Source organism: Paenirhodobacter sp. CAU 1674 (assembly GCF_029222945.1).
Taxonomy (GTDB): domain Bacteria; phylum Pseudomonadota; class Alphaproteobacteria; order Rhodobacterales; family Rhodobacteraceae; genus Rhodobacter.
The window spans coordinates 112507-170177 of the sequence record NZ_JARHUH010000001.1 but is presented as its reverse complement, the minus strand read 5'-3'; the positions used below and the strand labels follow the sequence as shown (position 1 = coordinate 170177).

Annotated in this window: 53 protein-coding genes and 1 pseudogene (2 of these 54 only partly in view); 46 read left to right on the top strand and 8 right to left on the bottom strand. The window is 65.4% G+C overall.

Translation table 11 applies throughout. From position 1 onward, the window contains the following. From P2G62_RS00800 to P2G62_RS00680, 25 genes are all read left to right on the top strand, one after another. Positions 1–1765 carry the 3' portion of a biotin carboxylase N-terminal domain-containing protein gene (locus P2G62_RS00800; RefSeq protein WP_275732945.1) on the top strand. It extends 170 nt beyond the left edge of the window, so 1765 of the gene's 1935 nt are visible here — the last part of the coding sequence; its start codon lies off the left edge, out of view; its stop codon occupies positions 1763–1765. Next, positions 1762–2412 carry a glutathione S-transferase family protein gene (locus P2G62_RS00795; protein WP_275732944.1) on the top strand — a complete coding sequence of 217 codons (651 nt, stop codon included), beginning with the start codon at positions 1762–1764 and terminating at the stop codon, positions 2410–2412. The genes P2G62_RS00800 and P2G62_RS00795 overlap by 4 nt, the downstream gene beginning before the upstream one ends. Next, on the top strand, positions 2405–3268 hold the full coding sequence (locus tag P2G62_RS00790; RefSeq protein WP_275732943.1) for a hydroxymethylglutaryl-CoA lyase: 864 nt from the start codon (positions 2405–2407) through the stop codon (positions 3266–3268). Before P2G62_RS00795 ends, P2G62_RS00790 begins: the two co-directional genes overlap by 8 nt. Then, positions 3261–4043 carry a crotonase/enoyl-CoA hydratase family protein gene (locus P2G62_RS00785; protein ID WP_275732942.1) on the top strand — a complete coding sequence of 261 codons (783 nt, stop codon included), beginning with the start codon at positions 3261–3263 and terminating at the stop codon, positions 4041–4043. Before P2G62_RS00790 ends, P2G62_RS00785 begins: the two co-directional genes overlap by 8 nt. Positions 4044–4310: 267 nt before the next feature. Further along, complete coding sequence (locus tag P2G62_RS00780; protein WP_275732940.1) at positions 4311–4676, top strand: NADH-quinone oxidoreductase subunit A; 366 nt, start codon at positions 4311–4313, stop codon at positions 4674–4676. Further along, positions 4667–5200 (top strand): NADH-quinone oxidoreductase subunit B, encoded by a 534-nt coding sequence (locus P2G62_RS00775; protein ID WP_250044162.1) that lies wholly within the window; start codon positions 4667–4669, stop codon positions 5198–5200. The genes P2G62_RS00780 and P2G62_RS00775 overlap by 10 nt, the downstream gene beginning before the upstream one ends. A 13-nt stretch (positions 5201–5213) precedes the next feature. After that, the gene (locus tag P2G62_RS00770; RefSeq protein WP_275732939.1) at positions 5214–5813 is read left to right on the top strand and encodes an NADH-quinone oxidoreductase subunit C; all 600 of its coding nucleotides are present in this window, start codon (positions 5214–5216) and stop codon (positions 5811–5813) included. A gap of 52 nt (positions 5814–5865) precedes the next feature. Next, positions 5866–7107, top strand: a complete 1242-nt coding sequence (locus P2G62_RS00765; RefSeq protein WP_275732938.1) for an NADH-quinone oxidoreductase subunit D — start codon at positions 5866–5868, stop codon at positions 7105–7107. Further along, positions 7107–8234 carry an NADH-quinone oxidoreductase subunit NuoE gene (gene nuoE / locus P2G62_RS00760; protein ID WP_275732937.1) on the top strand — a complete coding sequence of 376 codons (1128 nt, stop codon included), beginning with the start codon at positions 7107–7109 and terminating at the stop codon, positions 8232–8234. The genes P2G62_RS00765 and nuoE overlap by 1 nt, the downstream gene beginning before the upstream one ends. Positions 8235–8261: 27 nt before the next feature. After that, positions 8262–8939, top strand: coding sequence for a hypothetical protein (locus P2G62_RS00755; protein WP_275732936.1), 678 nt, complete (start codon positions 8262–8264; stop codon positions 8937–8939). 97 nt (positions 8940–9036) lie between these two features. Further along, the gene (nuoF, locus tag P2G62_RS00750) at positions 9037–10332 is read left to right on the top strand and encodes an NADH-quinone oxidoreductase subunit NuoF (RefSeq protein WP_275732935.1); all 1296 of its coding nucleotides are present in this window, start codon (positions 9037–9039) and stop codon (positions 10330–10332) included. A 5-nt stretch (positions 10333–10337) separates the two neighbouring features. Further along, the gene (locus P2G62_RS00745; RefSeq protein ID WP_275732934.1) at positions 10338–10613 is read left to right on the top strand and encodes a hypothetical protein; all 276 of its coding nucleotides are present in this window, start codon (positions 10338–10340) and stop codon (positions 10611–10613) included. 70 nt (positions 10614–10683) lie between these two features. Next, a complete protein-coding gene (gene nuoG, locus P2G62_RS00740; protein ID WP_275732933.1) occupies positions 10684–12693 on the top strand; it encodes an NADH-quinone oxidoreductase subunit NuoG in 2010 nt (669 codons plus the stop codon). Positions 12694–12697: 4 nt separating this feature from the next. Then, on the top strand, positions 12698–13105 hold the full coding sequence (locus P2G62_RS00735) for a hypothetical protein (RefSeq protein ID WP_275732932.1): 408 nt from the start codon (positions 12698–12700) through the stop codon (positions 13103–13105). 24 nt (positions 13106–13129) lie between these two features. Then, positions 13130–14167: an NADH-quinone oxidoreductase subunit NuoH gene (gene nuoH / locus P2G62_RS00730; RefSeq protein ID WP_275732931.1), complete on the top strand. Its 1038-nt coding sequence runs from the start codon at positions 13130–13132 to the stop codon at positions 14165–14167. Positions 14168–14170: 3 nt separating this feature from the next. Next, on the top strand, positions 14171–14662 hold the full coding sequence (gene nuoI, locus P2G62_RS00725; protein ID WP_275732930.1) for an NADH-quinone oxidoreductase subunit NuoI: 492 nt from the start codon (positions 14171–14173) through the stop codon (positions 14660–14662). Beyond that, positions 14659–15069 (top strand): carboxymuconolactone decarboxylase family protein, encoded by a 411-nt coding sequence (locus P2G62_RS00720; protein ID WP_275732929.1) that lies wholly within the window; start codon positions 14659–14661, stop codon positions 15067–15069. Before nuoI ends, P2G62_RS00720 begins: the two co-directional genes overlap by 4 nt. After that, positions 15066–15674, top strand: coding sequence for an NADH-quinone oxidoreductase subunit J (locus P2G62_RS00715; RefSeq protein WP_275732928.1), 609 nt, complete (start codon positions 15066–15068; stop codon positions 15672–15674). The genes P2G62_RS00720 and P2G62_RS00715 overlap by 4 nt, the downstream gene beginning before the upstream one ends. Before the next feature lie 49 nt (positions 15675–15723). After that, entirely contained in the window at positions 15724–16029 is a 306-nt protein-coding gene (gene nuoK / locus P2G62_RS00710) for an NADH-quinone oxidoreductase subunit NuoK (protein ID WP_275732927.1), read from the top strand. Between the two features lie 6 nt (positions 16030–16035). Further along, entirely contained in the window at positions 16036–18159 is a 2124-nt protein-coding gene (nuoL, locus tag P2G62_RS00705; protein ID WP_275732925.1) for an NADH-quinone oxidoreductase subunit L, read from the top strand. Further along, positions 18159–19694, top strand: a complete 1536-nt coding sequence (locus P2G62_RS00700; RefSeq protein ID WP_275732924.1) for an NADH-quinone oxidoreductase subunit M — start codon at positions 18159–18161, stop codon at positions 19692–19694. Before nuoL ends, P2G62_RS00700 begins: the two co-directional genes overlap by 1 nt. Positions 19695–19707: 13 nt before the next feature. After that, the gene (gene nuoN, locus P2G62_RS00695) at positions 19708–21147 is read left to right on the top strand and encodes an NADH-quinone oxidoreductase subunit NuoN (protein ID WP_275732923.1); all 1440 of its coding nucleotides are present in this window, start codon (positions 19708–19710) and stop codon (positions 21145–21147) included. Between the two features lies 1 nt (position 21148). Then, the gene (locus tag P2G62_RS00690) at positions 21149–21898 is read left to right on the top strand and encodes a biotin--[acetyl-CoA-carboxylase] ligase (protein WP_275733209.1); all 750 of its coding nucleotides are present in this window, start codon (positions 21149–21151) and stop codon (positions 21896–21898) included. Between the two features lie 11 nt (positions 21899–21909). After that, on the top strand, positions 21910–22686 hold the full coding sequence (locus P2G62_RS00685; protein ID WP_275732922.1) for a type III pantothenate kinase: 777 nt from the start codon (positions 21910–21912) through the stop codon (positions 22684–22686). Between the two features lie 47 nt (positions 22687–22733). After that, complete coding sequence (locus tag P2G62_RS00680) at positions 22734–24359, top strand: ribonuclease J (protein ID WP_275733208.1); 1626 nt, start codon at positions 22734–22736, stop codon at positions 24357–24359. 169 nt (positions 24360–24528) lie between these two features. On the opposite strand, the gene P2G62_RS00675 is transcribed toward P2G62_RS00680, so the two are convergent. After that, positions 24529–26058: a DEAD/DEAH box helicase gene (locus tag P2G62_RS00675; protein ID WP_275732921.1), complete on the bottom strand. Its 1530-nt coding sequence runs from the start codon at positions 26056–26058 to the stop codon at positions 24529–24531. A 199-nt stretch (positions 26059–26257) separates the two neighbouring features. On the opposite strand from P2G62_RS00675, the gene P2G62_RS00670 reads away from it, so the two are divergent. The 7 genes from P2G62_RS00670 to P2G62_RS00640 all read left to right on the top strand — a co-directional run bounded on the left by P2G62_RS00670 (position 26258) and on the right by P2G62_RS00640 (position 33755). Further along, positions 26258–28135, top strand: coding sequence for a sodium:proton antiporter (locus P2G62_RS00670; RefSeq protein WP_275732920.1), 1878 nt, complete (start codon positions 26258–26260; stop codon positions 28133–28135). 132 nt (positions 28136–28267) lie between these two features. After that, positions 28268–30013, top strand: a complete 1746-nt coding sequence (argS, locus tag P2G62_RS00665; RefSeq protein WP_275732919.1) for an arginine--tRNA ligase — start codon at positions 28268–28270, stop codon at positions 30011–30013. A 58-nt stretch (positions 30014–30071) separates the two neighbouring features. Beyond that, positions 30072–31109 carry an SPOR domain-containing protein gene (locus tag P2G62_RS00660; protein ID WP_275732918.1) on the top strand — a complete coding sequence of 346 codons (1038 nt, stop codon included), beginning with the start codon at positions 30072–30074 and terminating at the stop codon, positions 31107–31109. Then, a complete protein-coding gene (locus P2G62_RS00655) occupies positions 31109–32107 on the top strand; it encodes a glycoside hydrolase family 3 N-terminal domain-containing protein (protein ID WP_275732917.1) in 999 nt (332 codons plus the stop codon). Before P2G62_RS00660 ends, P2G62_RS00655 begins: the two co-directional genes overlap by 1 nt. Beyond that, positions 32100–32900, top strand: coding sequence for a ScpA family protein (locus tag P2G62_RS00650; protein ID WP_275732916.1), 801 nt, complete (start codon positions 32100–32102; stop codon positions 32898–32900). Before P2G62_RS00655 ends, P2G62_RS00650 begins: the two co-directional genes overlap by 8 nt. Further along, entirely contained in the window at positions 32897–33535 is a 639-nt protein-coding gene (scpB, locus tag P2G62_RS00645) for an SMC-Scp complex subunit ScpB (protein ID WP_275732915.1), read from the top strand. The genes P2G62_RS00650 and scpB overlap by 4 nt, the downstream gene beginning before the upstream one ends. A 10-nt stretch (positions 33536–33545) precedes the next feature. Continuing rightward, entirely contained in the window at positions 33546–33755 is a 210-nt protein-coding gene (locus P2G62_RS00640; RefSeq protein WP_275732914.1) for a hypothetical protein, read from the top strand. A gap of 23 nt (positions 33756–33778) precedes the next feature. Here P2G62_RS00640 and P2G62_RS00635 read toward each other — a convergent pair whose 3' ends face one another. After that, positions 33779–37324, bottom strand: coding sequence for an efflux RND transporter permease subunit (locus tag P2G62_RS00635; protein ID WP_275732913.1), 3546 nt, complete (start codon positions 37322–37324; stop codon positions 33779–33781). After that, entirely contained in the window at positions 37321–38433 is a 1113-nt protein-coding gene (locus P2G62_RS00630) for an efflux RND transporter periplasmic adaptor subunit (protein ID WP_275732912.1), read from the bottom strand. Before P2G62_RS00630 ends, P2G62_RS00635 begins: the two co-directional genes overlap by 4 nt. Positions 38434–38635: 202 nt before the next feature. Here P2G62_RS00630 and P2G62_RS00625 point away from each other — a divergent pair, with 202 nt between their 5' ends. The 3 genes from P2G62_RS00625 to der are packed head-to-tail and all read left to right on the top strand — an operon-like array spanning position 38636 to position 42203. After that, positions 38636–39280, top strand: a complete 645-nt coding sequence (locus tag P2G62_RS00625; RefSeq protein ID WP_275732911.1) for a hypothetical protein — start codon at positions 38636–38638, stop codon at positions 39278–39280. A gap of 48 nt (positions 39281–39328) precedes the next feature. Next, positions 39329–40654 (top strand): PQQ-like beta-propeller repeat protein, encoded by a 1326-nt coding sequence (locus P2G62_RS00620; RefSeq protein WP_275732910.1) that lies wholly within the window; start codon positions 39329–39331, stop codon positions 40652–40654. A 49-nt stretch (positions 40655–40703) separates the two neighbouring features. After that, complete coding sequence (gene der, locus P2G62_RS00615; RefSeq protein ID WP_275732909.1) at positions 40704–42203, top strand: ribosome biogenesis GTPase Der; 1500 nt, start codon at positions 40704–40706, stop codon at positions 42201–42203. A 130-nt stretch (positions 42204–42333) separates the two neighbouring features. Here the strand turns inward: der and P2G62_RS00610 are convergent, their stop codons facing one another. Together P2G62_RS00610 and serS are read right to left on the bottom strand one after the other, a co-directional pair. Continuing rightward, the gene (locus P2G62_RS00610; protein ID WP_275732908.1) at positions 42334–42540 is read right to left on the bottom strand and encodes a hypothetical protein; all 207 of its coding nucleotides are present in this window, start codon (positions 42538–42540) and stop codon (positions 42334–42336) included. 136 nt (positions 42541–42676) lie between these two features. Next, positions 42677–43966, bottom strand: a complete 1290-nt coding sequence (gene serS, locus P2G62_RS00605) for a serine--tRNA ligase (RefSeq protein ID WP_275732907.1) — start codon at positions 43964–43966, stop codon at positions 42677–42679. 213 nt (positions 43967–44179) lie between these two features. On the opposite strand from serS, the gene P2G62_RS00600 reads away from it, so the two are divergent. Beyond that, positions 44180–45160: an efflux RND transporter periplasmic adaptor subunit gene (locus tag P2G62_RS00600; RefSeq protein WP_275732906.1), complete on the top strand. Its 981-nt coding sequence runs from the start codon at positions 44180–44182 to the stop codon at positions 45158–45160. Between the two features lie 28 nt (positions 45161–45188). Beyond that, complete coding sequence (locus P2G62_RS00595) at positions 45189–48374, top strand: efflux RND transporter permease subunit (RefSeq protein ID WP_275733207.1); 3186 nt, start codon at positions 45189–45191, stop codon at positions 48372–48374. Between the two features lie 233 nt (positions 48375–48607). Here P2G62_RS00595 and P2G62_RS00590 read toward each other — a convergent pair whose 3' ends face one another. From P2G62_RS00590 to P2G62_RS00580, 3 genes are all read right to left on the bottom strand, one after another. Next, positions 48608–49654 (bottom strand): YeeE/YedE family protein, encoded by a 1047-nt coding sequence (locus P2G62_RS00590; protein ID WP_275732905.1) that lies wholly within the window; start codon positions 49652–49654, stop codon positions 48608–48610. Between the two features lie 21 nt (positions 49655–49675). Continuing rightward, complete coding sequence (locus P2G62_RS00585; RefSeq protein WP_275733206.1) at positions 49676–49957, bottom strand: metalloregulator ArsR/SmtB family transcription factor; 282 nt, start codon at positions 49955–49957, stop codon at positions 49676–49678. A 249-nt stretch (positions 49958–50206) separates the two neighbouring features. Then, complete coding sequence (locus P2G62_RS00580; RefSeq protein ID WP_275732904.1) at positions 50207–50653, bottom strand: hypothetical protein; 447 nt, start codon at positions 50651–50653, stop codon at positions 50207–50209. Between the two features lie 108 nt (positions 50654–50761). Between P2G62_RS00580 and P2G62_RS00575 the strand changes: the two genes are divergently transcribed. The 9 genes and pseudogenes from P2G62_RS00575 to P2G62_RS00535 all read left to right on the top strand — a co-directional run. Beyond that, complete coding sequence (locus P2G62_RS00575) at positions 50762–51511, top strand: cytochrome c biogenesis protein CcdA (protein ID WP_275733205.1); 750 nt, start codon at positions 50762–50764, stop codon at positions 51509–51511. A 14-nt stretch (positions 51512–51525) separates the two neighbouring features. Then, positions 51526–52083, top strand: coding sequence for a thioredoxin family protein (locus P2G62_RS00570; protein WP_275732903.1), 558 nt, complete (start codon positions 51526–51528; stop codon positions 52081–52083). Between the two features lie 112 nt (positions 52084–52195). Then, positions 52196–52666: a sulfur oxidation c-type cytochrome SoxX gene (gene soxX / locus P2G62_RS00565; protein ID WP_275732902.1), complete on the top strand. Its 471-nt coding sequence runs from the start codon at positions 52196–52198 to the stop codon at positions 52664–52666. A gap of 29 nt (positions 52667–52695) precedes the next feature. Next, positions 52696–53115, top strand: coding sequence for a thiosulfate oxidation carrier protein SoxY (soxY, locus tag P2G62_RS00560; protein WP_275732901.1), 420 nt, complete (start codon positions 52696–52698; stop codon positions 53113–53115). Between the two features lie 24 nt (positions 53116–53139). Next, positions 53140–53469 (top strand): thiosulfate oxidation carrier complex protein SoxZ, encoded by a 330-nt coding sequence (gene soxZ / locus P2G62_RS00555; protein ID WP_275732900.1) that lies wholly within the window; start codon positions 53140–53142, stop codon positions 53467–53469. A 126-nt stretch (positions 53470–53595) separates the two neighbouring features. Further along, positions 53596–54438, top strand: coding sequence for a sulfur oxidation c-type cytochrome SoxA (gene soxA, locus P2G62_RS00550; RefSeq protein ID WP_275733204.1), 843 nt, complete (start codon positions 53596–53598; stop codon positions 54436–54438). Between the two features lie 141 nt (positions 54439–54579). Continuing rightward, positions 54580–56271 carry a thiosulfohydrolase SoxB gene (gene soxB / locus P2G62_RS00545; protein WP_275732899.1) on the top strand — a complete coding sequence of 564 codons (1692 nt, stop codon included), beginning with the start codon at positions 54580–54582 and terminating at the stop codon, positions 56269–56271. Positions 56272–56310: 39 nt separating this feature from the next. Next, positions 56311–57588 (top strand): sulfite dehydrogenase, encoded by a 1278-nt coding sequence (gene soxC, locus P2G62_RS00540; protein WP_275732898.1) that lies wholly within the window; start codon positions 56311–56313, stop codon positions 57586–57588. Next, positions 57572–57671: pseudogene (locus P2G62_RS00535) on the top strand (cytochrome c); its annotated part runs 530 nt beyond the window's last position; the annotation flags it as partial. The gene soxC and the pseudogene P2G62_RS00535, both read left to right, overlap by 17 nt.

Genomic DNA, 57671 nt, shown 5'->3' with positions numbered 1-57671 from the left:
CGACAGCTATCTGCGCGGCGATGCGATCATTCGTGCCGCACTCGACACCGGCGCGCAGGCGATCCATCCGGGCTATGGGTTTCTGTCCGAAAACCCCGGTTTCGTCGATGCGGTGCAGGCGGCGGGGCTGGTGTTCATCGGTCCCTCGGGCGATGCGATCCGGGCGATGGGGCTGAAGGATGCGGCCAAGGCGCTGATGGTCGAGGCGGGCGTGCCCGTGGTGCCCGGCTATCACGGCACCAATCAGGACCCCGAGCATCTGGCGGGCGCGGCCGATACGGTGGGCTATCCGGTGCTGATCAAGGCGGTGGCGGGCGGTGGTGGCAAGGGCATGCGCCGGGTCGATCACCCGCGCGATTTCGCCGCCGCGCTGGCCAGCGCCCAGGGCGAGGCGCAGACCGCCTTCGGCAACCCCGATGTGCTGATCGAGAAATACGTCGAGAAGCCGCGCCATATCGAGGTGCAGGTCTTTGGCGACGGCACCCGCGCCGTGCATCTGTTCGAGCGGGATTGCTCTTTGCAGCGCCGCCACCAGAAGGTGATCGAAGAGGCCCCAGCGCCCGGCATGACGCCCGAGATGCGCGCCGCGATGGGGCAGGCCGCCGTGCGTGCCGCCGAGGCGATCGGCTATTCGGGCGCGGGTACGGTGGAATTCATCGTCGATGCCAGCGACGGGCTGCGCGCGGATCGGTTCTGGTTCATGGAAATGAACACCCGTCTGCAGGTCGAGCACCCGGTGACCGAGGCGATCACCGGCGTCGATCTGGTCGAATGGCAGCTGCGTGTGGCCTCGGGCGAGCCCTTGCCCGCGCGGCAGGAAGATCTGAAAATCACCGGCCACGCCTTCGAGGCGCGGCTTTATGCCGAAGACGTGCCTGCGGGCTTCCTGCCCGCCACCGGCACGCTGGCGCATCTGCGGTTTGCCGATCACTGCCGCGCTGACACCGGCGTGCGTCCGGGCGACACGATCAGCCCGTGGTATGATCCGATGATCGCCAAGCTGATCACCCATGGGCCGACCCGCGCGGTGGCGCTGGCGCAGCTGGCACAGGCGCTCGATCAGACCGAGGTTGCGGGCACGGTAACGAACCTGGGCTTTCTGGGCGCGCTGGCACGGCATCCGGGGTTTGCGGCAGGCGATGTCGATACCGGGCTGATCGCGCGCGATCTGGATGCGCTGGTGGCCCAGGGCGCGCAGCCGCCGGCGGCGCAGGCGCTGGCGGTGCTGGCGGCGGCGGGGTTGCACGAGGGCGCGGGCAGCGGCTTTGCGCTGTGGGGCGCGCTGCGCCGGATGGTGCCCTTCGCCTGCGAAGCGGCGGTGCGGGTGCATGGTCCGGGGCAGGTCACGGTCGAGGTGGACGGCGCGGTGCATGACTGCGTGCTCAAACCGGACGGCTGGTGGGTCGACGGGGTCAAGACCGGCGCACGGCTGCATGTCGGCACGGACGAGATCACCGTCTTCATGGGCGGCGCGCATCGTTTCGCCCGGGTCGACCCGTTGGCGCGGGTGGCCGAAGGCGCGGCCTCGGATCTGACGCTGGCGCCGATGCCCGGCCTGGTGAAGGCGGTCTTTGTGGCGCCCGGGCAAGAGGTCGCGGCGGGTGACCGGCTGGCCATTCTGGAGGCGATGAAGATGGAGCACACGATGCTGGCCGCGCGTGCCGGCGTGGTGGCCGAGGTTCTGGTGGCCCCGGGTGTGCAGGTCGAGGCGGGCGCGGCGCTGATCCGGTTGGCGGACGAGGCCGCAGACGAGGCCGCGGCATGAGCGTGCTGCACCACGTCCCCGGCTCGCGCAGCCTGCGGGTGCTGTGGCTGCTGGAGGAACTGGCCGAGCCGGTCGATCTGCGGATCTGGTCGCTGACCGATGGCAGCCTGCGTAGCCCCGAGTTTCGCGCATTGTCTCCGGCCGGGCGGATACCGGCACTGGAAGTCGACGGGCGGGTGATTTTCGAATCCGGGGCCATCGTCGAATATCTGACCGAGACGCGCGGGCGGCTGGCGCCCGCGCCGGGCAGCGCCGAGCGGGCCGATTTTCTGGAATGGCTGCATTTTGCCGAAACCCAGGCGAATATCCTGCAAAGCCTGAACATCCACCACATCTTCCTGCGTCCCGAAAGCGCGCGCTCGGTGCCGCTGATGCGGCTGGATACCAAGCGGCTGGCGGTGACGATGCAGGCGCTGGAGGCGCATCTGACCGGGCGCGACTGGATCTTGCGTGATTTCTCGGCCGCCGATTGCATGCTGGCCTTCAACATCGACGCGATGTTCCGCTTCGTCCGGGCCGAAGGATTTCCGGCGATCGCGGCCTATCGCGCGCGGGTGCAGGCCCGTCCGGCCTATCAGCGCGCGCTGGAGCGTGCGGGCGGCGACACGATCTATACCCAGGAATTTTACGAGCTGACCGATGGCTGAAAGCGTTGAAATCTTTGAAATGGCGCCCCGCGACGGGTTGCAGAACGAAAAGCGGCTGATCCCGACCGCCGAGAAGATCGCGCTGGTCGATTGCCTCAGCCGCGCGGGGTTCCGCCGGATCGAGGTGGCCTCTTTCGTGTCGCCCAAATGGGTGCCGCAGATGGCCGACAGTGCCGAGGTTCTGGCGGGGATCACCCGGGCGCCGGGCGTCCGCTATGCTGCGCTGACGCCGAACCTGCGCGGCTATGAAGGTGCGCGTGCGGCGCGGGCCGATGAGGTGGCGATTTTCGCCTCGGCCTCGGAAGGGTTTTCGAAGGCCAATCTGAACTGCACGATTGCCGAAAGTCTGGAACGGTTCGCCCCGATCATCGAGGCGGCGCAGGCGGATGGCATGCCGGTGCGCGGCTATGTCTCGGTCGTTACCGATTGCCCCTATGATGGGCCGACCGCGCCCGAAAGCGTGGCGCGGGTCGTGGCGGCGCTGCGGGACATGGGCTGCTACGAGGTCAGTCTGGGCGACACCATCGGTCAGGGCCGCCCCGAGACCATAGACGCCATGCTGCGCGCGGTGCTGAACGAACTGCCCGCCGACCGTCTGGCCGGGCATTACCACGATACGGCCGGGCGCGCGCTTGCCAATGTCGATGCCAGCCTCGCGCTGGGGCTGCGGGTGTTCGACGCGGCGGTGGGGGGGCTGGGCGGCTGCCCCTATGCGCCGGGCGCTGCGGGCAATGTGGCGACGGAAAAGCTGGCTGCGCATCTGGCAGCCCGCGGATTTGATACCGGGCTTGATCCGGCGGTTCTGAATGAAGCCGCCGCATTGGCGCGGGCGATGAAAGGGCAGGGCAATGACTGAGACGATCAGGGTCGAGACCGATGCGCGCGGTGTGGCGCGGCTGGTGCTGGCACGCACGGAAAAGCACAACGCGCTGAGCGCGCAGATGATGGACGAGATCACCGCGGCGATCACCGCGCTTGGCGCCGATCCGGCGGTGCGGGTCGTCGTGCTGGCCGCCGAGGGCGGCAGTTTCTGCGCGGGGGGCGATCTGAAATGGATGCAGGCGCAGATCAACGCCGATGCCGAGACGCGGGCGGCCGGGGCACGGAAACTGGCGGGGATGCTCAATGCGCTCGACAGTTGCCCCAAGCCGGTGATCGGCCGGGTCCATGGCAATGCCTTCGGCGGCGGCATCGGCATGATGTCGGTCTGCGATGTGGCGGTGGGGGTCGAGGGCGCGCGCTTCGGCCTGACCGAGACGAAGCTCGGGCTGACGCCCGCGACGATCTCGCCCTATGTGGTGGCGCGGATGGGGGCGGCCAAGGCGCGGCGCGTCTTCATGTCGTCGCGGCTGTTCGATGCGGCAGAGGCGCGCGATCTGAACCTGCTGGCGCGGGTGGTGGCGCCCGACGACCTGGATGCCGCGATCGAGGCCGAGGTGGTGCCCTATCTGTCCTGTGCCCCCGGCGCAGTGGCCGATGCCAAGGCATTGGTGCGCAGCCTCGGGCCGCGGATCGAAAGTGACATCGTGGATGCGACAATTCGGGCCCTTGTCGCCCGCTGGGAAAGCCCCGAGGCGATCGAGGGAATCACCGCCTTCTTTGACAAGCGCGCGCCCGGCTGGATCGGCTGATGCGCCACCCGGCGGCGGAAAAAATTGTGCCGGCTTGACTTTGATCATGGGCGGGAGAGGCAGTGGCCCTTCCCGCCCGTTTCTTTCCTGCACCCCAGCCATGGCAGCGCAGGCTGTGATGCCTGATCCGGTGTGCAGCGGTATACAATTTGCACTTTTCGCTCCCAAATCCGGCGGCTCTCGGTTGACCCGGGGCAGTGGCGGGGCTATTGGTCGGCACAGCCGGAACCTGCGCGACAACTGGTCGCGTCACGAGGGAGCCAACCAGTGCACGACATGCTGCGTGAATATCTTCCCATTCTCATCTTTCTTGCCATGGCTATTGGTCTGGGGCTTGTCCTGATCCTTGCCGCCGTGGTGCTTGCCGTGCGCAATCCCGACCCTGAAAAGCTGTCGGCGTATGAGTGCGGTTTCAACGCTTTCGACGACGCGCGGATGAAGTTCGATGTGCGCTTCTACCTCGTCTCGATCCTGTTCATCATCTTCGATCTGGAAGTCGCATTCCTGTTCCCCTGGGCGGTGGCCTTCGGCGGGCTCAGCATGGTCGCGTTCTGGTCGATGATGGTGTTCCTGGGCGTGCTGACCGTGGGCTTTGCCTATGAATGGAAGAAAGGGGCGCTGGAATGGGCGTGATGACCGGAGCCAACACCGCGGCCGCGGATATGGATGTGGCGACTGCCGCGCTCAACCGCGACCTGCAGGACAAGGGCTTCATCCTGACCTCGGCCGAAGACATCATCAACTGGGCGCGCAACGGCTCGCTGCACTGGATGACTTTCGGTCTGGCCTGCTGTGCGGTGGAAATGATGCACACCGCGATGCCGCGCTACGATGTGGAACGCTACGGCTTCGCCCCGCGCGCCAGCCCGCGCCAGTCCGACGTGATGATCGTCGCGGGCACGCTGACCAACAAGATGGCCCCAGCGCTGCGCAAGGTCTACGACCAGATGCCCGAGCCGCGCTATGTCATCTCGATGGGCAGCTGCGCCAACGGCGGCGGTTATTATCACTACAGCTATTCGGTGGTGCGTGGCTGTGACCGGATCGTGCCGGTCGACATCTATGTGCCCGGCTGCCCGCCCAGTGCCGAGGCGCTGATGTATGGCATCCTGCAGCTGCAGCGGAAGATCCGCCGCACCGGCACGCTGGTGCGCTGAGGAGGGACGAGTAATGACCGAACAGCTGCAAGAACTCGCCGCCCATATCGAACTGAAGCGGGGCGCCGATGTGCTCTCGACCGAAGTGGCCTATGGCGAGTTGAACGTCACCGTCACCCCCGGTTCGATTGTCGATTTCGTGGACTTCCTGCGCGAGGACCCGAACTGCAAATTCTCGACGCTGGTTGACATCACCGCGGTCGACTACCCGTCCCGCCCGGCGCGGTTCGACGTGGTCTGGCATTTCCTGTCGATGTATCGCAACCAGCGCATCCGCGTGAAGGCGGCCGTGCGCGAGGACGAGATGTGCCCCTCGATCACCGATGTGCACCCCTCGGCCAACTGGTTCGAACGCGAAGTCTTCGACATGTTCGGCATCCTGTTCTCGGGTCACCCGGACCTGCGCCGTCTGCTGACCGATTACGGCTTCCGTGGCCATCCGCTGCGCAAGGATTTCCCCACCACGGGCTATGTCGAGCTGCGCTATGACGAGGCGCAAAAGCGCGTCGTTTACGAGCCGGTCAACCTGACGCAGGAATACCGTCAGTTCGACTTCCTGAGCCCGTGGGAAGGTGCCCATTACATTCTGCCCGGCGACGAGAAGCAGGGCTGAGCCAGCCAGGGGCCCCCGGGCCCCGGCCATCGGCAAGACAAAGGTAAAGATCATGGACGGCGACATCCGGCAAAATACCTACGATGACGGCTCGAAGGACTTCCTGACCGGCGAGCAGCGGATTCGTAACTTCAACATCAACTTCGGGCCTCAGCACCCGGCCGCGCACGGCGTGCTGCGGATGGTTCTGGAACTCGACGGCGAGATCGTGGAACGCGCGGACCCGCATATCGGCCTGCTGCATCGCGGCACCGAGAAGCTGATGGAAAGCCGCACCTATCTGCAGAACCTGCCGTATTTCGACCGCCTCGACTATGTGGCGCCGATGAACCAGGAACATGCCTGGTGCATGGCCATCGAACGGCTGACCGGCACCGTGGTGCCGCGCCGCGCCTCGCTGATCCGGGTGCTCTATTCGGAACTGGGGCGCATCACCAACCACCTGCTGAACGTCACCACGCAGGCGATGGACGTGGGCGCGCTGACCCCGCCGCTGTGGGGCTTTGAAGAGCGCGAGAAGATCATGATCTTCTACGAACGCGCCTGCGGTGCCCGTCTGCACGCCAACTATTTCCGTCCCGGCGGCGTCCATCAGGATCTGCCCGAGGCGCTGATCGACGACATCGAGGAATGGGCCAATGCCTTCCCGCAGGTGCTGGACGACATCGAGGGCCTGCTGACCGAAAACCGGATCTTCAAGCAGCGCAACGCCGACATCTGCATCATCACCGAGAAAGAGATCCTCGACTGGGGCTATTCGGGCGTGATGGTGCGTGGCTCGGGCTTTGCCTGGGACCTGCGCCGCAGCCAGCCCTACGAATGCTATGACGAATTCGATTTCAAGGTGGCGATCGGCAAGAACGGCGACTGCTACGACCGTTACCTCGTGCGTATGGCCGAGATGCGGGAATCGACCAAGATCATCCATCAGGCGATCGCGAAACTGCGCGCGCCCGAAGGCAAGGGCGACGTGCTGGCGCGCGGCAAGATGACCCCGCCCAAGCGCGGCGACATGAAAACCTCGATGGAAAGCCTGATCCACCACTTCAAGCTTTACACCGAAGGCTTCCACGTCCCCGCAGGCGAGGTTTACGCCGCGGTCGAGGCGCCCAAGGGCGAATTCGGCGTCTATCTGGTGTCGGACGGCACCAACAAACCCTATCGCGCCAAGATCCGGGCTCCGGGCTATCCGCACCTGCAATCCATGGACCACGTGGCCAAGGGCCACCAACTGGCCGACGTGTCGGCTATCATCGGCACGATGGACATCGTGTTCGGGGAGGTTGACCGCTAATGCTCCGTCGTCTTCATCACGAGCAACCCAGCTCTTTCGCTTTCACCCCCGCCAACCTGGAATGGGCGCAGGGGCAGATCAGCAAGTTCCCGGTCGGCCGTCAGGCCTCGGCGATCATTCCGCTGCTGTTCCGCGCGCAAGAGCAGGAAGGCTGGCTCAGCCGTCCGGCGATCGAATATGTCGCCGACATGCTGGACATGCCCTATATCCGCGCGCTTGAAGTCGCGACTTTCTACTTCATGTTCCAGCTGGCCCCGGTCGGTTCGGTGGCGCATATCCAGATCTGCGGCACCACCAGCTGCATGATCTGCGGCGCCGAAGACCTGATGAAGGTCTGCAAGGAAAAGATCGCCGCGCATCCGTTCGAGATTTCGGCCGATGGCAAGTTTTCCTGGGAAGAAGTCGAGTGCCTGGGCGCCTGCGCCAACGCGCCGATGGCCCAGATCGGCAAGGACTATTACGAAGACCTGACCGAAGAAAGCCTGGCCAAGCTGATCGACGACATGGCGGCGGGCGGCAACCCGAAAGCCGGCTCGCAAGTCGGGCGGTTCAGCTCGGAACCGGCGTCGGGCCTGACCTCCTGCACCGAGACCAAGGGCGACAAAGAGGCGAACAACGGTTCGGTCAATCTGGCCGTGACGATCGGCGACTCGATCAAGCGCATCGACGGCACCGAAGTGCCATTCTCGGCGCCGTGGCAGTCCTCGGGCCAGTTCCCGGCGATCGGCATCATGGGCGCGAACCGCCCGAAATCGGCCGTGCAGCAGGCGGCAGCGGCGAAAGCCGCGGCACCCGCTCCGGCTGCCGCACCTGCGGCGGCGGCCCCCGTCAGTGGCGCCAAGCCCGCAACGCTGGCGGCTGCGCGCGAGGGCAAGGCCGATGATCTGAAGATGATCAAGGGCGTCGGTCCGAAGCTTGAAGCGCTGCTCAACAGCATGGGCTTCTTCCACTTCGACCAGATTGCGGCCTGGACCGAGGCGGAACTGGCCTGGGTCGACGAGAACCTCGAAGGGTTCAAGGGCCGGGCGTCGCGTGATGAATGGGGCGCACAGGCGAAACTTCTGGCCGGTGGCGCCGAGACGGAATTCTCGGCCCGCGCCAAGAAGGACGGGATTTACGAGGCGTAACGCGCAGGATCGGGACGAAGGGGCACGATGGCGATGTATGACGATGGATGCCGGGGCAAAGCTTGGATCGGGGGCGCGGTAACGGGCCTTCTGGTCATGCTGTTGCTGCTGACCATGGGTCATCAATCCTTCGCCGCCGCGCTGTTCCTTGGGCTGGTGGTGTTCCTGCTGTTCGGCGCACTTCTGGTCTGGCTGTTCTGCGATGGCCGCGATCCGGGGCTGGGCGTGCCGCGTGCGCTGTCCACGCCGGTTGCGGCTCCGGCGCCTGTCACCCCGGCTGCCGATCTGCCGACACCCGCGCCGGTCGAGGCCGAGCAGCCCAAGGCAGAGGCCCCGAAAGCTGAGGCGCCAGCGGCAGTGGCTCCCGAAGCTCCGGCCCCGAAGGCCGCGCCGGTGGCGGCGTCTGATGCCACGGGCGAGGGGCGCAAGCCTGCGGGTCTGCCGGGGCCACGCAACGGCCAGGCCGACGATCTGAAGAAGATCGAAGGCATCGGCCCGAAACTGGAAGAGCGCCTGCATCGCTGGGGTGTGTTCCATTTCGACCAGATCGCGGGCTGGGGCCCGGAAGAGATTGCCTTTGCCGATGCGGCGATGCCGCGTTTCAAGGGCCGCTGCACGCGCGACAAATGGGTCGCGCAGGCGAAGATCATCGTGGACGAGGGGCTTGAGGCCTTTCTCGAACGCGCCAAGACGAATGACTACTGAGACCCCGCAACGGGGGCTCTGAACGACAGATTTCGCGCCGGGCAACCGGGGCAACAGGCGCCGGGCTCCGGTGGCCCGGGCAACTGAGGGAAACGACATGCTGAAAGATCAGGACCGGATCTTTACCAACCTCTACGGGATGCACGACCGCTCCCTCAAAGGGGCGATGATGCGCGGCCACTGGGATGGCACGGGCGAAATTCTGTCCAATGGCCGGGATTGGATCATCGAGCAGGTCAAGGCTTCGGGGCTGCGCGGGCGCGGTGGCGCGGGCTTCCCGACCGGCCTGAAATGGTCGTTCATGCCCAAGCAATCCGACGGCCGCCCCGCCTATCTGGTGGTGAACGCCGACGAATCCGAGCCGGGCACCTGCAAGGACCGCGAGATCATGCGCCACGATCCGCATACGCTGATCGAGGGCTGCTTGATCGCCGGTTTCGCGATGGGCGCGCGCGCGGCCTATATCTATATCCGCGGCGAATATGTGCGCGAGAAAGAGGCGCTGCAGGCCGCGATCGACGAATGCTATGACGCGGGTCTGATCGGGCTGAACGCCAGCAAGTCGGGCTATGATTTCGACGTTTACCTGAGCCACGGCGCGGGCGCCTATATCTGTGGCGAGGAAACCGCGCTGATCGAAAGCCTGGAAGGCAAGAAGGGCATGCCGCGGATGAAACCGCCGTTCCCGGCCGGTTCGGGGCTGTATGGCTGCCCGACCACGGTGAACAACGTGGAATCCATCGCCGTTGTGCCGACGATCCTGCGCCGCGGTGCTGCGTGGTATGCGTCCTTCGGGCGCCCGAACAACACCGGCGTGAAGCTGTTCGCGATGTCGGGCCACATCAACACCCCCTGCGTCATCGAGGAATCGATGTCGATCAGCATGAAAGAACTGATCGAGAAACACGGCGGCGGCGTGCGCGGCGGCTGGAAGAACCTGAAGGCCGTGATCCCCGGCGGCGCCAGCTGCCCGGTGCTGCCCGCGCATCTGTGCGAAGATGCGATCATGGATTACGACGGCATGCGCGAGCTGAAGTCGAGCTTCGGCACCGCCTGCATGATCGTGATGGATCAGCAGACCGACATCATCAAGGCGATCTGGCGGCTGTCGAAATTCTTCAAGCACGAGTCCTGCGGCCAGTGCACGCCCTGCCGGGAAGGCACCGGCTGGATGATGCGCGTGATGGACCGTCTGGTCCGCGGCGAGGCCGAGATTGAAGAAATCGACATGCTGTTCGAGGTGACGAAACAGGTCGAGGGCCACACGATCTGTGCGCTTGGCGATGCGGCGGCCTGGCCGATCCAGGGCCTGATCCGGCATTACCGCGAGGAAATCGAAGACCGCATCAAGGCCCGCAAAACGGGCCGCATGGGTGCGATGGCGGCGGAGTGAAGCAGGTGAACGCAGCGCTTCCCCTTGGTGTCGTGACGCTGGCCCTGTCGGGCTGTGTCGCCATGGCGCCGGGCAACACGGTCTACACCGCGCCCGAGGGCTATGCGGTGACGGCCGAGGGGAGCGCGCTGCGGGTGACCCGCACGGCGCAGGCTTTCGGTTATGCCGATGGGGCCGAAGCGCGCCGCGCGGCCGATGCGTTCTGCCGGGGCAAGGTGAAGTCCTCGCCCGAAGACAATTTCCAGGCGGGTGCCTGGGTCTACCCGGGGGGCTGCGCATGAGCGGCACCGCGGCACTTGTAACGAAATTCCGCGCGGGTCACCGCGCCTTTGGCAACTGACGGATCAGAGCATGTCGAACACGCGCAAAATCATCATCGACGGCCATGAGGTCGAGGTTGATCCGAACCTGACCCTCATTCAGGCCTGCGAGCAGGCGGGCATCGAAGTGCCGCGCTTCTGCTATCACGAGCGCCTCTCGATCGCTGGCAACTGCCGGATGTGCCTGGTCGAGGTCGTCGGCGGCCCGCCGAAACCCGCCGCCAGCTGCGCGATGCAGGTCAAGGACTTGCGCCCCGGCCCGAACGGCGAACCTTCGGTGATCAAGACCAATTCGCCGATGGTCAAGAAGGCCCGCGAAGGGGTGATGGAGTTTCTGCTCATCAACCACCCGCTGGATTGCCCGATCTGCGATCAGGGCGGCGAATGCGACCTGCAGGACCAGGCGATGGCTTACGGCGTCGATTTCTCGCGCTATCGCGAACCCAAGCGCGCCAGCGAGGATCTGAACCTCGGGCCGCTGGTGTCAACCTGCATGACCCGTTGCATCAGCTGCACCCGCTGCGTGCGCTTCACCAGCGAAGTCGCCGGCATCACCCAGATGGGCCAGACCGGCCGCGGCGAGGATAGCGAAATCACCAGCTATCTGAACATGACGCTGGACAGCAACCTGCAGGGCAACATCATCGACCTGTGCCCGGTCGGCGCGCTGACCTCGAAACCCTATGCCTTCACCGCCCGTCCGTGGGAGCTGACCAAGACCGAGACGATCGACGTGATGGACGCGCTCGGCTCCAACATCCGGGTCGATACCAAGGGCCGCGAAGTCAAACGCATCGTGCCGCGCAACCATGACGGCGTGAACGAGGAATGGATTTCCGACAAGACCCGTTTCGTCTGGGACGGTCTGCGCCGTCAGCGTCTGGACACGCCCTATATCCGGGAAAACGGCAAGCTGCGCAAAGCGACCTGGGCCGAGGCCCTGTCCGCCGCGGCCTATGCGATGAAGGGCAAGACGGTTCTGGGTCTGGTCGGCGATCTGGCCTCGACCGAAGCGGCCTTCAGCCTGAAAACGCTGATCGAGGGGCTGGGCGGTCGCGTCGAATGCCGCATCGATGGCGCGCGTCTGCCGGTGGGCAACCGGTCTGCCTATGTCGGCAATGCGGCGATTGCCGATATCGACAGCGCCCGCAACATCGTGCTGATCGGCACCAACCCGCGCACCGAAGCGCCGGTGCTGAACGCGCGCATCCGCAAGGTCTGGGTCGCGGGGGCGCAGGTTTCGGTGATCGGGCCGGATGCGGACCTGACCTATGACTACACCAAGCTGGGTGAAGACCGTGACGCGCTGCTGCGCGCGGTGGCCGAGGCGCAGCCGGTCGAAGGCTCGCTGGTGATCGTGGGGCAGGGCGCCCTGAACGAGGCCGATGGTGAGGCGGTTCTGGCGCAGGCGATGGCGCTGGCCGAGAAACTCGGCGGCAAGATGCTGGTGCTGCACACCGCTGCGGGTCGTGTCGGCGCGATGGATGTGGGCGCGGTCACCGAAGGCGGGCTGCTGGCCGCCGTCGAAGGCGTGCAGACCGTGTTCAACATGGGCGCCGACGAGGTCGAGATCGCGCCGGGCCCGTTCGTGATCTATCAGGGCAGCCATGGTGATCGGGGTGCCTCGCGCGCCGATGTGATCCTGCCCGCCGCCGCCTATACCGAGGAAAACGGCCTGTTCGTGAACACCGAAGGCCGCCCGCAGCTTGCGTTCCGTGCGGCATTCGCGCCGGGCGCAGCCAAGGAAAACTGGGCGGTGCTGCGCGCGCTTTCGGCCGAACTGGGCGCGACGCTGCCCTGGGACAGCCTGGCCGGTCTGCGCAAGGCCATGGTCGCGGCGGTGCCGCATCTGGCACAGGTCGACAAGGTCGTGGACAACGGCTGGACCGCGCTGGAGCTGCGCGCGCCGGGCAAGGCCAGCTTCCGTCACGCGATCCGCGATTTCTATCTGACCAACCCGATTGCGCGGGCCTCGGTGCTGATGGCTGAACTTTCGGCCAATGCCAAGGCGCGTGCGGCCCAGGCGATGGCGGCGGAGTAAACGGATGCACCAGACCCTGCCCCGCGCGTTCAAGCTTGCCCCCGGCCTTCTGGCCGGGCTGGCGGCCTGTGCGCCGGCCGAAGGGGCAGGCACGGCTGTTGCAAAACCCGTCTATCGTGGGGTCGAGACGCGGCTGCTGGAAGGCGATCTGGTCAATTTCCACGTCACGGCCTCGGGCGGGGCCGGCGAAGAAACGGTGGTGGCCTATGCCACCTGTGCGGCGGCGCAATATGCGCTGATCCGCGGATATGGCTTCGCGCGGCACGTCCGCACGAAGGTCTCTGAACACGGTGGCATCTGGCGGGCAGATGCGGTTTACACCATTTCGCCCGCGCTGCCCCGCGGCTTGCGGACGATCGACGCGGAAGTGACGGTCGCCGATTGCGCGGATCAGGGAATACCGACGGTTTGAGAATAAGGCGGTCTGAGGGACAACATGGCTGAGTTTCTGGCAACACCACTGGGCACGGCGCTTCTGATCGCGGTGCAAGGTCTGGGGATCATCGCGTTCGTGATGCTGTCCCTGCTGTTCCTGGTCTATGGCGACCGCAAGATCTGGGCCGCGGTCCAGATGCGCCGCGGTCCGAACGTGGTGGGCGCCTTCGGCCTGCTGCAATCGGTGGCCGACGCGCTGAAATATGTGGTCAAGGAAATCGTCGTGCCTGCGGGCGCCGACAAGTTCGTCTTCTTCCTGGCCCCGATGCTGAGCCTCGTGCTCGCCATTCTGGCTTGGGCTGTGATCCCGTTCAACGAAGGCTGGGTTCTGGCCGACATCAACGTCGCGATCCTGTTCGTCTTTGCCGTGTCGTCGCTGGAAGTCTACGGCGTGATCATGGGCGGCTGGGCGTCGAACTCGAAATACCCGTTCCTTGGCTCGCTGCGCTCGGCCGCGCAGATGATTTCGTATGAGGTCAGCCTGGGCCTGATCATCGTCGGTGTGATCATCTCGACCGGCTCGATGAACCTGTCGGCCATCGTCGAGGCGCAGCGCGGCAATATGGGCCTGTTCAACTGGTATTGGCTGCCGCACCTGCCGATGGTGGCGCTGTTCTTCATCTCGGCGCTGGCTGAAACCAACCGCCCGCCCTTCGACCTGCCCGAGGCGGAATCGGAACTGGTTGCGGGCTTCATGGTGGAATATTCCTCGACGCCTTACCTGCTGTTCATGGCCGGCGAATATATCGCGATCTTCCTGATGTGCGCGCTGATCTCGATCCTGTTCTTCGGTGGCTGGCTCAGCCCGATCCCGGGTATCGCCGATGGCGTGCTGTGGATGGTCGCCAAGATGTGGGTGATGTTCTTCATGTTCGCCATGGTGAAGGCAATCGTGCCGCGCTACCGCTACGACCAGCTGATGCGCATTGGCTGGAAGGTGTTCCTGCCGCTGTCGCTCGTCTGGGTGGTTCTGGTGGCGTTCCTGGCAAAATTCGAAGTGTTCGGCGGCTTCTGGGCCCGCTGGACGATGGGGGGCTGATCCATGGCTTTCGATTACGCACGCGCTGCGAAATATTTCCTGCTGGTCGATTTCATCAAGGGTTTCGGCCTGGGCATGAAATACTTCTTCGCGCCCAAGCCCACGCTGAACTACCCGCATGAAAAGGGGCCGCTGTCGCCCCGCTTCCGCGGCGAACACGCGCTGCGCCGCTATCCCAATGGCGAAGAGCGCTGCATCGCCTGCAAGCTCTGCGAGGCGATCTGCCCGGCGCAGGCGATCACCATCGACGCGGAACCCCGCGAGGACGGCAGCCGCCGCACCACGCGCTACGACATCGACATGACGAAATGCATCTACTGCGGCTTCTGCCAGGAGGCCTGCCCGGTCGATGCGATCGTCGAGGGACCGAATTTCGAATTCGCGACCGAAACCCGCGAAGAGCTGTTCTACGACAAGGCCAAGCTGCTGGACAACGGTGCCCGCTGGGAGGCCGAAATCGCCCGCAACCTTGAAATGGATGCGCCCTACAGATGACCGAAGAATTCCAGAAACTTTTCGCCACGATGATGGAGCAGGGCCAGGAAATGGCCCGGATGTTCAACCCTGGGCTGGAAAGTTTCAACCCCAGCGCATTCGAGAAACTCTTCCCCACCATGTCGAAGGACATGATGGAGATGTGGTTCGGCAAGACCTTCAACCGCGAGGGGCTGGACGCGCGCACGCGCCTTCTGGTCACCATCGCGGCGCTGACGGTGCTGGGCGCGCAGGCAGAGGCGCAGCTGCGGCTGACCATCCGCCACGCGATCGCCGCCGGGGCAACGCAACGCGAGATCGCCGAGGTGATCTTTCAGATGAGCATGTTCGGCGGGGTGCCCGCCATGACCAAGGCGCTGGATATTGCCCGCTCGGTCTTTGACGAAAATTCGGGGGAAAACACATGACGGTGTTTGCATTCGCCTTTTACCTGTTCGCCGTTCTGGCGGTGGTGTCGGGCTTCATGGTGGTCGTGTCGAAGAACCCGGTCCACTCGGTTCTGTGGCTGATCCTGACCTTCCTGTCGGCTTCGGGGCTCTTCGTGCTGCAGGGCGCGGAATTCGTCGCGATGCTGTTGATCATCGTCTATGTCGGCGCGGTCGCGGTGCTGTTCCTGTTCGTGGTGATGATGCTCGACATCGACTTCGCCGAGCTGAAGGGCGAGTTGGCGCGGTTCATGCCGCTCGGGCTGCTGGTCGGCGTCGTGATGCTGCTGCAACTGGGCGCGGCTTTCGGGGCCTGGCAAACGGCCGAGGGCGCCGACAACCTGCATGTCGCACCGATGGTAGAGGGGGTGGACAACACCACCGCGCTCGGCCTCGTGCTTTATGACCAATATCTCTTCCTGTTCCAGGCGGCGGGTCTGATCCTGCTGGTCGCGATGATCGGGGCGATCCTGCTGACGCTGCGCCACCGCAAGGATGTCAAACGCCAGAACGTGATTGCACAGATGCACCGCGACCCGGCCAAGGCGCTGGAACTGGTCGATGTGAAACCGGGGCAGGGGCTGTGATGACACCTGCACGCATGAAGAAATCGGGCACGAACCCGGAGGGACAGCGATGATCGGACTTGAACATTACCTTGGTGTGGCGGCGGCTTTGTTCGTCACGGGCATCTTCGGCATCTTCGTGAACCGCAAGAACGTCATCGTCATCCTGATGTCGATCGAGCTGATGCTGCTGGCCGTCAACATCAACATGGTGGCCTTCTCGGCGCATCTGGGCGATCTGGCGGGGCAGGTGTTCACGATGTTCGTGCTGACCGTGGCCGCGGCAGAGGCCGCCATCGGGCTTGCGATCCTCGTGGTCTTCTTCCGCAACCGCGGCTCTATCGACGTCGAAGACGTCAACGTGATGAAGGGGTAAGGGCTTATGGAAACGATCATCCTCTTTGCCCCGCTTCTGGGGGCGATCATTGGCGGCTTCGGCTGGCGCGTGATCGGCGAGAAGGGCGCGATGGCGCTGACCACGGGCCTGCTGTTCCTGGCCTGTGCGCTCAGCTGGGTCGTGTTTCTGGGCCATGACGGCCAGACCCATCACATCGAGATCCTGAAATGGATCCAGTCGGGGGTGCTCGATACCTCCTGGGGGATCCGGGTCGACCGTCTGACCGCGATCATGCTGATCGTGGTGACCACGGTTTCCGCGCTGGTTCACCTGTATTCGTGGGGCTACATGGCCCATGACGACAACTGGGGCCATCACGAGCATTACAAGGCGCGCTTCTTCGCCTATCTGTCGTTCTTCACCTTCACCATGCTGTCGCTGGTCACTGCCGACAACCTGGTGCAGATGTTCTTCGGCTGGGAAGGCGTGGGCGTGGCCTCCTATCTGCTGATCGGCTTCTACTACAAGAAGCCCTCGGCCAATGCCGCCGCGATCAAGGCCTTCGTGGTCAACCGCGTGGGCGACTTCGGCTTCATGCTGGGGATCATCGGTCTGTTCTACATGACCGGCTCGATCAAGATGGACGACGTGTTCGCCGCCGCCCCGCAACTGGCCGAGACCTCGCTGCACTTCCTGTGGCGTGACTGGAACGCGGCCAACCTGCTGGCGGTGCTGCTGTTCATCGGTGCGATGGGCAAATCGGCGCAGCTGTTCCTGCACACCTGGCTGCCGGACGCGATGGAAGGCCCGACCCCGGTGTCGGCCCTGATCCACGCGGCAACCATGGTGACCGCGGGTGTGTTCCTGGTCTGCCGGATGTCGCCGCTTTATGAATACGCCCCCGAGGCGAAGATGCTGATCGTCTATCTGGGCGCCACCACCGCGTTCTTCGCGGCGACCGTGGGTCTGGTGCAGAACGACATCAAGCGCGTGATCGCCTATTCGACCTGTTCGCAGCTGGGCTACATGTTCGTGGCGGCGGGCGTTGGCGTCTATTCGGTCGCGATGTTCCACCTGCTGACGCATGCCTTCTTCAAGGCGATGCTGTTCCTTGGCGCCGGTTCGGTCATCCATGCGATGCACCATGAACAGGATCTGCGGAACTACGGCAACCTGCGCAAGAAGATTCCGCTGACCTTCTATGCGATGCTGATCGGCACGCTGGCCATCACCGGCGTCGGCATTCCGCTGACCACGATCGGTTTCGCGGGCTTCCTGTCGAAGGACGCGATCATCGAGAGCGCCTTTGCCAGCGGCAACGGCTATGCCTTCTGGCTGCTGGTGATCGCGGCGGGGATGACCTCGTTCTACTCGTGGCGCCTGATGTTTATGACCTTCTGGGGCAAGGAACGTGGCGATCATCATGCGCATGAGCATGCCCACGAAAGCCCGATGGTGATGCTGGTGCCGCTTGGTGTTCTGGCGCTTGGCGCGGCGTTCGGCGGCATGGTGTGGTATAACAGCTTCTTCGGCGATCACGCCAAGGTGCTGAGCTTCTTCGGCATGCCGCACCACGAAACGGCGATGGCGGAAGGCGAACATGCGGCGGCCCCGGCCGAGCATGGCACGGCCCCGGTCGAGCATGTCGCCGCCACCGAGACGCATGCCGCAGAGGCGCCCGCCACCGAGGGCCACGGCCCGGTTGCCGGTGTCGCCCCGCAAGGCGCGATCTTCATGGCCGAAACCAACACCGTGATGAACGACGCGCACCACGCGCCCGCCTGGGTCAAGGTTTCGCCCTTCATCGCGATGCTGATCGGTCTGGCGCTGTCCTACCTGTTCTACATCGTCAACCCGAAGCTGCCGGTCAAACTGGCCGAGGCCCAGCCTGCGCTTTACCAGTTCCTGCTGAACAAATGGTATTTCGACGAGCTGTATGATGCCATCTTCATCCGCCCGGCCAAGTGGCTTGGCAACTTCCTGTGGAAGAAAGGCGATGGTCGCGTCATCGACGGGCTGATCAACGGGGTTGCCCTTGGCGTCGTGCCGTGGCTGACCCGTCTCGCGGGTCGGGTGCAGTCCGGCTATCTGTTCCACTACGCTTTCGCCATGGTCATCGGCATCGTGGTGCTCATGTTCTGGGTCGTCCTGACCGGGGGGTCGCACTAATGGAAAACCTGCTTTCCATCATCACTTTCATTCCCCTGGTGGCAGCGGCCATTCTGGCGCTGGTGCAACGCGGCGGCGGCGAGGCGGCGGACCGCAACGCGAAGTGGTTCGCGCTGACGGCCACCACCGTGACCTTCCTGGTCTCGCTGTTCGTGCTGGCCGGGTTCGATCCGCAAAACACGGGCATGCAATTCGTGGAAGAGCGCGCCTGGATCATGGGTCTGCACTACAAGCTGGGCGTCGACGGGATCTCGGTTCTGTTCGTGATGCTGACGACCTTCCTGATGCCGCTGACCATCGCCTCGTGCTGGGGTGTGGAAAAGCGCGTCAAGGAATACATGATCGCCTTCCTGGTTCTGGAAGGGCTGATGATCGGCGTCTTCGTTGCGCTGGATCTGGTGCTGTTCTACCTGTTCTTCGAAGCCGGTCTGATCCCGATGTTCCTGATCATCGGTATCTGGGGCGGCAAGGAACGGATCTACGCGGCGTTCAAGTTCTTCCTTTATACCTTCCTCGGCTCGGTGCTGATGCTGGTGGCGATGATCGCGATGTATATGGATGCGGGCACGACCGATATGGTCACGCTGCTCAGCCACGAATTTTCGTCGCAAACCATCCATGTGCTTGGCTTCTCGGTGATGGGCGGCATGCAGACGCTGCTGTTCCTGGCCTTCTTCGCATCGTTCGCGGTGAAGATGCCGATGTGGCCGGTGCACACCTGGCTGCCCGACGCGCACGTTCAGGCCCCGACCGCGGGTTCGGTCGTGCTGGCGGCGGTGCTGCTGAAGATGGGGGGCTATGGCTTCCTGCGGTTCAGCCTGCCGATGTTCCCCGTCGGCTCCGAAGTGATGGGCCCGCTGGTGCTGTGGATGTCGGCCATTGCCATCGTCTACACCTCGCTGGTGGCGCTGGCGCAGTCGGATATGAAAAAGCTGATCGCCTATTCGTCGGTGGCCCACATGGGCTATGTGACGATGGGGATCTTTGCGGTGAACCAACAGGGTATCGACGGCGCGATTTTCCAGATGCTGAGCCACGGCTTCATCTCGGGCGCGCTGTTCCTGTGTGTGGGCGTTATCTACGACCGCATGCACACCCGCGAGATCGAGGCCTATGGCGGCCTTGTGAACCGCATGCCGGCCTATGCGCTGATCTTCATGTTCTTCACCATGGCGAACGTGGGCCTGCCGGGCACCTCGGGCTTCATCGGTGAATTCCTGACGCTGATGGGTATCTTCCAGACCAACACCTGGGTTGCCGCAGTGGCCACCTCGGGGGTCATCCTGTCGGCCGCCTATGCGCTGTGGCTCTATCGCCGCGTTGTTCTGGGCGAGCTGATCAAGGAAAGCCTGAAATCTATCGTCGATATGGACCGCCGTGAAAAAGCGATCTTCGCACCGCTGGTGGTGATGACCCTGCTGCTGGGTGTCTATCCCAGCCTCGTGACCGATATCATCGGGCCTTCGGTGGCCCAGATTGTGACTGACTACCACGCCAGCCTGCCTGCCGAACTGACGGCAGTGGCCGGGCATTGAGGGAGAAACGACAATGACTTCTGCGGATTTCTCCACGATCCTGCCGGAATTCCTGCTGGCCGTCTTTGCGATGGTGGCGCTTCTGGGCGGCGTCTGGGGCGGTAAGGACAAGATCGCGGGCGCTGTGCTTTGGGCCACGGTCGCGGTGCTGGTGCTGGTCGGCGTCTGGACCGGGCTGCGCGGCGGCGAAGCGGTCAGCGCCTTCAACGGCATGTTCATCGACGACGCCTTCGCCCGGTTCGCCAAGGTGGCGATCCTGCTGTCGGCGGCGGCCGTTCTGGCAATGAGCGCCGATTACATGGCGCGCCGCGACCTGCTGCGCTTCGAATATCCGATCCTCGTCGTTCTGGCGGTGATCGGGATGATGATGATGGTCTCGGCGGGCGATCTGATGTCGCTTTACATGGGGCTGGAGCTGCAGTCGCTGGCGCTTTACGTCGTGGCCGCCCTGCGCCGCGACAGCACCAAGTCGTCCGAAGCCGGTCTGAAATATTTCGTGCTGGGCTCGCTCAGCTCGGGGCTGCTGCTCTATGGCGCGTCGCTGACCTACGGCTTCGCGGGCACCACCTCGTTTGCGGGTATCATCACCGTGGTTCAGGAAGGTCACCTGCCGCTGGGCGTTCTGTTCGGCCTGGTGTTCATGGTCACGGGTCTTGCGTTCAAGGTTTCGGCCGTGCCGTTCCATATGTGGACGCCCGACGTTTACGAAGGCTCGCCGACCCCGGTCACCGCCTTCTTCGCCACCGCGCCGAAAATGGCGGCGATGGCGCTGATCGCGCGGCTGGTGCATGACGCCTTCGGCCATGTCACCGCCGAATGGGGGCAGGTGATCGGGCTGATCGCGGTGGCCTCGATGTTCCTTGGCTCGATCGCGGGTATCGGGCAAAAGAACATCAAGCGCCTGATGGCCTATTCGTCGATCGCGCATATGGGCTTTGCGCTGCTTGGCCTGACCGCGGGCACCGCCGAGGGCGTGCAGGCGATGCTGCTGTACATGACCATCTATGTGGCGATGAACGTCGGCACCTTCGCCTTCATCCTGTCGATGGAACGCGATGGCCAACCGGTGACCGATATTTCGGCGCTGAACATGTATGCCAAGAACGAGCCGGTGAAGGCGCTGGCGCTGCTGGTGCTGTTCTTCAGCCTCGCGGGCGTGCCGCCGATGCTGGGCTTCTTCGCCAAGTTCGCGGTGCTGAAAGCCGCGCTCGGGGCGGGGTTCATCTGGCTGGCGGCGCTTGGTGTGGTGGCATCCGTGATCGGGGCCTTCTACTACCTGCGCATCGTCTACTACATGTATTTCGGGACCGAGACCGAGGCGCTCGACACCCGGATGCCCGCGGTGCAATGGGTGCTGCTGATGTTGTCGGCTTTCGTTATGGTTGCCGGCGCATTCAACCTGTTCGGAATCGAGGGGGCCGCACAGGCAGCGGCAGCGGCGCTTGTGCGCTGACCTGACAGCCTGGCCCGAGGGTGTGGCCCGCCATGCCTTGGGCCGGGTCGACAGCACCATGTCCGAAGCATCCCGTCTGGCCCCGCATCTTGCGGGGCCTGCATGGATTCAGGCACGCGAGCAGACCGAGGCCCGTGGCCGGCGTGGCCGCGAATGGCGGATGCCGCCGGGCAATTTCGCCGCGACCTTGGTGTTCCGTCCGCAGGGCGGCCCGGCCGAGGTCGCGCGCTTTTCCTTCGTCGCGGCGTTGGCGCTCAACCAGACGCTGGCGCGGTTGGCCGGCCCGCATGCGCGGCTGGCGATCAAATGGCCCAATGACGTGCTGCTCAATGGTGGCAAGGTTGCGGGCATCCTGCTGGAAAGCATCAGCGCCGGGGCAGGGGTGTCGAGCCTTGCAATCGGGATCGGCGTCAACCTGGTCGAGGCCCCGCCCGCCGATACGGTCGAACCCGGCGCGGTTCACCCGGTCAGCCTGCTGGGCGAAACCGGCGTGCGCATCACACCCGAAGAGTTTCTGCCCCCGCTGGCCACCGCCTTTGCCGGGTTGCAGGCACTTTACGAGCATTTCGGCTTTGCCCCGATCCGCAGCGCCTGGCTTTCGCGGGCGGCCCGGTTGGGGGAACGGGTGACTGCGCGCACCGGCACCGAAACCCACGAAGGGATCTTCGACACGATCGACGAGACCGGCGCGATGGTTCTACGCACATCTGATGGCCTGCGCGCCATCCCCGCAGCGGATGTGTTTTTCTGAGGAGACGGCTCATGCTGTTGTGCATCGACTGCGGGAATACCAATACGGTATTTTCGATCTGGAATGGCGAGGATTTCATCTCGACCTGGCGGATCGCCACCGACCACCGCCGCACCGCGGATGAATATTATGTGTGGCTCTCGACCCTGATGACCCTGAAAGGCATCAAGCCGCATATCTCCGAGGCGATCATCTCCTCGACCGCGCCGCGGGTGGTGTTCAACCTGCGCGTGCTGTGCAACCGCTATTACGACTGCCGCCCGCTGGTGGTGGGCAAACCCGAATGCGCGTTGCCGGTGGCGCCGCGGGTCGATCTGGGCACCACTGTCGGGCCTGACCGTCTGGTGAATACCGTTGCGGGGTTCGACCGGCACGGCGGCGATATCATCGTGGTCGATTTCGGCACGGCGACCACCTTTGACGTTGTGGCCCGCGATGGCGCCTATATCGGCGGGGTCATCGCACCCGGTGTGAACCTGTCGCTCGAGGCGCTGCACATGGCGGCGGCCGCGCTGCCTCATGTCGATGTGACGCATCCGGGGCAGGTGATTGGCACGAATACGGTGGCCTGTATTCAATCGGGCGTCTATTGGGGGTATATCGGTCTGGTCGAAGGTATCGTCCGCCAGATCCGCGCCGAACGCGACCGCCCGATGAAGGTCATCGCGACGGGCGGGTTGGCGGCGTTGTTCGATCAGGGGTTTGATCTGTTCGACGCGGTCGAGGACGACCTGACCATCCATGGGCTGCGGCTCATCAGTGATTACAACAAGGGGCTGAGCGCGTGAAAGAACGGCTGATCTATCTTCCTTTGGGCGGGGCCGGTGAAATCGGCATGAACGCCTATGTCTATGGCTATGGCGCCGAAGGGAAGGAACGGCTGATTGTCGTCGATCTGGGCGTGACCTTCCCGGACATGGACGGCTCGCCCGGGGTCGATCTGATTATGGCCGATGCCGGCTGGCTGGAAGAGAACGTCGACCGGATCGAGGCGGTGTTCATCACCCACGCCCACGAAGACCACATCGGCGCGCTGCCGCATCTGTGGCCGCGTCTGAAGAAACCGATCTATGCGCGCCGCTTCACCGCCAAGATCGGGGCGCTGAAACTGGAAGAGGCGGGCATCGCCTCGGATCAGATCCATGTGGTCGAACCGCGCCCGCAGGTGATCGAGGCGGGCCCCTTCAAGGTGCAATTCGTCCCGGTCAGCCATTCGATCCCGGAAAGCTCGGCCCTGGTGATCGACACGCCCGCGGGGCGCGTGGTGCATACGGGCGATTTCAAGCTGGATGGCAACCCGATCGTGGGCGAGGCCTTCGACCCGATGCTGTGGCACCAGATCGCCAAGGAAGGTGAGGGCGTCAAGGTTCTGGTCTGCGACTCGACCAACGTCTTCTCGCATCAGCCGGGCCGGTCGGAGGCCACGCTCGCCGCGCCGCTGACCGAGCTGATCGCCGCGCAAGAGGGCATGATCGTCGCCACCACCTTCGCCTCGAACGTGGCGCGACTGAAAACCCTGGCCGAGGCCGGGCGCGCCGCGGGCCGTTCGATCTGTCTGCTGGGCCGTGCGATGAAAAAGATGGTCACCGCGGCTGAAGAAACCGGCGTGCTCAAGGGCTTTCCGGGCACGATTCCGGCCGAACAGGCGGTGGAAATCCCGCGCAACAACCTGATGCTGATCGTCACCGGCAGCCAGGGCGAACGCCGCGCGGCCTCGGCCCAGCTGAGCCGCGGCAAATATCTGGGGCTGGAGATGAAGGAAGGCGACACCTTCCTGTTCTCGTCGAAAACCATTCCGGGCAACGAGCGCGGCGTGATCCGCATTATGAACGCGTTTTCGGAAATGGGCGTCGATGTGGTCGATGACCATGGCGGCAAATACCATACCTCGGGCCATGCCAACCGCCCGGACCTGGAGGCCGTGCACGACCTGCTGCGTCCGAAAATGTTGGTGCCGATGCATGGCGAACACCGCCACCTGCGCGAACATGCCAAGATCGCGATGTCGAAAGGGATCGCCTCGGAAGTGGCCACCAATGGCACGATGCTGGACCTGACCGGCGATGCGCCGAAAGTGGTCGAGTACATCGAGGCGGGCCGCACCTATCTGGATGGCTCGGTGCTGATCGGGGCGCTGGACGGCGTGGTGCGCGACCGGATTCGGATGGCGCTGAACGGTCATGTGCTGATCACCGTCATCATCGACGAGGACGACGTGCCGCTGGGCGATGCCTGGGTCGAGCTGATGGGCCTGCCCGAGACCGGCAAACGCGGCGTGCCGCTGGCCGATCAGATCGAGGACGAACTGGCCGAATTCCTGGAACGCGCGCCCGACAAGGTGCTGGCCAATGACAGCAAGATGGACGAGGCGATCCGGCGCATCGCCCGCCAGGTCTCGATGGAAGAGATCGGCAAGAAGCCCGAAGTGACCGTCGTCGTTTCGCGCCTTCTGGCGGAATAACGCCTCCGGCGGGGATATTTGGACCAGAGAGATCGTGCATTCTTTCTGGCCGAAATATCCCCCGCGGAGCGGCCCCCCGCGCCAAAGGCGCTTTGCGTAAATGGGAAGCGCATGAAAAAGCCCCGGCCGCGTCACCGCGCCGGGGCTTTTGTTTCTGTCTAGGGCACGATCAGCTCTCGCTGGTCTCTTCGACCTCGTCGGCGGTGGGCTCAGCCGGTTTCGTCGTGCGGAAGCTGCGCAGGATGAAATCGGGTACGTGATCGCCCATGCCGACCACGGCGGGGCCGTTGTCACGGTTGCGCCCGCCACGCTCGCGGCGGTCTTCCCGGCGATCCTCGCGACGTTCTGCGCGGTCTTCGCGGACGGGGGTGGCGGCCGGGGCTTCGGCGACGACGGGTTCGAAAGGCACCATCGGCGCGGGCGGCGCGCTGCTTTCCTTGGGCGTGCGATCCCGGCCACGCGACGAACGCGAACGCGACGAGCGCCCGCCGCGGGGTTCGCTTTCGTCCCGCGGACGCGGCGCACGGGTCGCTGCCTCGCTCAGCGAGAAGCCCTCGGGCAGTTCCGCGCGCGGGATTTCCATTTTCACCAGCGCCTCGATCTGGCTCAGGTATTTCTCGTCGGCAGGGCTCGCCAGCGAGATCGCGGTGCCCTTGCGCCCGGCCCGCCCGGTGCGGCCGATGCGGTGGACGTAATCTTCGGCATGGCTGGGCAGGTCGTAGTTGAACACATGGCTCACGGCCGGAATATCAAGCCCGCGTGCGGCCACGTCCGAGGCGATCAGCAGTTGCAACGAGCCGTCGCGGAAGCTGTCGAGGGTTTTCATCCGCTGGCTTTGTTCCAGGTCGCCATGGATCGGGGCGGCGTTGAACCCATGCGTTTTCAGCGATTTGGCGACGATGTCCACATCCGACTTGCGGTTGCAGAAGACGATCGCGTTGGTGCAGGCCTCTCCCTCGGCACTGATCAGTGCGCGCAGCAGCTCGCGTTTTGCTTTGGCGGTCTGGTCGCGGCGTGCGGGGGTGATCTGCACCAGTTTCTGGGTGATCGTCTCGCTGGTGGTGGCCTGACGGGCCACCTCGATGCGCGCGGGCGCGTGCAGGAAGGTGTTGGTGATCCGCTCGATTTCCGGCGCCATCGTGGCGCTGAAGAACAGCGTCTGGCGGGTGAAGGGCGTCAGCTGGAAGATCCGCTCGATATCGGGGATGAAGCCCATGTCGAGCATCCGGTCGGCTTCGTCCACCACCATGATCTGCACGCCGGTCAGCAGCAGCTTGCCGCGTTCGAAATGGTCCAGCAGGCGCCCGGGCGTCGCGATCAGCACGTCGACGCCACGGTCGATCAGCTTGTCCTGTTCGCCAAAGGACACGCCGCCGATCAGCAGCGCTTTGGTCAGTTTCGTGTGCTTGGCATAGATATCGAAGTTTTCGGCCACCTGGGCGGCGAGTTCGCGCGTCGGGCACAGCACCAGGCTGCGCGGCATCCGCGCCCGCGCCCGGCCCTTGGCCAGCAGGGTGATCATCGGCAGGGTGAAGCTTGCCGTCTTGCCGGTGCCCGTCTGCGCGATGCCCAGCACGTCCTTGCCTTCCAGCGCATGCGGGATCGCCCCGGCCTGGATCGGCGTGGGGGTTTCGTAGCCCGCTTCGGAAATGGCGGTCAGGACCTTGGGGTCCAGTTTCAGATCAGAAAATTTGGTCATTCGCGTCCTATGTGCGGTATCGGACCGCAGGGTGAAGGGACGCAATGTTCGGGCGCCCCGGTCTTGTCCCGCCGGATGCGGGTGGGCATGTGCTAGCCGATCTGTGCAAAAAGGTCAATCAAGGCGCAACTGCGGGCGTGGGTGCTTGCATCGGGTCCGCGAACCTGCCTTGTTTGGGCGAACTGGAGGACGGCAGACGATGGCGACAGAGGTGGCGGCAGGGCTTGGCCCGGTGATGGCTTTCGCGCTGGTGGGGGTCTGCGGGGTCGGGGCGCAGTGGCTGGCCTGGCGGCTGCGGCTGCCGGCGATCGTGCTGATGCTGGCGGTTGGTCTGCTGGTCGGGCCGGGGCTGGGGCTGCTGATCCCGGCGCGGGATTTCGGCGCGCTGACCGGGCCGTTGATTTCGCTGGCCGTGGCGGTGATCCTGTTCGAGGGTGGGCTGAGCCTTGATCTGCACCGGCTGGGCGATGCCCGCGCCGGGGTCAGGCGGCTGGTGCTGATCGGTGCGCCGCTGGGGTGGCTGATGTCGACGCTGGCGCTGGTCTATGCTGCAGGGCTGAGCTGGGAGGCCGCCACCGTCTTTGGCGGCATCATGATCGTCACCGGGCCGACCGTGATCGCGCCCCTGCTGCGGCAGGCGCGGCTGGCGCGTCGCCCGGCGCAACTGCTGCAATGGGAAGCGATCGTCAACGATCCGATCGGCGCGCTGGCCGCGGTGCTGGCCTTCGAGGTGGTGCTGGTGCTGCATTCGGGGCTTGGTGTGACCGAGGCGGTGCTGGATCTGGCCATTGGCATCGGTTTTGCGGCCGCTCTGGGGGCCGCTGCGGGCTATTTCGGCATCGCCCGGGCGTTCCGGCGCGGGCTGGTGCCGGAATACATGAAGGTGCCGGTGCTGTTCGTCACGCTGCTTGCCGTTTTCGCGGTCTCGGATGCGGTGCTGCATGAAAGCGGGCTGCTGGCGGTGACGGTGATGGGGCTGGTGATCGCCAATGCCGATCTGCCCTCGATGACGGAACTGCGCAGGTTCAAGGAACATGCGACCGTTCTGCTGGTCTCGGGGGTGTTCATCCTGCTGGCGGCCGGGCTCGATCTGGCGCAGGTCGCGCAGCTGGACTGGCGCGCGGCGGCTTTCGTGGGGGCGGTGATCCTGCTGGCGCGGCCCGCAACGGTGCTGCTGGCGCTGCTCGGCACGGCGTTGCCCTGGCGCGAGCGGGCCTTCATCGCGCTGACCGGCCCGCGCGGGGTCGTGCTGGTGGCGGTGGCGGGGCTGTTCGGGCAGCGGCTGGCCGAGGCGGGCGTGGCGGATGGCGCGCGCATCGGGCCGCTGGCCTTCATCCTGGTGCTGTCCACGGTTGTGCTGCACGGCTTCACGCTGGGGCCGATGGCGCGGCGCTTCGGGCTGGCCGGGACGGATGCGCCGGGGCTGCTGATCGTGGGCGGTTCGCGCTTCACCACCGATCTGGCGCAGACCCTGGCCAAGGCCGATCTGCCGGTGCTGATCACCGATCCGAACCACGCCCATCTGATCCGCCCGCGCGCCGCCGGTTTGCGCACCTTCTATGGCGACGTGCTGGGCGAGGCGGCCGAGGACAGCATCGAATTGCTCAGTTTCGGCACGGTGCTGGCGGCGACCGACAATGACGCCTACAACACGCTTGTGGCTACCGATCTGGCGCCGGAGCTGGGCCGCGAGGCGGTCTGGCAGATCGCCCGCCAGAAGGAAGACCGCCCGCGTCATGCACTGCCCAAGCAACTGGGCGGGCGGCCCTTCGGTGGCGGGCGCACGCTGGCGGCGTTCGAGGATCTGCTCGATCAGGGTTGGCGCTTCCGCCTGACCCGCCTGACCGAGGAATACCGGCTTGACGACTGGCGGGCCAAACGTCCCGGGGCGCTGGCGATCTTGCGCATCGACGCCAAGGGCGCGCTGCGCTTCGTCAGCGACACCGACACGATGAAAGCCGAGCCGGGCCAGCGCATTCTGGCGCTGCTGCCGCCCGAGGCGCAGGATGCGCCCGTCGTTCCGCAACCCGCAGCATCTGATACGCCCGCCCCGGCCCCGGCCGCACCGCTGCCTTGAAGGGGCGGCCGGACAGGGCAGATCGCGCGGCGGTTGCGGGCATCCCTGTGGTGCGGGCGGCCCGTGTCCCGGGCTGACCATTGACGCGGGACGCTGGCTCTGGCAGGGGAAGGGCAACGAAGGATGCCTGAAATGAACCTCTTTGCCGATATCCGCGGTGCCGTGATCGCCGCGCTGGACACCCTGATTGCCGAAGGGCAGCTGCCCGCGGGCCTTGATTTCGCCAATGTGGCGGTGGAACCGCCGCGCGATGCGCTGCATGGCGATATGGCGACCAATGCCGCGATGGTGCTGGCCAAGCCCGCCGGTCTGAAGCCGCGCGACATCGCCGAGGCGCTGGCCGCGAAGCTGGCCGCCGATCCGCGCATCGCCGCGGCCGAGGTGGCGGGCCCGGGCTTCCTGAACCTGCGGCTGGAGCCGGGCGTCTGGGCCGAGGTGCTGCGCGCCGCCCTGACCGCGGGTCCGGCCTTCGGGCGTTCGACGCTGGGGCGGGGCGTTCGGGTCAATGTCGAATATGTCTCGGCCAACCCCACCGGCCCGATGCATGTGGGCCATACCCGGGGCGCGGTCTTTGGCGATGCGCTGGCGGCCCTGCTGGATTTCGCGGGCTACGATGTCACGCGGGAATATTACATCAACGACGGCGGCGCGCAGGTCGATGTGCTGGCGCGCTCGGCCTATGAGCGCTATCGCGAGGCCTGCGGGCTGGAACCCGAGATCCGCGAGGGGCTGTATCCCGGCGATTACCTGATCCCCGTGGGCGAGGCGCTGAAGGAAAAATACGGCACCAGCCTGCTGGACAAGCCCGAAGAGGACTGGCTGGCCGACATCCGCACCTTCGCGACCGACGCGATGATGGATATGATCCGGGCCGACCTGGCGCTTCTGGGGGTGAAGATGAATGTCTTCTCGTCCGAAAAGGCGCTTTACGGCACCGGCCAGATCGAGGCGGCGCTGCAGCGGCTGGAAGATCTGGGCCTGATCTATACCGGCACGCTGGAGCCGCCGAAAGGCAAGCTGCCCGAAGACTGGGAAGAACGCGAACAGGTGCTGTTCCGCTCGACCGCGTTCGGCGATGACGTGGATCGCCCGGTCAAGAAATCGGATGGCAGCTGGACCTATTTCGCCCCCGACATCGCCTATCACTGGACCAAGATCGCGCGCGGCTTCGATCAGCTGATCGACGTGTTCGGCGCGGACCATGGCGGCTATGTCAAGCGGATGAAGGCCGCCGTCGCGGCGCTGAGCGAGAACAAGGTCTCGCTCGACATCAAGCTGATCCAGCTGGTCAAGCTGTTCAAGAATGGCGAACCCTTCAAGATGAGCAAACGCGCGGGCACTTTCGTGACGCTCCGCGATGTGGTCGAGCAGGCGGGGGCAGGGGTCACCCGGTTCCACATGCTGACCCGCAAGAACGACGCGCCGCTGGATTTCGATTTCGACAAGGTGCTGGAACAGTCCAAGGACAACCCGGTCTTCTATGTGCAATATGCGCATGCCCGCGTGGCCTCGGTGCTGCGCAAGGCGGCGGAACTGGGCATCGACGTGTCCGACGCCGCGCTGATCGGCGCCGATCTGTCGCGTAACACCCACGAGGCCGAACTGGCGCTGGCCAAGAAGATTGCCGAATGGCCGCGTCAGGTGGAAATCGCTGCGCGCGCGAACGAACCGCACCGGATCGCGTTCTTCCTGTATGACATCGCGTCGGACCTGCACGCGCTGTGGCATCGTGGCAATGACGAACCCGGCCTGCGCTTCGTGCAGGACGGCGACGTGGCCGCGACCTCGGCGAAAATCGCCCAGGCCCGGGCCTGTGCCGTTGTTATTTCCGCAGGCCTTGCTATTCTGGGCGTGACCCCGGCCGAAGAGATGCGCTGAAGCGCGCCGCCGCCGGGTGATTGGCAGTAAGGCCGGGCGAGCCGGCGGCGAGGCAGAGATGGCGAGCATGCAGTACCGCAACAGCGGCGCTTACGGCTATGACGGCGCGGAGCCTTCCGCGCCGCAGCCCGTCGTGGCCCCCGCATCGCGTCTGGTGCAATATGCCGGGGCGGCAACCTCGATTGCGTTGATCCTTGGTGTGGTGGTCTGGGGCTACAAGCTGGCGGTGCGCGATGTGACCGGGGTTCCGGTGATCCGCGCGCTGGAAGGGCCTGCCCGTATCGCGCCCGAAGATCCGGGTGGGGATCTGGCGCGTCATGTCGGGCTTTCGGTGAATGCGGTGGCGGGCACCGGGGTGGCCGCGCCTGCCCCCGATCAGGTCATGCTCGCCCCCGAGCCCGCCGATCTGACCGACGCCGACCAGCCGATGACGAAACTGGCGCCGCTACCCAACCCGCGCCGTCCCGCGCCCGAGGCTGTCCCGATGCCCGCCGCGGCGCCCGCGCTGCCGGTGGCCGATCTGCCGGCGGGTGCGACGGCCTTGGCCCTGCAGCCCGAGGCGCTGCCCGATGCCGAGGCCGCGCAGGCCGAGGTCGAAGGGGCGGCCGTTCTGCCCAATGAGACAACCGCGCCCGATCCCGCCGCCGAGGCCACGGTTGAAACCGCTGCCATGCCGCAATCCGCCGATGCGATCCCGGTCACGGTGCCGGGCGTCACCGCATCGCCGCGCCCGCTGCCGCGTCCGGCGCTGGATCTGGTGGCCGAAAGTGCCGCCGCCGAGGTCGCTGCGGCCCTGGGCGGGGCGGCGCCCGAGGTGGTCGATCTCGACCCCGCCAGCCTGCCCGAAGGCACCCGGCTGGTGCAACTGGGCGCCTTCGACAGCCCTGAAATCGCGCGCAAGGAATGGGACCGGGTCGCAACCCGGTTCGAGGCGCTGATGGCCGGCAAGAAACGCGTGGTGCAGCAAGCATCCTCGGGCGGACGCACCTTCTACCGGCTGCGCGTGCAGGGCTTCGACAATGTCGACGAGGCGCGCCGGTTCTGCGCGGCGCTTGTCGCCGAACAGACCAATTGTATCCCCGCGCTGGTGCGCTGATGACCGCTGGCGCCACGATTTTCGGCTGTGCCGGACTGCGCCTGGGCGCCGACGAGGCCGCGTTTTTCCGCGACGCCGACCCCTGGGGCTTCATCCTGTTTGCCCGCAATGTCGACACCCCCGATCAGCTGCGCGCGCTCTGTGCCGATCTGCGCGCTGCGGTGGGGCGCGACGCGCCGATCCTGATTGATCAGGAAGGCGGTCGGGTGCAGCGTCTGCGCGCCCCGCACTGGCGCGAATGGATGGCGCCGCTTGATCAGGCTGCCTTGCCCGGTGCCGAACGTCACCTGTGGCTGCGGGCACGCCTGCAGGCCGCGGAATTGCGCTCGGTGGGGATCGACGCCAATTGTGCGCCCACCTGCGACATTGCCGGGCCGCGCACCCATCCGTTTCTGCGCAACCGCTGTTTCGGCACCGATGCCGCCACCGTCACCCGCAATGCCCGCGCCACCGCCGAAGGCCTGCTGGCGGGGGGCGTTCTGCCGGTGGTCAAGCATATCCCCGGTCATGGCCGGGCCGAGGCTGACAGCCATCTGCACCTGCCCGTGGTGGATGCGCCCGCCGAGGAATTGGCGGCCAGCGATTTCGCGCCCTTCGCCGCGCTGGCCGACATGCCGATGGGGATGACCGCGCATATCCGCTACACCGCCTTCGACGAGGCCCCCGCCACGCAATCGCCCCGGATGATCGGGCTGATCCGCGAGCAGATCGGGTTTCAGGGCCTGCTGATGACCGACGACATCGGGATGGAGGCGCTGGCGGGCAGCATGGCCGAACGCGCGCACGCCTCGATCGCGGCGGGGTGCGATGTGGTGCTGCATTGCAAGGGCGATCTGCCCGCCATGGTTGCCGTGGCGGGGGCCGCCGGAACGATGACGCCCGCCGCCGCCACCCGGGCCGAAGCGGCACTGGTGCAACGCGTGGCGCCCGAGGCGGTTGACATGTGCGCGCTGGAGGCTGAACTTGAAAGCCTTCTGAATGGCGCGGAGCATGGCTGAACCCGAAACCCATCTGTTCGAGGCACAAAGCATCAGCGACCGGCTGCAGGCCGAGGCGCTGATCGTCGATGTCGAGGGGTTCGAGGGGCCGCTCGACCTGCTGCTGACGCTGTCGCGCACGCAGAAGGTGGACCTGCGGCGGATTTCGGTGCTGCAGTTGGCCGAACAATATCTGCGTTTCGTCGACAAGGCGCGGGCGCTGCGTATCGAACTGGCGGCCGATTATCTGGTGATGGCGGCCTGGCTGGCGTTTTTGAAATCGCGCCTGCTGCTGCCGCCTGAACCGGGTGCCGAAGGCCCCAGTGCCGAAGACATGGCCGCGCATCTGGCCTTCCAGCTGGAGCGGCTGGCGGCGATGCGCGAGGCGGCGGCGCAGCTGATGGCGCGCGATCGTCTGGGCCGCGATTTCTTTGCCCGGGGGCGCAGCGAAGAGGTGGCGCTGGTGCGTCAGGTTCGCTATTCGGCCAGCCTTCTGGATCTGATGCAGGCCTACGCCCGGATCCGCACACGCGACGAATTCCGCCCCTATGCGTTTGATCGCAAGGATGTTTTCACAATGGAACAGGCGCTGGACCGGATGCGCGGGCTGATCGGGTTTGCCGGCAGCTGGACCGATCTGGTCAGCTATCTGCCCGAAGGCTGGGGCGGTGATCCCAAACGCCGCCGCTCGGCCACCGCGGCCACTTTCGCGGCCTCTCTTGAACTGGCCAAGCAGGGCCATATCGAGATCCGCCAATCCGAAACCTTCGCGCCGATTTCTATCCGCGCCCGCACTACACCGCGCAGCACATGACCGACAAAACCGCCCCCTCGCTGTTTGACGCCCCGCCGATCGCCGAGCAGGAGCGCATGGTCGAGGCGATCCTGTTCGCCTCGCCCGAGCCCGTGAGCCTGCGCGAGATGGAAGAACGCATGCCCCATGGCTGCGATCCGGCCGAGGCGCTGGCCCATCTGCGCCGCCGCTATGAAGGGCGCGGTGTGCGGGTGGTCAAGGTCGGCGAGGCCTGGGCGCTGCGCACCGCGCCCGATCTGGCCTTCCTGATGCAAAAGGAAACGGTCGAGCATCGCAAGCTGAGCCGTGCGGCGATCGAGACGCTGGCGATCATCGCCTATCATCAGCCTGTGACCCGCGCCGAGATCGAGGAAATTCGCGGCGTCGCGGTCAGCCGGGGCACCATCGACCAGTTGCTGGAGATGGACTGGATTCGCTTTGGCCGCCGCCGGATGACGCCGGGCCGCCCGGTAACCTTTGTCGTGACGCCCGAGTTTCTGGACCAGTTCGGTCTGGAATCCGCGCGCGACCTGCCGGGGCTGAAGGAACTGCGCGCGGCCGGGTTGCTGGACAGCCGCCCGATGCCGGGCACGGACCGCGAGGAGGACGAGGCCGACGCCAGCCTCAGCGGCCAGTCGGAACTTTTCGAGGAATGAAGAGGACGCAATGACTTTGGACCGGCTGATTACCACGGCGATCAACACGATCATGCGCCGCCTGCTGAACCTTGGCATCACCAAGGGCATCGACATGGCGGCGGGCAAGGGCAAATCGCAGGCCCAGATGACACCCGAGGAACGCAAGCAGGCGCAAAACGCCCGCGCGGCGGTGAAACGCGCGCGCCAGGCCGCCCGGATCACCCGCCGCCTGCGCTGAGGCGCGCGAGGCGCGATTTGCGCTCAGGCGGGGCCGTGCGGCAGGGCGGGCGGCGTCTTGTCCTGGCTGATCTGCGGCTGGTCTTCCCACAGGATCTGCGCCCCGCCCAGTTTTCGGGTCGCGCGTTCCAGCGCCAGATCGCGGGCGGCGCGGCTGTCATTGCCCTGCAGGAAGGCCGACAGCGCGTGCAGGCTGCGATAGGCGCCGCGCCCGAACCAGATGCGGATCGCCAGCAGCGCGGGCGTCAGGATCAGCGTCAGCACCGTGGCGATACCCAGCCCGAAGACCACCGCCGTTGCCAGTTGCTTCCACCACAGCGCGGTCGGGCTGTCGACCGAATAGCCGCCGTTAAAGAAATCGAGGCTCAGCCCGAACATCATCGGCGCCAGCCCCGCCATCGTGGTGATCGTGGTCAGCGCGACCGGGCGCAGGCGTTGTTCCGCAGTGCGGATCACCGCCTCGATCGGGGGCATGTAGCGGGAAAATTCCTGAAATGTGTCGATCAGGATGATGTTGTTGTTCACCACGATCCCGGCCAGCGCGACGATGCCGACCCCGGTCATGATGATCGAAAACTGCTGGCCCATCACCAGCATGCCGACCAGCACCCCGGCGGTGGACAGGATCACGGCCAGCAGGACCAGCACCGCGTTGTAAAAACTGTTGAACTGCGCCAGCAGGATCACGAACATCAGCGCCAGCGCACCGGCAAAGGCGGTGGTCAGGAAGGCCTGGCTTTCGGACTGGTCGACCATGTCGCCCGCCCATTCCCAACTGACCCCGGCTGGCAATTGCGCCTCTGTTTCCAGCCATTTGCCCAAGGCCGCGATCCGCTCGTTGCCGTTGATCGGCGCGCCTGCGTCATTCACCAACCCGTCGAGCACATCGGCCTTCACGTCGAAATAGCGGGTCTGATCGACCCGGTCGATGCGCCCGAGTTTCGGCACCGGGGTGCGGGTGATGAAATTGGCCAGCGGCACCAGCCCCTGCGCGGTGCGCAGTTTCAGCGTATCGAGCGTGCTGAGAACCCGGTCCCCTTCGGGAAGGCGCACGCGGATGTCGATTTCCTCGTCCGAGCTGTCGACCCGCATCGTATCCAGCAAGATGCCGCGCGTGACCAGCTGCACCATCCCGCCCACGGTGGCGACATCCGCGCCGAAGCGGCCTGCGCGGGTCACGTCCACGTCGATTTCCCAGTCGATGCCGGGCAGGGGGCGGGTGTCCTCGATCGCGGTGATGCCGCGCATGCCGGCCAGATGCGCCTCGACATAGTCGACCGCCTGTCCGAGCGTGGTGAAATCGTCGCCCTTCAGGCGCAACTGGATCGGCTTGCCCGAGGCGGGGCCGCGGTCCTGCGCCAGAAACTCGGCCTTGATCCCGGGGATCGTGCCGATCCGGGCCATGATGCCTTCCATGATCTGCTGGCCGGTCTGAAAGCCCGGATCGTCGCGCCGGTCTTCCCAGCGGGTCATTTCGACCTGGATCTGGCCGATGGTGTCACGCGGGGCGACGGCGCCGCCGGTGTTCTGATTGAGCCCGCCTTCGCCCGCGAAGGAAAACACCGCCGCCACGCCCGGTGTGCCCAGAACCTGCGCCTCTGCCGCGCGCAGAAGCGTGTCTTTTTCGTCCAGGCTCAGGTTGCCGCGGGCGCGGACATAGATGATGCCCTGTTCGACCTCGCTGTCGGTGAAGAACTGGGTGCCGTTGTTGTGCTGGCCGTAATAGCCGAAGATGAAGACGACCGCGCCGACCACCGCGGCCAGAACCACCAGCGGCATCACCGGGTTGCCCGCGATGGCGGCGGTGAAATGGCCAAACAGGCGGCGCTGATAGGCCGGTTCGACCGGCTGCGGCCCGCGCGCGGGCCGGAGGGCCGTAAAGGCGACCGAGGCGGCCATCGTGGCCAGCGTGAACAGGATCGCCCCCGGGATCGCCGCGCGCCAGCCGCTGCCCTGAACGCCCAGCAGCCCGGGGTTAAGAAGCGCCAGCCCCCCCACGAACACCCCCGCCAGCGCCACAGACGCCAGCGCCAGCCGCGCGGCCAGCGGCCAGCCCGCGAAAACCTGCGCGATCATGTGCAGGCGGCGCGAAATCCGCCCGGCGACGCCGCCCACAACCGGCACATAGATCAGCGCAACGACCAGACTGGCCGACAGCACGAAGATGATGGTCACGGGCAGCATCCCCATGAACTCGCCCGGCACGCCCGGCCAGAACAGCATCGGCAGAAAGGCACACAGCGTGGTGGCGGTCGAACTGACTACGGGCCAGAACATCCGCCGCGCGGCTTCGGTATAGGCGCGCATCGGGCCGGCGCCTTGGGCGATCCGCATGTCGGCATATTCGACGATCACGATGGCGCCATCAACCAGCATCCCCACCGCCAGGATCAGCCCGAACATCACGATGTTGGAAATCGCCACCCCCATTGCGCCCAGCAGAAGGAAGGTCAGCAAAAACGAGGTCGGGATCGAGAAGCCGACCAGCAGCGCCGAGCGGGTGCCCAGCGTCGCCAGCACCACGATCATCACCAGCGCAATCGCGGTCAGCACAGAGCCTTCCAGCTGGCTGACCATCGCGCCCACGGTCTTGGACTGATCGAGCGAGACACCGACATCCACCGCCTCTTGCAGGGCGGCGGGCCAGCGCGCCTGTTCTGCCGCCACCGTGTCGCGCACCAGCGCCACCGTGTCGATGATGTTGTAGCCCTTGCGCTTGACGATCTGCAGCGCGACGGTCGACTTGCCGTTGAAGCGCGCGGTGCCGGTGCGGTCCTCGAAGGTCAGCCGGATTTCGGCCAGATCGCCCAGTGTCACCACCCGTTCGCCATTGGTTTTCACCGGCAGGGCGTAGATGTCGGCAGCCGTGTCGAAACTGGACGGGATCTTGACCGAGAAGGCACCGCCCGGGGTTTCGATCTCGCCCGCCGCGATCAGCTGGTTGTTTTGCTGCACCACCGCAATCAGTTCGGGCGCGGTGACGTTATAGGCCTCCAGCCGCAGCGGGTCGATCAGCACCTCGACCATTTCATCGCGGTGGCCTGCCAGCGTGGCCTCGAGCACGGGTTCGAGCCCTTCAAGCCGGTCCTGCAACTCCTTGGCCAGCCGCAGCAGGGTGCGTTCGGACGCGCGGCCCGACAGGGTGACGACGACCACCGGAAATTCCGAGAAGTTGATCTCGTTGATCGTGTATTTCTCGGCCCCGTCCGGGAATTTGCCCTCGGCCGTGTTCATCGCATCGCGCACATCGGCGATGATCTTGGTCTTGTCCCAGCCGAAATCGAATTCCAGCATCAGCCCGGCATAGTTTTCCAGCGCGGTGCCGGACATGGTTTTCAGCCCGTCCAGATCGGCCAGTTCGGTTTCCATCGTCTTGACCAGCAATTTCTCGCTGTCGGCGGCGGAAATGCCGGGGAAGGGGACCGAGATGAACAGCGTCGGGATTTCGATATCCGGCTCGCCTTCCTTGGGCAGGCCGGTATAGGCGAACAGCCCTGCGATCACCGTCATCGCGACGAAGGCCAGGACCATGCGCGCCCGGGCGGCGGCCCAGTCGATCAGCCCGCTCATTGTTGCGGCTCCGGCACCGTTGCTGCGGGGGGCGTGTCGCGCAGGGTGACGGTTAGCGCGGTGCCGTCGGTCACATAATCCTGCCCGACCACGATCACGTCGATCGCCGCGGGCAGGCCGGTCAGCCACACGCCCTCGGGGGTGTCGCGCAGGAAGGTGGCGGGCAGGAAGCGCGCCACGCCATCCTGCGCGACCCGCAGCCCCAGATCGCCCGCATCGTTCAGCGTCAGCGCCGAAGCCGGCAGGAAATGTGCCTGCGTGCCCTCGGCCATGATCCGCATCTCGACGGTCTGACCCTCGCGGATCGTGCGGTCGGGGTTGTCGACCGCGGCCTCGATGCGGAAGGTGCGGGTGGTGGCATCGGCGGACCGTGACAGATAGGTGACCTGCCCGGTCACCTCGCGCCCCGTCGCCAGCCGTGCCGCGACCGGGGCCCCCGGCGCGATGCGGTCGATTTCGGTTTCCGCCACGAAGCCCACCAGCCGGATCGGGTCCAGCGCAATGACCGTGGCACACAGGCTGCCCGCGCTCAGCAGGCTGCCCAGTTCGGCGCTGTCGTCTTCCAAAATCCCGTCGAAGGGCGCGGTGATGGTCAGCCGCCCGATTTCGCGCGTGGCGGCCTCCAGCCCGGCCTGTGCCTCTTGCAGGCTGGCCGTGGCCGCCGCCGCGGCGGTCTCCGAGCGATAGCCGCCCGCCTGCAGCTTTTCGGCGGCGGTGGCGTTCAGCTGCGCCTCTGTCAGTTTTGCGCGCGCCTCGGCCAGGGCCGCCAGCCGGGTGCCGGGATCAAGCTGGCACAGCACATCGCCGGCCCGCACCTCGGCGCCGCGCCGCAACGGGTCCGAGATCACCCGCGCGCTGGTTTCCGAACGCACCTCGACCCGGCGCGCGGCCTCGGTCTGGCCGCGGGTCAGCACCGCCTGATCGACCGGGCGCGCGACCGAATGCACCGCCTGCACCGCCACCGCCTGTTGCGGCGGCGCCTCGGCGGGGGTGGCGGTTTCGGGGGCCGGGGGGCTGCCGACAAATCCCATCAGCCGGTCGCGTTCGAAGACCAGTGCGTAGAGCGTTGCACTGACCAGAACCGCGTTGACGAGGGGAATGAATTTCATCGGAAGGCTCCGGATTTACAATACAGAAACGGGTGTTTTACGGGGCCACAATGAACGACCCGGTTCACCTTACGTTGGGGTCACTTTGCGCTCAAGGCAAATCGGCCTTGCGTTTCGCGTCGCTCTGCCGCAGGCCGGGCGTGCCCTTGGCAAGGGCTTGGCAATGCGTATAAGAAGGCTCCAGAGCGAAGGAGAACCGCCCGTGGACGAGACCGACAGCTTTATTGACGAGGTGACCGAAGAGGTCCGGCGCGACAAGATCTTCGCGGGTCTGCGCAAATACGGTTGGATCGGGGTTGTCGCGGCGCTGGCGATCGTTGGCGGCGCGGGGTTCAACGAATGGACCAAGGCCAAGGCACAGGCCGAATCCGAGGCCTTCGGCGATGCGATTCTGGCGGCGGTGCAGGCCGATACGCCGCGCACGGCCTTCGAGGCGATTTCCGCCGAGGGCGCGCGCGCCAGCGTGGTTGCGCTGATGGCTGCGGCCGAGGCCACCGCCGATGGCGATATGGAGGCGGCTTTGGCGTCTTATCGTCAGATCGCGGCCGACCCGGCGACGCCTGCCAGCCTGCGCGATCTGGCGCGGCTGAAGGCGGTGATCGTGACCGGCGCGGCAATGGAACCGGCCGAGCGCGAGGCCGAACTTGCCGCGCTGGCGCAGCCGGGTTCGCCTTATCGTCTGCTCGCCATCGAGGCGCAGGCCGACGCGGCGCTGGCCGCGGGCGATCCCGACCGGGCGATTGCGCTGGCCCGGCAGATCCTGAGCGATGCAGAGGCGACGGCGGGCTTGCAACAGCGCGCAACAGAGTTGATTGTGGCGCTCGGGGGCGATCCGGCCGCCAGTTAAACGGCGCGGACCGCGCCGGGGGCGCCGCATCTGCGGCTGTCAGGACGAATGCAGGGGGAAGAAGCGGTGAAGCTGATCCGGGGAATTGCCGTGCTGGGCATGGCGGTGGCACTGACGGCCTGCGAGAAGGAAGTGATCTTGCAGGGCGAGCGGATTGATCCGCGCGCGGTTCTGGCGGGAGAGGCGGCCCCCGAAACGGCCTTGTCCACTGCGCTGAGCCTGCCGGCCGCGCAAGCCAATGCCGAGTGGACCCACCGCGCGGGCAGCGCCAGCCATGCGCTGGTCAACCCCGCACTGGGTGCGGGCACCGAACGGATCTGGTCTGCCAGTATCGGCGCCAGCGCCGGGCGCAAGCACCGCATCACCGCCGACCCGATCGTCGCGGCCGGACGTATCTACACGATGGACAGCCGCGCCCTGGTCACCGCGACCGGGCTGAACGGCGCGACGCTGTGGCAGGCCGATCTGACGCCCGCCAGCGACAATGCCGATGACGCCTCGGGTGGGGGCATCGCCTTTGCCGAAGGCCGGGTGTTCGTGACCACCGGCTTTGGCGAGCTGGTCGCGCTGGATGCCGCCACCGGCAAGGTGGTCTGGCGGCAGGAATTCGATGCGGCGATCGGTGGCGCGCCCACGGTGGCCGATGATCTGGTCTATGTCGTCGCCCGCGATTCCTCGGCCTGGGCGGTCCGCAGCAGCGACGGCAAGGTGCAGTGGCAATTGCCCGGCACGCCCTCGGTCTCGGGGATGACGGGGGTTTCCGCGCCCGCGGTGAACAGCCGTCTGGTGGTGTTCCCCTTCCCCTCGGGAGAGATGGTCGCGGCGCTGAAAAAAGGCGGCATGAACCTGTGGCAAGGCAAGGTCGCGGGGGCCCGTCTGGGCCGGGCCTTTGCGACGGTGACCGACCTGACCGGCGATCCGGTGATCCTGGGCGATGTGGTTTATGCGGGCTCGTCTTCGGGCAAGACCGGCGCCTTCGACGTGAATACGGGCGAACGGATCTGGACCGCGACCGAAGGTGCGGTGTCGCCGGTGCAGGTGGCGGGCGGTGCGGTCTTCCTGGTATCGGACGAGGCACGTCTGGTGCGGCTGGATGCGGCCACCGGCGAAACCGTCTGGGCGCGCGATCTGCCCTATTTCGTCAAGGACAAGGTCAAGAAACAGGCCAAGGTGTTTGCGCATTACGGGCCGGTTCTGGCAGGCGGCAAGCTTTACCTCGCATCGACCGACGGTCTGCTGCGGGTGTTCGACCCGGTCTCGGGCGATCTGATCGGGCAGGCCGAAATCCCCGGCGGTGCGGCCACCAACCCGGTCGTGGCGGGTCGGGTGCTTTATGTCGTGGGCATGAACGGGCAGCTTCACGCTTTCCGTTGATCGAAAAGCAGTGTAAGGGGGGCGCTTCGATCTGCCCAAGGAGGGCATCATGAGCTTCACTCTGGCCATTGTCGGCCGCCCCAACGTGGGCAAATCCACCCTGTTCAACCGGCTCGTCGGCAAGCGTCTGGCGCTGGTCGACGACACCCCGGGCGTGACCCGCGACCTGCGCGAAGGCGATGCCCGGCTGGGGGATCTGCGCTTCATCGTGATCGATTCGGCGGGGCTGGAACTGGCCGAGGACGACAGCCTGCAGGGCCGGATGCGCCGCCTGACCGAACGCGCGGTGGAAGAGGCCGACATCTGCCTGTTCGTGATCGACGCGCGGGTGGGCGTGACCCCGGCCGATGAGATTTTCGCCGACATCCTGCGCCGCAAGAACGCCCATGTGATCCTGGCCGCGAACAAGGCCGAAGGCCACGCGGGCGATGCCGGCGCCACCGAGGGCTGGAGCCTCGGTCTGGGCGAGCCGCTGAAACTCTCGGCCGAACATGGCGAGGGGTTTGACGACCTTTACACCGCGCTGCTGCCGCTGGCCGATGAATTCGCTGCCAAGCACGCTGCCAACATGCCCGAAACCGATGTCGACATCGAGGAAGGCTCGGAAGACGAAGACACCTATCACGCGCCCAGCAAGGCCAAGCCGCTGCAACTGGCGGTGATCGGGCGCCCGAATGCGGGCAAATCGACGCTGATCAACAAGATCCTGGGCGAAGACCGGCTGCTGACCGGCCCCGAAGCGGGGATCACCCGCGACGCGATCTCGGTGCAGACCGATTTCATGGGCACGCCGATGCGGATCTGGGACACGGCGGGCATGCGCAAGCGCGCCAAGGTCAACGACAAGCTGGAAAAGCTGTCGGTGGCCGATGGGTTGCGCGCGGTGCGCTTTGCCGAGGTGGTCGTGGTGCTGCTGGATGTGGCGATCCCCTTCGAGCAGCAGGATCTGCGGATCGCCGATTTCGCCGAAACCGAGGGCCGGGCGGTCGTCGTGGCGGCGAACAAATGGGATCTGGAAGAAGACAAACCCGAGAAGCTGAAGGAACTGCGCGAGGCGTTCGAACGGCTGCTGCCGCAGCTGCGCGGGGCGCCGATGGTCACCGTCTCGGCCAAGACCGGCAAGGGGCTTGACCGGCTGCATAATGCGATCCTGAAGGCACATCAGGTCTGGAACCGCCGGATCTCGACCGCCAAGCTGAACACCTGGCTTGGCGCGATGACCGAGGCGCACCCGCCGCCCGCGCCCGGCGGACGCCGCATCAAGTTGCGCTACATGACGCAGGTCAAGACCCGGCCGCCGGGATTTGTGGTGATGGCGACGCATGTCGACAAGCTGCCCGAAAGCTATTCGCGCTATCTGGTCAACGGGTTGCGCGAGGCTTTCGACATGCCCGGCACGCCGATCCGGTTGACCTTCCGCGATCAGGGCGCGAAGAACCCCTACAAAGACCGCAAGAAGTCGATCCCCTCGCGGCTGAAAAAGCACGTCGATGCGAAGAAGCACGAAGATCGCAAATCGCGCGGGCTGGCGAGCAAACCCAAGGACTGAGCCTTTGGCGCGCGATCTTTGAGTATTTGTGCCAAGAAGAAATCACAAAACCCGCAGGGCTGGCGCGCTGCGGGTTTCTTCTTGGCTGAAATACTCCCGCCGGAGGCATGGCTGCCTCTGGCGCAAGGTTTCAGATGAAGCCCAAATGATCGAGCATCTTCTGTGCGACTTGCCGATCCTGCGGATCGCTGCTCAGGCTGGCGGAATTGATCTGGCCGACCAGTTTCGACAGTGCCTTCCGGGCGCGCAGTCCTTCGATGAAGTTCGGGATTTCGTCGGCGCCAAGATCAAGGATCTTGCGAGCCTGAAGATCAAGGTCACGGCGGTTCTGGTCCATGGCAGCCCCCAGTATGAGTCTGATCGTCCCCCCAGAAGGAAGTGTTAATGCGATATGACGATTCTGTCACGGCGGTTTCCTCCGGGTGCGTAAAGATTACGCACCCGGAGGGAATTTCTGTGCAAGTTCAGCAGGTTCAGACGAGCTTGCCATCCACCAGACGGGTCTTGCCGCCCAGATAGGGATGCAATGCGGCGGGCAGGGTGACCGAGCCGTCGGCCTCTTGCCCGTTTTCCAGCACCGCGATCAGGCAGCGCCCGACGGCCAGGCCAGAGCCGTTCAGCGTGGCCACGAATTCCGGTTTGCCGCCGTCGCGCGGCTTGAACCGGGCGTTCATCCGGCGCGCCTGGAACGGGCCGCAGGTCGAGACCGAGCTGATCTCGCGGTAGGTGTTCTGGCCGGGCAGCCAGACTTCGAGGTCATAGGTCTTCTGGCTGCCGAAGCCCATGTCGCCCGCGCACAGCACGATCCGGCGATAGGGCAGGTTCAGCCGTTCCAGAACCGCTTCGGCGCATTTCACCATCCGTTCGTGTTCGGCGATCGCCTCGGCGGGATGGCAGATCGTCACCATCTCGACCTTCTCGAACTGGTGCTGACGCAGCATGCCGGCCGTATCCTTGCCCGCCGACCCGGCTTCGGAGCGGAAGCAGTTGGTATGCGCGCACATGCGGATCGGCAGGGCGCTTTCCTCCAGCACGGCGCCCGCGACGAAATTGGTCAGCGTCACCTCGGCCGTGGGGATCAGCCACCAGCCATTGGTGGTTTCATAGCTGTCCTCGGCGAATTTCGGCAACTGGCCGGTGCCCAGCATCGCCTCGGGGCGGACCAGCACCGGGGTCAGGTTTTCGGTCAGCCCGTGTTCCTCGCCGTGCAGATCGAGCATGAACTGCGCCAGGGCGCGATGCACGCGCGCAACGCCGCCCTTGAGCACCACGAAACGCGCGCCCGAAAGTTTGGCGGCGGTTTCGAAATCCATACCGGCACCTACGGCGGGCAGCTGGTAATGTTCGAGCGGTTTGAAGTCATGGGCGCGCGGCGTGCCCCATTTGCGGACCTCGACGTTCTGGGTCTCGTCCACGCCATCGGGCACCTCGTCGAGCAGCGCGTTCGGGATCAGCATCAGCATGTCGCGCAGCTCGGTGTCCAGCCGGCCGGCCTCGGCCTGCATCGCGGCCACTTCGGCCTTCTTCTCGGCGACCAGCGCGCGCAGCCGTTCGAATTCGGCGTCATCGCCCGCGGCCTTGGCGGCGCCCACCTGTTTGGACGCGGCATTCTGGGCGGCCTGCGCGGTTTCAGCGGCCAGAATGGCGGCCCGGCGCGCCTCGTCCAGCGACAAGATCGCCTCCGACATCGGCGCGGCGCCCCGGCGGGCCAGGGCGGCATCGAATTGGGCGGGGGTCTCGCGAATGGCGCGGATATCGTGCATGGGCTCACCTCTTTGAGTTGCGCTTACGCCTTTAACGCGGAAATGTGCGGCATGAAAGCCCCGGCGGGCGCGCGGCTGATTCAGGTCAAGGCGCGGATGCTTGCGGGGCAGTTGTATATTGGTGTAAAGGGCACACATTCAAAAACCGGAATGCATACTCCGGTCGGAGTGGCCCGTCAGGGGATTTGCACCCGAAAGGGAAGGGAACGCGATATGAAATCCATCATCTTGCCGCTGGCGCTGCTGGCGCTGGTTCTGCCGCAGGGCGCCAAGGCCGAAGGCGGTTTTGTTGCCACACCGACCGAGGTGACGGATTGGAAGGCGGTCTACGGCCGTGTCGAGGCCAAGGATTCGATCCCGGCCCGCGCGCGTCTGGGGGGCACGCTGGTCGAGCTGAGCGCGACCGAGGGCGATCTGGTGCAGGCGGGCACCCCCCTTGGTACCATCGTCGACGAGAAGATCGCGTTCCAGCTGGGCGCGGTCGATGCGCAGCTGGAATCGCTGGGCGCGCAGTTGACCAATGCCCAGGCCGAACTGGCCCGGGGCGAGACCTTGCTGAGCCGCGGCGTCAGCACCGCACAGCAACTCGACAGCCTGCGCACCGCGGTCAACGTGATCGAGGGCCAGATCGCCGCACAGCAGGCGCAACGCAAGGTGATCGAGCAGCAGGCGACCGAAGGTGCGGTTCTGGCGCCGATCAGTGGCCGGGTGCTGAGCGTGCCGGTGGCCAAGGGCGCGGTGGTGATGGCGGGCGAGACCGTGGCCACGATCGGTGGCGGCGGGTTCTTCCTGCGCGTTTCCGTGCCAGAGCGTCACGCCCACACGATGGCCGAAGGCGATGCGATCACCATCGAGACCGCGACCGGCACCGCCGAAGGGCATCTGGCCAAGATCTATCCGCAGATCGAGAATGGCCGCGTGATCGCCGATGTCGAGGTCGCCGATCTGGACGCGAGCTATGTCGATGCGCGGGTGCTGGTGCGTCTGCCGATGGGCACGCGCGAGGCGATCCTGCTGCCCGCCGATCTGATCAAGACCCATTCCGGGCTGGACTTCGTCATGGTCGAGCAAGACGGTGCCATGCTGGAACGCGTGATCGTGCCGGGCACGCGCACGCAGGTGGACGGTGTCGAGATGGTCGAGATCGTGACCGGTCTGAGCGGCGGCGAGACGGTGGTGCGCGATGAGCAGTGATCTGAACGCCGGGCCGGAAGCCCCGGAAATTGCAGAAGAAAAACTGGGTATCGCCGGCAAGCTCACGCGGGCCTTCATCCGTTCGGCCTTGACGCCGCTGATGATCCTGGCGGCGATTGCCGTGGGTCTGGTGGCGCTGGTGTCGCTGCCGCGCGAGGAAGAGCCGCAGATCTCGGTGCCGATGGTGGACATCCACATCCAGGCCCCCGGTCTGAAGGCCGAAGACGCGATGAAGCTGGTGACCGAGCCGATGGAGACCATCGTCAAGGGCATCAACGAGGTCGAACATGTCTACAGCCAGACCTCGGACGATTACGCGCTGGTGATGGCGCGCTTCGTCGTCGGCACCTCTTCGGATGCGGCGATCCTGCGCGTGCATGAAAAGGTCAAGGCGAACATGGATCGCATCCCGGTGGGGATCGACGAGCCGATGATCGTGGCGCGCGGCATCGACGATGTGGCGATCGTCTCGCTCACCCTGTCGGCCGCGCCGGACAGCGGGCTGGGCGCCAATGACCTGACCCGGATCACCCGCGAGTTGCAGACCGAGGTCACCAAGATCGAGAATGTCGGCCTGACCTACATCATCGGCGAGGCGACCGAGGCGATCCGTATCGAGCCCGACCCCGAAAAGCTGGCGCTTTACGGCATCACGCTGCAATCGCTGAGCTACAAGGTGCAGCAGGCGAACCGGTCGTTCAGCACCGGCAAGCTGCGCGACAAGGGCGAACAGATCGACCTGGTGGCGGGGCAGACGCTGGTTGCCCCCGCCGAAATCGCGGGCCTTCTGCTGACCGCGCGCGATGGCCGCCCGGTCTATGTGGCCGATGTGGCGAAGGTGTCCTATGTCGGCGACACCTCGGATCAGATCGTGTCCAACGTCACCCGCGACGGCGATACGCTGCAGCGCACCCCGGCGGTCACGCTGGCGATTGCGAAACGCGCGGGGGCCAACGCGGTGGTCGTGGCCGAGCAGATCCTGCACCGGGTCGAAGAGCTGAAGGGCGAATTGATCCCGGCGGGCGTCGAGGTGCAGATCACCCGCGATTACGGCGAGACGGCGAACGAAAAGGCCAACGAACTGCTGTTCCACCTGGGGCTGGCGACGATCTCGATCATCGCGCTGGTGCTGTTTGCGATCGGCTGGCGCGAAAGCATCGTGGTGGCGATCGTGATTCCGGTCACCATCCTGCTGACGCTGTTTGCGGCCAATATCATGGGCTACACGCTCAACCGGGTGTCGCTGTTCGCGCTGATCTTCTCGATCGGGATTCTGGTCGATGACGCGATCGTGGTGATTGAAAACATCGCGCGACACTGGGGCATGAAGGGGCCGGGCGACCGCGTTCACAAGGCGATTGCCGCCGTGGCCGAGGTCGGCAACCCGACCATCGTCGCCACGCTGACGGTGGTGGCCGCGCTGTTGCCGATGCTGTTTGTCAGCGGGCTGATGGGGCCCTACATGTCGCCGATCCCGTCGAATGCCAGCGCCGCGATGATCTTTTCGTTCTTCGTGGCGGTCATCATCACGCCCTGGCTGATGGTCAAGATCGCGGGCAATGCGCCGCTGCATCACGACGACGGCCACCATGGCGGCAAGCTTGGCGCGCTTTATGAAAAGGTCGCGCGCCCGGTGCTGAAAACCAAGGGCACGGCCTGGATGTTCCTGGGCGCGACGATCGTGCTCAGCTTCGGGTCGCTCGGGCTGCTGTACACCAAGGATGTGACGGTCAAGCTGCTGCCCTTCGACAACAAGTCGGAACTGAGTGTGGTGATCGACCTGCCCGAAGGCGCCAGTGTCGAGGCGACCGACGCCGTGGCGCAGCAGATCGCCGCCGAGGTCACCAAACTGCCCGAGGTGATTTCGGTGCAGACCCATGCGGGGGCTGCGGCGCCCTTCAACTTCAACGGCTTGGTGCGGCACTATTACCTGCGCCAATACCCCTGGCAGGGCGATGTGCAGATCAACCTGACCAACAAGACCGAGCGCGACCGCACCAGCCACGATCTGGCGCTGGTGATCCGCGAGATGGTCGGCGCGCTGGATCTGCCCGCGGGCACCAGCGTGAAGACGGTCGAACCGCCGCCCGGCCCCCCGGTGATCGCGACGCTCTTGGCCGAGGTCTATGGCCCTGATGCCGAAACCCGGCGTGCGGCGGCTGCCAAGATCCGGCAGGCGTTTGAATCGGTGCCCTATATCGTCGATGTCGACGACAGTTTCGGCGTGCAGGCGCGCCGACTGCGGGCCACGGTGAATTCCGACGATCTGGAGTTCTTCGAGGTCTCGGAAGGCGATGTCTTCGATACGCTGGCGCTGCTCAACGGCTCCACCACGGTGGGCTACAGCCACCGCGGCAATGAACGCGCGCCGCTGCCGATCGTGATGGAACGCTCCAAATCCGCGCGGGTGATGGACGAGGCGACGCTCTCGACCCCGATCCCGGCCAACCTGCTGCCGGGCGCGCGCGGCGTGGTGGAACTGGGCGATGTGGTCTCGATTGCCGAGGAAAAGGCCAGCTTCCCGATCTTCCGTCACAACGGGCGCGAGGCCGAGATGGTCACCGCCGAACTGGCGGGGCAGTTCGAGGCGCCGCTTTACGGCATGATCGCGGTGTCCGATGCGCTGGAGTCGATCGACTGGGCCCCGGGCGAGAAACCCGAGGTCAGCCTGCATGGCCAGCCAGAGGATGAACAGAAGGTCACCCTGCTGTGGGATGGCGAATGGGAAGTGACCTGGGTCACCTTCCGTGACATGGGCGCGGCCTTCGGCGTGGCGCTCTTGGGGATCTATATTCTGGTGGTGGCGCAGTTCGGATCGTTCCGCCTGCCGCTGGTGATCCTGACGCCGATCCCGCTGACCTTCCTGGGCATCATGCTGGGGCACCTGATCTTCCACGCGCCGTTCTCGGCCACCTCGATGATCGGTTTCATCGCGCTGGCGGGGATCATCGTGCGCAACTCGATCCTGCTGGTCGATTTCATCCGCCATGCCGACCGCACCGGCAAATCGGATATCGACATCCTGATCGAGGCGGGCGCGATCCGCTTCAAGCCGATCCTGCTGACCGCGGTCGCGGCGATGATCGGCGCGGTGGTGATCCTGGCGGACCCGATTTTCCAGGGGCTGGCGATTTCGCTCTTGTTCGGGCTGCTCAGCTCGACCTTGCTGACGGTGCTGGTCATTCCGGCGATCTACCGGATCTTCAAAACCTGAGCCGGACAGAAAAACGAAACGAAAAGGGGGGCGCCTGGCGCCCCCTTTGCTTTAGCCTGCCGGAACCGGCTGTGGCCCGGACAGGTCGCTCCGCGGGGAGTATTTGGGCCAGGAGAAGCGCATAGGTCCAGACCCTGACGGGGCGGGGCGCATGGTCTTCTTCTTGGCATAAATACTCAAATCACCGCTTCGGCTCCGCGCGGCGTGCCGGACAGGGGCGCGGCGGGTGCGGCTCAATCCGGCTGGAAGCCGCGGATCAGTTGGCGCAGGCCCAGCAGCCCGCCCGCGGCGATCGCCGCCAGCGTGACCGGGGCCGAGAAGGCCATCACCGACATCGCGCTGACGCCCTGACCGACCGAACATCCCAGGGCGATCGTGCCGCCGATCCCCATCAGGGCGGCGCCGCTGATCTGCCGACCCAGTTCGCGCGGGTCCTCGCAGGCCTCCCAGCGGAACAGCCCGCGGATCATGGACCCCAGGAAGGCGCCCCCCAGAACACCGGCGACCAGACCCACCGAAAAGGTGATGCCGCCTGCGGTCGAGGTCATAAAATACAGGATCGTGCGGCCCAGCGGCGCGGTGAACGAGGGGGCCTCGACGCCGATCTCGCCAAAGCTTTCGCGGGCCACCAGCGTGGTGCCGATCAGACACCAGACCACGGCTGCCCCCGCCGCCACGCCCCAAAAGATCTTGCGGCGGTCGGCGCGCAGCGGCGCATAGGCCAGCGCCCAGATCAGGAGCGCCGCCGCCGCCGGCAGCGCGAAGACCAGCGGCGCCAGCCCGGTGCGTGCGCCCAGCCAATGCGCGATGCCCTGGGGTGCGCTGGCATCCACCTGCGGGAACAGCGCGATGCGTAGCGGCGCCAGCGGCCCGGACAGGGTGACGAAGGCGAAGATCCCCATCACCACCACCACCACGAGCGAGCGCAGATCACCCCCGCCGAACCGTGCCAGCGCGCCAAAGCCGCAATTGCCCGCCATCGCCATGCCATAGCCGAACATCAGCCCGCCCACGATCGAGGCCAGAGGGTTCCACTGGATCGACTGATAGAAGCTGGCGGTCAGATCGGCATAGCCCAGGGCCTCGGCCCCGAAGGCGCCGGTGATCGCCACGGCCAGCACCACACCCCACAGGCGCAGGCGTCGCTGATCTTCGCCATAGGCCGCCGATTCCAGCGCGCCCAGCGTGCAGAAATCGCCCAGCCGGGCGGCCAGCCCCAGCACGGCGCCCCCGATCAGCCCGACCAGCGCGGCGATTGCCCCCATCGGCAGAGTGTCCATGAATTCCCCCTTGGCCGGTCGTCAGGCGCCGCTGCAGAACATGTCGTAAACCAGCTCCACCACCCGGGCTGCGCGCGGGTCGCTGAGCGAATAATAGATGGCCTTGCCCTCGCGCCGATAGCTGACCAGCCCTTCCAGACGCAGCCGCGCCAGTTGCTGGCTGACGGCGGCCTGCCGCGATTCCAGCAGGTTTTCCAGCTCGGTCACCGATTTCTCGCCCGAGGTCAGATGGCACATGATCATCAGGCGGCCTTCATGGGCCAGTGCCTTGAGCAGATTGGCCGCATCCTGTGCGCGCCCCATCAGCTCTTCGGCATCCAGACGTGCGCAGCGTTCGCTGCGGTCCGCGGTGGCATCCGCCTCTGCGGTTTCCTGATACTGATCACGCCCGTCGGGTGCCATGGATCGCACCGACCCCCCTTGCTTCGCCTGAACGGCCCGCGACAGTGTGCCCCGGGCAGATCCGATTGATCCCCGCGCATAGCACGCTCGTTACCCAGAATCGAGTGGCAAGAGGCCAAATGCGCAGGTCTTGCGCGGCGTCAGATCGTGTTATTGCGGGGCAGGCAGGTCTGCACCCGCCTTGCGCAGGGCCATGCCCAGCAGGCCCCAGAAAAAATCCTGCCCCGGATAGCCTTCGATCCGGTCGACCTCGGCGCCATCCTGAATCAGGATGAAGGTCGGTGTGAAGACCGGCGCGCTGCGAAAGCTCAGCCCTTCGGGCAAGGGGGCGCGCAATTGCACCCGTTCCAGCGGTGCGAGCTGGCCTTCGGGGGTTTTCGGGTAGATTTCGGCCAGTTCTGCATCCCAACGCGCGCAATAGGCACAGCCGGGCTGTTCAACCATCACCAGGCGGAACGGCGCTGCGGTTTGTGGCTCGGCGGGGGTGACGGTGGCGCTATGCGCTGCTGCGGCGGCGGTCTGGGCCTGCGCGACAATGGCCGTTCCGGGCCCGAGAATCAGCCCAAGAACAAAAACCGCCGCAAATGCACTGCGCATGATTGACGCACCCCCCTGTTACATATGAATATCGTAATGTGTTTGCGGGAGGGGATCAAGGAATCGATCCCGAGGAACGATCCAGGGAGCCCGCGGGGAGGACACATGATCATGGACCCGACCTTCGGGGGCGCGCTGCTGGCGGGCCTTCTGTCATTCCTGACACCTTGCATCTTGCCGATGGTGCCGTTCTACCTGAGCTACATGGCCGGCATCTCGATGGCCGAGCTGCGCGGCACGGGGCAGGGGGCGGCGCAGATCGCGCCCGGTGCCCAGCGTCGTCTGGTGGTTTCGGCCGTGGCCTTTGCGCTTGGCGTGACCACGATCTTCATGCTGATGGGGATGGGCGCCACCGCACTGGGGCAGGCGTTCCGGGCCTGGATGGGGCCGCTGAGCTATGTCGCTGCCGCGATCCTGTTCCTGTTCGGGCTGCATTTCCTGGGCGTGATCCGCATTCCGTTCCTGTATCGCGAGGCGCGAATCGAAGCCAAGGCCGACCCGTCGACGATTTTCGGCGCCTATGTCACCGGGCTTGCCTTCGGCTTCGGCTGGACGCCCTGCGTGGGCCCCGCGCTGGCGGCGATCTTGATGGTGGCCTCGGGGATGGGGGATCTGACGCGCGGCACGATGTTGTTGTTCTTCTACGGCATCGGCATGACCGCGCCCTTCATTCTGGCGGCCTTCTTCGCGCGGCCGTTCCTGGCGCTGATGGCGCGCCACCGGGCCAAGCTTGCCTATGTCGAAAAGGCGATGGGGGTGATGCTGATCGTCTTTGCCATCCTGATCGCCACCAATACGCTCAGCTATATCGCGGATTTCCTGATCAAAACCATGCCCTCGATCACCAGCCTGGGCTGACAAAGGAGGATACCATGCGCCATTTTCTGACGACCGCCTTCACCCTTCTTGCCCTGGCCCTGCCGGCGGCTGCCGCCGAATTGGGCGACGACGGGCTGCACAAGGAACCCTGGATGCGCGACACCTTCCGCGACATGCGCGAGGATCTGGCCGAGGCCAACGCCGAAGGCAAGCGCCTGCTGGTGATCTGGGAACAGCGCGGCTGCATCTATTGCAAGAAGATGCATGAAGAGGTCTTCCCGGACCCCGAAATCAGCCAGCTGATTACCGACAACTACTTCGTGGTGCAGATGAACCTGTTCGGCGATGTCGAGGTCACCGACTTCGACGGCGACCAGCGCCCCGAGAAGGACATGGCGATGAAATGGGGCGTGATGTTCACGCCGACAATGATGTTCTTCCCCGAGGAGGTGGGCGCGGACATGACGGCCCCGAAGGCGGCTGTCGCACAAATGCCGGGGGCCTTCGGCAAGGGCACCACCAAGGCGCTGCTGACCTGGGTGAAAGATCATGGCTACAACTCTGGCGAGAATTTCCAGAAATTTCTTGCGAGCCAGATGGCTACGCAATGAAACTGCGCGTGCTGCACTGCAGCACACATATGCAGATGTGTGAATTTTACTGTTGCGCCACAGTGTCGCAGTCGTCTAAACAGGAATCGGGAGAAGAAATGGGAGGTCTTCGATGAAACGCCACGTCGTGCTGGCAGCACTCGCCGCCACACTCGCAGCCGGTTCTGCAATCGCTGAAACCGCACCCACGGATGTCATGTTCGAAGAGGGCGCGGTGGCGCAATCGCTGACCGGGGCCCCGGGCAGCCCCGAAGCGGGTGCCGAGGTCGCATCGACCCGGGCTTTGGGCAATTGCGTGGCGTGCCACGTTGTGTCGGCCCTCAGCGCGGATTTCCAGGGCAATATCGGCCCCGAGCTGAACGGTGCCGCCGACCGCTGGTCGGAAGCGCAGCTGCGCGGGATCGTGATCGACGCCAAACACACCTTCCCGGAGTCGGTGATGCCGGGGATGTATAAAACCGGGCCGTTCATCCGCCCGGGTGACGCCTACACGGGCAAGGCCGCGCCTGCCGATCTGCCGCCGATCCTGACGGCGGCGCAGGTCGAGGATGTGGTCGCCTTCCTGCTGACGCTCAAAGAGTGATCGGCGCGAGAACTCAAGAGGAGAAACTGATGAAACTTTCCAGACGTGATGCGCTGGGTCTGGCCTTGGGCGGCGTTGCCGCTTCGCTGCTGCCGGCCCGTGCGATGGCCGATGCCGCCGCCGACGCGATTGCTGCCTTCACCGGCGGCGCCGCCCCTGGCGAGGGTGGGCTGACCCTGACCGCCCCCGAGATCGCCGAAAACGGCAACACCGTTCCGGTGTCCGTCGACGCGCCCGGCGCGGTGTCGATCATGCTGCTGGCCTCGGGTAACCCGACGCCGCAGGTCGCGACCTTCAACTTCGGCCCGGCGGCCGGTTCGCAGATGGCCTCGACCCGCATCCGTCTGTCGAAAACGCAGGACGTTGTCGCCATCGCGAAAATGGCCGACGGCAGCTTCGTGCAGGCCAGCTCGACCGTGAAGGTCACCATCGGCGGCTGCGGCGGCTGATTTCGGAATTCGTGGAGAAAACACATGGCAGATAACGTCAAACCGCGCGTCAAGGTGCCCTCGAAGGCGAAAGCCGGCGAAGTGGTGGCGATCAAGACGCTGATCTCGCACCCGATGGAATCGGGGCAGCGCAAGGACAAGGACGGCAACCTGATCCCGCGCTCGATCATCAATCGCTTCACCTGCGAATTCAACGGCGCCCTCGTGATCGACGTCACGCTGGAGCCGGCGATCTCGACCAACCCCTATATCGAGTTCGACGCCAAGGTCGACGCCTCGGGTGACTTCAAGTTCACCTGGTACGACGACGACGGCTCGGTCTACGAGGACAAGAAGTCGATCGAAGTGGCCTGAGGCCTCTGGCCCGGACTGCGGGCGCGTGAGGGAGCGCGCCGGACCAAGGAAAGCCACGCGCCCGGAGATCGGGCGCGGGCGACACCCAGGGAGGATCAAGGAATGACGCTGCGCACCCGCGCCACCATGTTTGCCGCCGCCGCTGCCGCCGCTCTGGCCTGCGGTTTTGGCCCCGCCATGGCCGACCCGGCCGAGGCCGAGCTGGTCGTGAACGAAGAGCTGACCATCACCACCACGGCCCCCGCCGCGCCGCATCTGGAAGGTCATCTGGACACCGTCTATTCGGGCTGGCTGTTCCGCGAGGATGAAACCCGCAAGATGCAGATGGACGACTTCGACAACCCGATGTTCGTCTATGCCGAACGTGGCCAGGAAGCCTGGGATACGGTCGAAGGCACCGAAGGCAAGTCCTGCGCCAACTGCCACGGCGATCTGGCCGAAGGCATGAAGGGTGTGCGCGCCGTGATGCCCAAGATCAATGCTGCGGGCGCTCTGTGGTCGATGGAAGATTACATCAACGACTGCCGCACCAACCGGATGGGCGCCGAGGCCTGGAAATGGAACTCGGACGACATGAAATCCATGACCACCGCCGTGTCGCTGCAATCGCGCGGGATGCCGGTTGCCGTGGCCATCGACGGGCCGGCCGCCGAGTTCTGGGAACGCGGCAAGGAAATGTATTACACCCGTTACGGCCAGCTGGAACTCAGCTGCGCCAACTGCCACGAGCAGAACTACGGCAACTTCATCCGCGCCGATCACCTGAGCCAGGGCCAGATCAACGGCTTCCCGCTCTATCGTCTGAAGGATGCGGCCGCCGTGTCGATCCACCAGCGCTTCGTCGGGTGCATCCGCGATACCCGCGCCGAAACCTTCGCCGCCGGCAGCCAGGAGTTCCGCGAGCTGGAGCTGTATGTCGCTTCGCGCGGCCTGGGTCTGGACATCGAAGGCGCTGGCGTTCGCCCCTGACACCAGACGCGGGGCAGGGCTGTGCCTTGTCCCGCGTTTTTCTATCTGAACATATTCAATATTCACTATCTGTTTGAATTCGTTAGTCAATTTACGGATGCAAACCACCCCGGGCAGGCCGGGAAAAGAGGAGAAAACCATATGATTTCCCGGCGGGAGTTCATTCAGGCGAGCCTTGCGGCCTCGACCATCCTTGGCACTTCGGGCCTGTCGCGCTGGTCGCGGGCCATGGCGCAGCAATCGCTGACGCAGGACCAATTGCTGCAATTCGACGCCTTCGGCAATGTCACGCTGATCCACATCACCGACATTCACGCCCAGGCCAAGCCGATTTATTTCCGCGAACCCGAGATCAACCTCGGCGTGGGCGAGGCCAAGGGCCGTCCGCCGCATGTCGTGGGCAAAGAATTCCTCGACATGTTCAAGATCACGCCGGACAGCCCCGAGGCCTATGCGCTGACCTATGAGAACTTCACCGATCTGGCCAAATCCTATGGCAAGATGGGCGGGCTTGACCGGGTTGCGACCGTGGTCAAGTCGATCCGCGCCGAGCGCCCCGAGGCCCTGCTGCTGGATGGCGGCGACACCTGGCACGGCTCGATGACCTCGTTCAAGACCAAGGGTCAGGACATGGTCAACATTATGAACGCGCTTGGCACCGATGCGATGACCTCGCACTGGGAGTGGACCTTCGGTCAGGACCGGGTGAAGGAAATCGTCGACACGCTGCCCTTCCCCTTCCTGGGCGCGAACATCTTCGACGTGGAATGGGACGAACCCGCGTTCGAACCCTACAAGATCTTTGAAACCGGCGGCGTGCGCGTGGCGGTGATCGGTCAGGCCTTCCCCTATATGCCGATCGCCAACCCGAAATGGATGTTCCCCGATTTCAGCTTCGGCATCCGCGAAGAACGCATGCAGGCTGTCGTGGACGAGGTCCGCGCCGAGGGCGTCGATCTGGTCGTGTGCCTGTCGCACAACGGCTTCGACGTGGACCGCAAGATGATTTCCCGCGTGAAGGGCATCGACGTGATCCTGACCGGCCACACCCATGATGCGGTGCCCGAGCCGGTCGTGGTGGGCGACACGATCCTGATCGCGTCGGGCTCGAACGGCAAATTCGTCAGCCGCGTCGATCTGGACGTGCGCGATGGCCGGATGATGGGCTTCCGTCACAAGCTGATCCCGATCTTCTCGGATGTCATCACCCCCGACGCCGACATGGCCGCGCTGATCGACAACGAGCGCGCGCCCTTCAAGGCCGAGCTGGAAGAGGTCGTGGGCCAGACCGAAAGCCTGCTTTACCGTCGCGGCAACTTCAACGGCACCTGGGATGACCTGATCTGCGAAGCGATCCTGTCCGAACGCGACGCGGAAATCGCGATGAGCCCGGGCGTGCGTTGGGGCACCACGCTGCTGCCGGGTGACAACATCACCCGCGAAGACATCCACAACGCCACCTCGATGACCTATGGCCAGTGCTACCGCACCGAGATGACCGGCGAGACGATCAACATGATCCTGGAAGATGTCGCCGACAACATCTTCAACACCGACCCCTACTATCAACAGGGCGGGGACATGGTGCGCGTGGGCGGCCTTGGCTATCACATCGACGTTTCGAAACCGATCGGTGAGCGGATTTCCAACATCACGCTGCTGAAGGACGGCTCTGAAATCGACCCGGCCCGGTCGTACGTCGTGGCCGGCTGGGCCTCGGTCAACGAGGGCACCGAAGGGCCGCAGATCTGGGACGTGATCGAAAGCCACCTGAAGAAAACCGGCACCGTGAAACTGACCCCGAACGAGTCGGTGGTCGTGACCGGCGCCTGAGGAACATCCCGCAAGGGTTTGAGTTAAAAGGAGAAGACGATGGACGAGAAGGAACGCGACAGCGCGGTTTCGCTCAATCGCCGCAACTTCCTGCGCGCAGGCGCGGCCGCCGGTGCGCTGGCTGCGGGTGCAGGGGCCGCGCGGGCGCAAGAGGCCGATCCGCTGATCACCGAAGTGCAACCCTGGGCGCAGGGCTGGGGCGATGGCGTGGACGCCAACCCCTATGGCATGCCGATCGAATTTGAATCCGACGTGGTGCGCCGCAATGTCGGCTGGCTGACCGCGGATGTGATTTCCTCGATCAACTTCACGCCGATCCATGCGCTCGACGGCACGATCACCCCGCAGGGTTGCGCGTTCGAGCGCCACCACTCGGGCGCGATCGAGCTGCGCAAGGAAGACTACCGGCTGATGATCCACGGTCTGGTCGATCAGCCGCTGGTCTTCACCTACGAGGATCTGGAACGCTTCCCGCGCGTCAACCGCACCTATTTCCTGGAATGCGCCGCGAACTCGGGCATGGAATGGGCGGGCGCACAGCTGAACGGCGTGCAGTTCACCCAAGGTATGATCCACAACATGGAATATACCGGCGTGACCCTGCGCACCCTGCTGGAAGAGGCCGGCGTGAAGCCCGAAGGCAAATGGGTCTATGTCGAGGGCGCGGATGCCAGCTCGAACGGCCGCTCGATGCCGATCGAGAAAGCGCTCGATGACGTGCTGGTCGCGTTCAAGGCCAATGGCGAGGCGCTGCGCAAGGAACACGGCTATCCGGTCCGTCTGTGCGTTCCCGGCTGGGAAGGCAACATGTGGATCAAGTGGCTGCGCCGCGTCGAAGTCACGGAAGGCCCGGTCGAAAGCCGCGAGGAAACCTCGAAATACACCGACACGCTGGAAAACGGCATCTCGCGGAAATGGACCTGGGTGATGGACTGCAAGTCGGTCATCACCTCGCCCAGCCCGCAAATGCCGATCAAGCACGGCAAGGGCCCGCTGGTCATCACCGGGCTTGCCTGGTCGGGCCGTGGCGCTGTCACCGGCGTCGATGTCTCGCTCGATGGCGGCAAGACCTGGCAACCGGCGCGTCTGGCGCAGCCAGGGCAGGCGATGGCGCTGACGCGCTTCTACCTGGATATCGACTGGCAGGGCGAAGAGATGCTGCTGCAGTCGCGTGCCACCGATGACACGGGCTATGTCCAGCCGACCAAGAACCAGCTGCGCGCGGTGCGCGGCGAGAACTCGGTCTATCACAACAACGGTATCCAGACCTGGTGGGTCAAGGCGAATGGGGAGGCCGAGAATGTCGAAGTTTCGTAATCTGGTGATCGCGGCGGCGCTGGCCGCGCCCCTGGCCGCACCCGCCCATGCCGAGAAACTCGGTCTCGGGCGCCCGGCGCTGC

Coding starts and splice junctions, on each gene's coding strand:
- P2G62_RS00795 (WP_275732944.1), top strand. CDS start 1,762: ATGAGCGTGCTGCACCACGTCCCCGGCTCGCGCAGCCTGCGGGTGCTG.
- P2G62_RS00790 (WP_275732943.1), top strand. CDS start 2,405: ATGGCTGAAAGCGTTGAAATCTTTGAAATGGCGCCCCGCGACGGGTTG.
- P2G62_RS00785 (WP_275732942.1), top strand. CDS start 3,261: ATGACTGAGACGATCAGGGTCGAGACCGATGCGCGCGGTGTGGCGCGG.
- P2G62_RS00775 (WP_250044162.1), top strand. CDS start 4,667: ATGGGCGTGATGACCGGAGCCAACACCGCGGCCGCGGATATGGATGTG.
- P2G62_RS00770 (WP_275732939.1), top strand. CDS start 5,214: ATGACCGAACAGCTGCAAGAACTCGCCGCCCATATCGAACTGAAGCGG.
- P2G62_RS00765 (WP_275732938.1), top strand. CDS start 5,866: ATGGACGGCGACATCCGGCAAAATACCTACGATGACGGCTCGAAGGAC.
- nuoE (WP_275732937.1), top strand. CDS start 7,107: ATGCTCCGTCGTCTTCATCACGAGCAACCCAGCTCTTTCGCTTTCACC.
- P2G62_RS00755 (WP_275732936.1), top strand. CDS start 8,262: ATGGCGATGTATGACGATGGATGCCGGGGCAAAGCTTGGATCGGGGGC.
- nuoF (WP_275732935.1), top strand. CDS start 9,037: ATGCTGAAAGATCAGGACCGGATCTTTACCAACCTCTACGGGATGCAC.
- nuoG (WP_275732933.1), top strand. CDS start 10,684: ATGTCGAACACGCGCAAAATCATCATCGACGGCCATGAGGTCGAGGTT.
- P2G62_RS00735 (WP_275732932.1), top strand. CDS start 12,698: ATGCACCAGACCCTGCCCCGCGCGTTCAAGCTTGCCCCCGGCCTTCTG.
- nuoH (WP_275732931.1), top strand. CDS start 13,130: ATGGCTGAGTTTCTGGCAACACCACTGGGCACGGCGCTTCTGATCGCG.
- nuoI (WP_275732930.1), top strand. CDS start 14,171: ATGGCTTTCGATTACGCACGCGCTGCGAAATATTTCCTGCTGGTCGAT.
- P2G62_RS00720 (WP_275732929.1), top strand. CDS start 14,659: ATGACCGAAGAATTCCAGAAACTTTTCGCCACGATGATGGAGCAGGGC.
- P2G62_RS00715 (WP_275732928.1), top strand. CDS start 15,066: ATGACGGTGTTTGCATTCGCCTTTTACCTGTTCGCCGTTCTGGCGGTG.
- nuoK (WP_275732927.1), top strand. CDS start 15,724: ATGATCGGACTTGAACATTACCTTGGTGTGGCGGCGGCTTTGTTCGTC.
- nuoL (WP_275732925.1), top strand. CDS start 16,036: ATGGAAACGATCATCCTCTTTGCCCCGCTTCTGGGGGCGATCATTGGC.
- P2G62_RS00700 (WP_275732924.1), top strand. CDS start 18,159: ATGGAAAACCTGCTTTCCATCATCACTTTCATTCCCCTGGTGGCAGCG.
- nuoN (WP_275732923.1), top strand. CDS start 19,708: ATGACTTCTGCGGATTTCTCCACGATCCTGCCGGAATTCCTGCTGGCC.
- P2G62_RS00685 (WP_275732922.1), top strand. CDS start 21,910: ATGCTGTTGTGCATCGACTGCGGGAATACCAATACGGTATTTTCGATC.
- P2G62_RS00680 (WP_275733208.1), top strand. CDS start 22,734: ATGAACGCCTATGTCTATGGCTATGGCGCCGAAGGGAAGGAACGGCTG.
- P2G62_RS00675 (WP_275732921.1), bottom strand. CDS start 26,058: ATGACCAAATTTTCTGATCTGAAACTGGACCCCAAGGTCCTGACCGCC.
- P2G62_RS00670 (WP_275732920.1), top strand. CDS start 26,258: ATGGCGACAGAGGTGGCGGCAGGGCTTGGCCCGGTGATGGCTTTCGCG.
- argS (WP_275732919.1), top strand. CDS start 28,268: ATGAACCTCTTTGCCGATATCCGCGGTGCCGTGATCGCCGCGCTGGAC.
- P2G62_RS00660 (WP_275732918.1), top strand. CDS start 30,072: ATGGCGAGCATGCAGTACCGCAACAGCGGCGCTTACGGCTATGACGGC.
- P2G62_RS00655 (WP_275732917.1), top strand. CDS start 31,109: ATGACCGCTGGCGCCACGATTTTCGGCTGTGCCGGACTGCGCCTGGGC.
- P2G62_RS00650 (WP_275732916.1), top strand. CDS start 32,100: ATGGCTGAACCCGAAACCCATCTGTTCGAGGCACAAAGCATCAGCGAC.
- scpB (WP_275732915.1), top strand. CDS start 32,897: ATGACCGACAAAACCGCCCCCTCGCTGTTTGACGCCCCGCCGATCGCC.
- P2G62_RS00640 (WP_275732914.1), top strand. CDS start 33,546: ATGACTTTGGACCGGCTGATTACCACGGCGATCAACACGATCATGCGC.
- P2G62_RS00635 (WP_275732913.1), bottom strand. CDS start 37,324: ATGAGCGGGCTGATCGACTGGGCCGCCGCCCGGGCGCGCATGGTCCTG.
- P2G62_RS00630 (WP_275732912.1), bottom strand. CDS start 38,433: ATGAAATTCATTCCCCTCGTCAACGCGGTTCTGGTCAGTGCAACGCTC.
- P2G62_RS00620 (WP_275732910.1), top strand. CDS start 39,329: ATGCAGGGGGAAGAAGCGGTGAAGCTGATCCGGGGAATTGCCGTGCTG.
- der (WP_275732909.1), top strand. CDS start 40,704: ATGAGCTTCACTCTGGCCATTGTCGGCCGCCCCAACGTGGGCAAATCC.
- P2G62_RS00610 (WP_275732908.1), bottom strand. CDS start 42,540: ATGGACCAGAACCGCCGTGACCTTGATCTTCAGGCTCGCAAGATCCTT.
- serS (WP_275732907.1), bottom strand. CDS start 43,966: ATGCACGATATCCGCGCCATTCGCGAGACCCCCGCCCAATTCGATGCC.
- P2G62_RS00600 (WP_275732906.1), top strand. CDS start 44,180: ATGAAATCCATCATCTTGCCGCTGGCGCTGCTGGCGCTGGTTCTGCCG.
- P2G62_RS00590 (WP_275732905.1), bottom strand. CDS start 49,654: ATGGACACTCTGCCGATGGGGGCAATCGCCGCGCTGGTCGGGCTGATC.
- P2G62_RS00585 (WP_275733206.1), bottom strand. CDS start 49,957: ATGGGGCGCGCACAGGATGCGGCCAATCTGCTCAAGGCACTGGCCCAT.
- P2G62_RS00580 (WP_275732904.1), bottom strand. CDS start 50,653: ATGCGCAGTGCATTTGCGGCGGTTTTTGTTCTTGGGCTGATTCTCGGG.
- P2G62_RS00570 (WP_275732903.1), top strand. CDS start 51,526: ATGCGCCATTTTCTGACGACCGCCTTCACCCTTCTTGCCCTGGCCCTG.
- soxX (WP_275732902.1), top strand. CDS start 52,196: ATGAAACGCCACGTCGTGCTGGCAGCACTCGCCGCCACACTCGCAGCC.
- soxY (WP_275732901.1), top strand. CDS start 52,696: ATGAAACTTTCCAGACGTGATGCGCTGGGTCTGGCCTTGGGCGGCGTT.
- soxZ (WP_275732900.1), top strand. CDS start 53,140: ATGGCAGATAACGTCAAACCGCGCGTCAAGGTGCCCTCGAAGGCGAAA.
- soxA (WP_275733204.1), top strand. CDS start 53,596: ATGTTTGCCGCCGCCGCTGCCGCCGCTCTGGCCTGCGGTTTTGGCCCC.
- soxB (WP_275732899.1), top strand. CDS start 54,580: ATGATTTCCCGGCGGGAGTTCATTCAGGCGAGCCTTGCGGCCTCGACC.
- soxC (WP_275732898.1), top strand. CDS start 56,311: ATGGACGAGAAGGAACGCGACAGCGCGGTTTCGCTCAATCGCCGCAAC.